The 57,671-nt window shown below is 50.6% G+C and carries 38 protein-coding genes and 2 pseudogenes (2 of these 40 cut by a window edge); 9 read left to right on the top strand and 31 right to left on the bottom strand.

Annotated elements, in window-relative coordinates; all coding sequences use genetic code 11:
• Both FJQ58_RS18965 and FJQ58_RS18960 read right to left on the bottom strand, forming a co-directional pair.
• Positions 1–2,288 carry the beginning of an S-layer homology domain-containing protein gene (locus FJQ58_RS18965; protein WP_139996244.1) on the bottom strand. 4,411 nt of this gene lie to the left of the window's left edge, so 2,288 of the gene's 6,699 nt are visible here — the first part of the coding sequence; its start codon is at positions 2,286–2,288; the stop codon falls past the left edge of the window.
• Between the two features lie 243 nt (positions 2,289–2,531).
• The gene (locus FJQ58_RS18960) at positions 2,532–4,460 is read right to left on the bottom strand and encodes an AraC family transcriptional regulator (protein ID WP_139996242.1); all 1,929 of its coding nucleotides are present in this window, start codon (positions 4,458–4,460) and stop codon (positions 2,532–2,534) included.
• Between the two features lie 19 nt (positions 4,461–4,479).
• Here FJQ58_RS18960 and FJQ58_RS33425 point away from each other — a divergent pair.
• Positions 4,480–4,872 (top strand): annotated as a pseudogene (locus FJQ58_RS33425) (YiaA/YiaB family inner membrane protein); the annotation flags it as partial.
• An 84-nt stretch (positions 4,873–4,956) separates the two neighbouring features.
• Entirely contained in the window at positions 4,957–5,157 is a 201-nt protein-coding gene (locus FJQ58_RS33215) for a YiaA/YiaB family inner membrane protein (RefSeq protein WP_274382333.1), read from the top strand.
• Positions 5,158–5,290: 133 nt separating this feature from the next.
• On the opposite strand, the gene FJQ58_RS18950 is transcribed toward FJQ58_RS33215, so the two are convergent.
• From FJQ58_RS18950 to abc-f, 7 genes are all read right to left on the bottom strand, one after another.
• On the bottom strand, positions 5,291–6,745 hold the full coding sequence (locus FJQ58_RS18950; RefSeq protein WP_139996240.1) for an ABC transporter substrate-binding protein: 1,455 nt from the start codon (positions 6,743–6,745) through the stop codon (positions 5,291–5,293).
• A 110-nt stretch (positions 6,746–6,855) separates the two neighbouring features.
• Positions 6,856–7,728, bottom strand: coding sequence for a carbohydrate ABC transporter permease (locus FJQ58_RS18945; RefSeq protein ID WP_139996238.1), 873 nt, complete (start codon positions 7,726–7,728; stop codon positions 6,856–6,858).
• Positions 7,725–8,648 (bottom strand): carbohydrate ABC transporter permease, encoded by a 924-nt coding sequence (locus FJQ58_RS18940; RefSeq protein ID WP_139996236.1) that lies wholly within the window; start codon positions 8,646–8,648, stop codon positions 7,725–7,727. Before FJQ58_RS18940 ends, FJQ58_RS18945 begins: the two co-directional genes overlap by 4 nt.
• 105 nt (positions 8,649–8,753) lie before the next feature.
• Positions 8,754–10,091, bottom strand: coding sequence for a response regulator (locus FJQ58_RS18935; protein WP_139996234.1), 1,338 nt, complete (start codon positions 10,089–10,091; stop codon positions 8,754–8,756).
• Positions 10,092–10,122: 31 nt separating this feature from the next.
• Positions 10,123–11,925, bottom strand: a complete 1,803-nt coding sequence (locus tag FJQ58_RS18930) for a sensor histidine kinase (protein ID WP_139996232.1) — start codon at positions 11,923–11,925, stop codon at positions 10,123–10,125.
• A gap of 257 nt (positions 11,926–12,182) precedes the next feature.
• Positions 12,183–13,199, bottom strand: a complete 1,017-nt coding sequence (locus FJQ58_RS18925) for an HD-GYP domain-containing protein (protein WP_139996230.1) — start codon at positions 13,197–13,199, stop codon at positions 12,183–12,185.
• Positions 13,200–13,307: 108 nt separating this feature from the next.
• A complete protein-coding gene (abc-f, locus tag FJQ58_RS18920) occupies positions 13,308–15,245 on the bottom strand; it encodes a ribosomal protection-like ABC-F family protein (protein ID WP_139996228.1) in 1,938 nt (645 codons plus the stop codon).
• A 15-nt stretch (positions 15,246–15,260) separates the two neighbouring features.
• Here abc-f and FJQ58_RS32380 point away from each other — a divergent pair, with 15 nt between their 5' ends.
• A complete protein-coding gene (locus FJQ58_RS32380; RefSeq protein ID WP_162341592.1) occupies positions 15,261–15,410 on the top strand; it encodes a hypothetical protein in 150 nt (49 codons plus the stop codon).
• A 39-nt stretch (positions 15,411–15,449) separates the two neighbouring features.
• Here the strand turns inward: FJQ58_RS32380 and FJQ58_RS32600 are convergent, their stop codons facing one another.
• From FJQ58_RS32600 to FJQ58_RS33210, 11 genes are all read right to left on the bottom strand, one after another.
• Entirely contained in the window at positions 15,450–15,593 is a 144-nt protein-coding gene (locus tag FJQ58_RS32600) for a hypothetical protein (RefSeq protein ID WP_202915293.1), read from the bottom strand.
• A gap of 101 nt (positions 15,594–15,694) precedes the next feature.
• Complete coding sequence (locus FJQ58_RS18915) at positions 15,695–17,245, bottom strand: SMI1/KNR4 family protein (protein ID WP_238404169.1); 1,551 nt, start codon at positions 17,243–17,245, stop codon at positions 15,695–15,697.
• A 237-nt stretch (positions 17,246–17,482) separates the two neighbouring features.
• Positions 17,483–18,889 (bottom strand): FAD-dependent oxidoreductase, encoded by a 1,407-nt coding sequence (locus FJQ58_RS18910; RefSeq protein WP_139996226.1) that lies wholly within the window; start codon positions 18,887–18,889, stop codon positions 17,483–17,485.
• Entirely contained in the window at positions 18,879–19,919 is a 1,041-nt protein-coding gene (locus tag FJQ58_RS18905) for a glycoside hydrolase family 88/105 protein (protein WP_139996224.1), read from the bottom strand. Before FJQ58_RS18905 ends, FJQ58_RS18910 begins: the two co-directional genes overlap by 11 nt.
• A 27-nt stretch (positions 19,920–19,946) precedes the next feature.
• Positions 19,947–20,858: an alpha/beta hydrolase gene (locus tag FJQ58_RS18900; protein ID WP_162341590.1), complete on the bottom strand. Its 912-nt coding sequence runs from the start codon at positions 20,856–20,858 to the stop codon at positions 19,947–19,949.
• A gap of 2 nt (positions 20,859–20,860) precedes the next feature.
• Positions 20,861–24,685, bottom strand: coding sequence for a fibronectin type III domain-containing protein (locus FJQ58_RS18895; protein WP_139996221.1), 3,825 nt, complete (start codon positions 24,683–24,685; stop codon positions 20,861–20,863).
• 80 nt (positions 24,686–24,765) lie between these two features.
• Positions 24,766–26,367, bottom strand: coding sequence for a type 2 periplasmic-binding domain-containing protein (locus FJQ58_RS18890; RefSeq protein ID WP_139996219.1), 1,602 nt, complete (start codon positions 26,365–26,367; stop codon positions 24,766–24,768).
• A gap of 49 nt (positions 26,368–26,416) precedes the next feature.
• Complete coding sequence (locus tag FJQ58_RS18885; RefSeq protein WP_139996217.1) at positions 26,417–27,289, bottom strand: carbohydrate ABC transporter permease; 873 nt, start codon at positions 27,287–27,289, stop codon at positions 26,417–26,419.
• Positions 27,290–27,301: 12 nt separating this feature from the next.
• On the bottom strand, positions 27,302–28,252 hold the full coding sequence (locus FJQ58_RS18880; RefSeq protein WP_139996215.1) for an ABC transporter permease: 951 nt from the start codon (positions 28,250–28,252) through the stop codon (positions 27,302–27,304).
• Positions 28,253–28,396: 144 nt separating this feature from the next.
• Positions 28,397–30,739 carry a helix-turn-helix domain-containing protein gene (locus tag FJQ58_RS18875; protein ID WP_162341588.1) on the bottom strand — a complete coding sequence of 781 codons (2,343 nt, stop codon included), beginning with the start codon at positions 30,737–30,739 and terminating at the stop codon, positions 28,397–28,399.
• Positions 30,740–30,908: 169 nt separating this feature from the next.
• A complete protein-coding gene (locus tag FJQ58_RS33210; RefSeq protein WP_139996211.1) occupies positions 30,909–34,556 on the bottom strand; it encodes a glycosyl hydrolase family 28-related protein in 3,648 nt (1,215 codons plus the stop codon).
• Positions 34,557–34,911: 355 nt separating this feature from the next.
• Between FJQ58_RS33210 and FJQ58_RS18865 the strand changes: the two genes are divergently transcribed.
• The 3 genes from FJQ58_RS18865 to FJQ58_RS18855 all read left to right on the top strand — a co-directional run bounded on the left by FJQ58_RS18865 (position 34,912) and on the right by FJQ58_RS18855 (position 36,569).
• The gene (locus tag FJQ58_RS18865) at positions 34,912–35,400 is read left to right on the top strand and encodes an LURP-one-related/scramblase family protein (RefSeq protein WP_139996209.1); all 489 of its coding nucleotides are present in this window, start codon (positions 34,912–34,914) and stop codon (positions 35,398–35,400) included.
• A 116-nt stretch (positions 35,401–35,516) separates the two neighbouring features.
• Positions 35,517–36,047: a superoxide dismutase family protein gene (locus FJQ58_RS18860; RefSeq protein WP_139996207.1), complete on the top strand. Its 531-nt coding sequence runs from the start codon at positions 35,517–35,519 to the stop codon at positions 36,045–36,047.
• Positions 36,048–36,374: 327 nt separating this feature from the next.
• A complete protein-coding gene (locus FJQ58_RS18855) occupies positions 36,375–36,569 on the top strand; it encodes a hypothetical protein (RefSeq protein WP_139996205.1) in 195 nt (64 codons plus the stop codon).
• 504 nt (positions 36,570–37,073) lie between these two features.
• Here FJQ58_RS18855 and FJQ58_RS18850 read toward each other — a convergent pair.
• The 9 genes and pseudogenes from FJQ58_RS18850 to FJQ58_RS18805 all read right to left on the bottom strand — a co-directional run bounded on the left by FJQ58_RS18850 (position 37,074) and on the right by FJQ58_RS18805 (position 49,196).
• On the bottom strand, positions 37,074–37,403 hold the full coding sequence (locus tag FJQ58_RS18850) for a Rossmann-fold NAD(P)-binding domain-containing protein (protein ID WP_139996203.1): 330 nt from the start codon (positions 37,401–37,403) through the stop codon (positions 37,074–37,076).
• 197 nt (positions 37,404–37,600) lie between these two features.
• The gene (locus tag FJQ58_RS18845) at positions 37,601–38,101 is read right to left on the bottom strand and encodes a hypothetical protein (RefSeq protein ID WP_139996201.1); all 501 of its coding nucleotides are present in this window, start codon (positions 38,099–38,101) and stop codon (positions 37,601–37,603) included.
• Positions 38,102–39,380: 1,279 nt separating this feature from the next.
• Positions 39,381–39,617 (bottom strand): annotated as a pseudogene (locus FJQ58_RS33000) (NADPH-dependent oxidoreductase); the annotation flags it as partial.
• Positions 39,618–39,660: 43 nt separating this feature from the next.
• Complete coding sequence (locus tag FJQ58_RS18830; RefSeq protein WP_139996197.1) at positions 39,661–40,764, bottom strand: Gfo/Idh/MocA family protein; 1,104 nt, start codon at positions 40,762–40,764, stop codon at positions 39,661–39,663.
• Positions 40,757–41,542 (bottom strand): sugar phosphate isomerase/epimerase family protein, encoded by a 786-nt coding sequence (locus tag FJQ58_RS18825; protein WP_139996195.1) that lies wholly within the window; start codon positions 41,540–41,542, stop codon positions 40,757–40,759. Before FJQ58_RS18825 ends, FJQ58_RS18830 begins: the two co-directional genes overlap by 8 nt.
• Positions 41,543–41,837: 295 nt before the next feature.
• Positions 41,838–45,551 carry a fibronectin type III domain-containing protein gene (locus tag FJQ58_RS18820; RefSeq protein ID WP_162341586.1) on the bottom strand — a complete coding sequence of 1,238 codons (3,714 nt, stop codon included), beginning with the start codon at positions 45,549–45,551 and terminating at the stop codon, positions 41,838–41,840.
• Between the two features lie 36 nt (positions 45,552–45,587).
• Positions 45,588–47,231, bottom strand: a complete 1,644-nt coding sequence (locus tag FJQ58_RS18815; protein ID WP_139996191.1) for a type 2 periplasmic-binding domain-containing protein — start codon at positions 47,229–47,231, stop codon at positions 45,588–45,590.
• Positions 47,232–47,318: 87 nt separating this feature from the next.
• Positions 47,319–48,209, bottom strand: coding sequence for a carbohydrate ABC transporter permease (locus FJQ58_RS18810; RefSeq protein ID WP_139996189.1), 891 nt, complete (start codon positions 48,207–48,209; stop codon positions 47,319–47,321).
• A gap of 24 nt (positions 48,210–48,233) precedes the next feature.
• A complete protein-coding gene (locus FJQ58_RS18805) occupies positions 48,234–49,196 on the bottom strand; it encodes an ABC transporter permease (RefSeq protein WP_238404167.1) in 963 nt (320 codons plus the stop codon).
• 248 nt (positions 49,197–49,444) lie between these two features.
• Here FJQ58_RS18805 and FJQ58_RS18800 point away from each other — a divergent pair, with 248 nt between their 5' ends.
• Together FJQ58_RS18800 and FJQ58_RS18795 are read left to right on the top strand one after the other, a co-directional pair.
• Positions 49,445–51,205 (top strand): cache domain-containing sensor histidine kinase, encoded by a 1,761-nt coding sequence (locus FJQ58_RS18800; protein ID WP_139996187.1) that lies wholly within the window; start codon positions 49,445–49,447, stop codon positions 51,203–51,205.
• Positions 51,180–52,754 (top strand): helix-turn-helix domain-containing protein, encoded by a 1,575-nt coding sequence (locus FJQ58_RS18795; RefSeq protein ID WP_162341584.1) that lies wholly within the window; start codon positions 51,180–51,182, stop codon positions 52,752–52,754. Before FJQ58_RS18800 ends, FJQ58_RS18795 begins: the two co-directional genes overlap by 26 nt.
• 64 nt (positions 52,755–52,818) lie before the next feature.
• Here the strand turns inward: FJQ58_RS18795 and FJQ58_RS18790 are convergent, their stop codons facing one another.
• The gene (locus tag FJQ58_RS18790) at positions 52,819–55,182 is read right to left on the bottom strand and encodes an FAD-dependent oxidoreductase (protein WP_238404165.1); all 2,364 of its coding nucleotides are present in this window, start codon (positions 55,180–55,182) and stop codon (positions 52,819–52,821) included.
• A gap of 1,064 nt (positions 55,183–56,246) precedes the next feature.
• Positions 56,247–57,071 (bottom strand): phytanoyl-CoA dioxygenase family protein, encoded by an 825-nt coding sequence (locus FJQ58_RS18785; protein ID WP_139996183.1) that lies wholly within the window; start codon positions 57,069–57,071, stop codon positions 56,247–56,249.
• 139 nt (positions 57,072–57,210) lie between these two features.
• On the opposite strand from FJQ58_RS18785, the gene FJQ58_RS18780 reads away from it, so the two are divergent.
• A protein-coding gene (locus FJQ58_RS18780; protein WP_139996181.1) for an AraC family transcriptional regulator crosses the window boundary here: on the top strand, positions 57,211–57,671 show its 5' portion. It continues 403 nt past the right edge of the window; the window shows 461 of its 864 coding nt (coding positions 1–461); it begins with the start codon at positions 57,211–57,213; its stop codon lies beyond the right edge, outside the window.

Raw genomic sequence — 57,671 nt, 5'->3', positions numbered from 1 at the left:
GGCTCCACGGCGAATTGCGCGCGATCTTCCTCTGCCACAAGCTTGCTCACTCGCGAGAATCCATCGCCGTCTGCATAAAGGTAATGGCTCGCCCAGCCGCTCTTTAGCACAATCAAGCCTTCTGCGGCACCTTGCTCCATAAGCCATTTCGCGCTGCCCCAGCAGGTGCAAATATCGCCTTGCGCTTGGATGGGCTGCGTAGGAGCATCAAGCTCAACATCGCCGCCGATATGCTCCATCGATACGTAGTGTCCCGTTTCCAGATTTTTTAAGCGGACCGAGGTTGGCCCGTCGCCTGTTTTCTCCAAGTACCAAACCGAGCTAAGGTCGGTCTCCGGCAGCTCGCCGTACTTTACCACTCCAAGCCCGTCGCCTGCCTCCGTTACCTCAAAAAGATAGCCCCCGTTTTGTTTGTTTTTCAGGCGTACGTTCGTCAGCGCCGCGTCCGCTACCGGAACGAAGCGCCAGCGCGGGCTTCCCCAGCTCGGATTAATGACGCCGTACTCCGCGTATTTCGTCAGGTTTTGAAGACTGATATATTTTTGCTGGCCGGATACGTTATTCGCATCCTGTACGCTATGAATCAGCTTCGAGCCGCCAACATCCTCGATTATCCATACCGCGCTCGTCCATGCGTCCTCGACTGCGGTCACATCGATGCGTCCTCCGGACATCTTCTCAAGATTGATATAATGGCCGGTCGCTCGGTTCTGAATTCGTTTGCGTCCGTTAAAACGCTCAATCAGCCATTGTCCCTTGTGGTCATCCTCCGAGACATTGCCATATTTCAGCTGTCCAGCAGCATCCTCGTATAGCACAAACGCCTGCCATTCATTTTGAATGCGGACATACTGCGGCGAACCGTCTCCGCTGAAGGCAGGGTCTTCGAACAGCCACTGCGCCGCATCCTCGTTCGGGTCAATCGCACCCGCCTGCGCTGCGCCAAGATTGCCCTGAATATGAAGATACTGCTCCAGACCCGCCTCGCTTCGCACGACTTTGTAATCGTCATAAAGCGTAGAGTTGCTAATCAACCATTGGTCTTCAGCCGTGCTTGCGGCAAGCGGAAGCGCCTGAAGCGGGGCAGCGGGGTCATTGGTTTCCGTTCGGGTTACGTAGTGGGCAGTTGCCAAATTCCGAAGCCGCTTCTTGCCGTTCAAGTCCTCCTGAACCCACTGGTAAAATGCTTTTTCTCCTGCAGAAGCCGTAAGCGCTCCATAACGAACCACGCCCGCCTCCTCATGCAAATAAGCGGTGCCTACGGCCTCATTCGTGAAGTTCACCATTCGGTAGGGCTGTGCATCCGGTGCCAGCTCCACTCGCCAGTGTGCATTGTCCCTATCCAGAACGGACCAATTGTTGGAGCGAACATGAATATCATCAAATTGCGTATTCAGCACAAAAGGTTGCGAAGGGTCTGCTTGATAGGCCTCCACGTTCTGGAAGGTGACAAATCCCCCTCCGGCCGCAGGCGCCATCATCCATTCGCTCTTAACTGTAGCGTCCAAAGCGACAGCCTTAATCGGTTCCCACAAAATGCCCTGCGTAATGTAGTGGCCGGTGGCGCGGTTTTTGATCCGGTACGATTCCGTGGTTGCCCCAGGCACCAGCACCCAATGGGAAGTCCGGTCTACAGCCGGTACATCGCCGTAATCAACCGAGCCATCCACGCCTTCATACAAATATTGTCCCGCTCGGAATTTATTCGCCAGACGAATCGGCGCGGCAGACTCCACAGGCTCAAGCGCCCATTGCGGGCTCTCGAAGGTGATGTTGATATCGTTGCTCGCTTCAGCGAATCCGAGCTGATCCTCTTGATGAATGACTAGATTCGCATTCGCTGGGACGGTTGCGCTCTTGATTACCACATAACCTGCACGATTCGAATCATGAATCGTCCATTGATCCGCAAGCGTACTCTCGGCAATCTCGCGGCTCGTTAACGCATCTCTCCGCTGCCCAACCTCCGCAATCGTCATGTAATGGCCAGTGGCACGATTTTGCAAGCGCTTGTTGCCATTATAATCTTCGATCAGCCACTGCGAGGACTCATCCTCATAGCTCGGAAAGCCATAACGGACGATTCCGCTCTCATCCTCATACAAATAATTGCTTTGCCACTTGTTCTGAATGCGAACATAGGTAGAGTCCGTAACCGATAGGGCAGCTGTCTCCGGTGGCGGATCGCCTGCCGTTTCCGGCGCTGCCTCGTTGGCATAGACCGGCACAGCCGTAAGCATAAGCAGCAGCGCCAGCATAAAAGCGAATATGGACCTTGCACGTTTCATAGCACAGACCTCCCAAAGGTTTGCAAGCACTAGCTTGATTCATGCGCCTGCATATGTAGATCAATCATTCCCTTTTATCATAATTTGGAATCGCTTACATAACGATGTGCATTTCTAAATAAAGTAGGTGATATATTACGAATACCTGATATTAAAAGCTTCTGCCTTTTCTCCCCCTCCTCGCTCGCATGCTTAAACCTAAAAAAAAAGCCCCCGTCCTAAGACAGAGGCTGCAAACGGCTTCTATTTCTCTCCTGTTAGCCATGCCGCCAATTCCTCTGTTTGGGAAAGGGTGGCAATGGGATCAAAATACCAAGAGCGATCATGCGTCCAAATATAAACCCGGTCATTTTTCACTGCATCAAGCAATTTCCAGATCGGGTCTGCTTTCAAATCCGCGAGCGTAAGCGTGTCGGTAGTCAAAACGATGTAATCCCCCGCAAAGTCAGACAATACTTCACCTGATACTTCCACGATCTGTTCTTTCATTAGCTGCTCGGCCACTTTAGCCGGCGGCTTCAGGCCAAGCGCCTGGTAAACGGCTTGTCCGCCTCTGCCAAAGTTATCGCCGAACACCCCCGTGTTCTTGCCCCAATCCTGCATGACGGAAACGGTAGCCTCGCTTGGGATCACACTCTCTACCTTCTGTTTAGCTGAGGCAATGCGTCTGTCATAATCAGCCAGCCAAGCCTCTGCCTCCGTTTCCTTGCCTAGCACTTTCCCGAAAAAAGCAAGCTCTTCATGCGCATTTTTCAATTCCCCATAAGGGACCAATATCGTAGGCGCGATTTTACTAAATTCTGCATACGCCTCTTCATTCCCCGTCACTATCAAATCCGGCTGCAAATCAATGACTTTTTCGAGCGATACACTTTCATATTCCCCGATATTTTCCACGCCGGCAAGCGCCTCCGTAAAATACGGATTTTTCAAATTAAGCTCTGGCGTTCCGACCGGCGTGACCTCCAAAGCAATGAAGCTGCCTAAATATAAATCAACGACGATCCGCTGCGGTTGATCCGGAATTTCGATATCCCCTTTAATTGTAGCAACCATTCTGGTCTGTGCCGGAGCCTCGGTTGCGCTAGCGGTTGCTTGTGCTGCCACTTTGCTTGTCCCCGTGCCCAGATTTCCCGTTGAGCAAGCGCTCATCATTAAGGCAAAACACAATAAAAGCGTGGCTGCCATAGATAATTTCAAACCTTTGTACATGGTCAAGTTTTTCTCCCCTCTTAATTGATAATGATTATCATAACCATCACCATTGTACTTCCGCAGTTTGCCTCGAACAATGGACGATCGGCTCCATCTATATAGACGATCGGCTTCGTTTCTCTCTCCTTGCTTGCGTCGCCGGTAATGCCCAGGAGATATGCCGGCATGTTTCTTGAAAATCCGTGTGAAATATAAACGGTCGGGATACCCCACGCTTTCGGCAATCTCCTGAATCGTTGCATCGGTTTGCCACAGCAGCTCCCTGGCATGCTTGATTCTTACTTGAATGACGTAATCGATCACACTGTAGCCCGTTTCCTGTTTAAACACCTTCGATAGATTTTTCGCGCTATAATTTAAGCTTTGCGCCAGTTGCTCCAGCGTGATCGGCTCACTGTAATGATCATGAATGTACCGCTGGGCTTGTTCGCCAAGCGCTATTTTCACGGGGGAATCGCCATAGAGCTGAAGCTGTCGCATTGCTTCATAAACAAACCGTTGGAATAATGCATTCACATGCAGCCGCTCCAAAGATTTCGATACTCGCCATTCTTCCTCCATAACCCTAAGATTTTTGAACAATACAGCCGAGTTTTGCGGCGCAAATCCGTAGGATTGAGCAAACGGCTTCTGGCTCTCAAACAAAGTTAAGATTTCTTGGCTGCAAGGCATTGGAATCGTTGCTTTGTAAAATATGAGATAATATTCGAAGTCTTCCTCCGTTATTAAAATATCCAAGCACATGCCCTTGCCGCCATGCAGCAAGCGGAACTGGTCCGTCGCATAAGGCTTCTTGTCCAGCAGCACTTGCGCCTGCCCTTTAACGGTGTACAAAAATCCGCTGGCAGGCAGCAAGTACGCGTTTACGTTGTCGCCAAACTTCAGCCTGTGATGACGAATATCCAGCACTTTACTGAAGGCGTAGTTCCAGCATTTCACATGATCGTTCCAATCCATCTTCCGCTCCAACTCCTCAATGCTTGCTTTCCGAATAGACATTATAAAATATATTAATGATAATGATTCTCAATGTCAATTCATTTCTGGTTATCTTCCTAGCACCTGGTACTATAATAAGTTGGTACTTACGGGAATAGGAATATGCTGTAAACTAAAGACATCAACAACAACACGGTTCGGGAGGGCTTCACAAATGGAAAAAATGGAAACGATGCAAGTTCGCAAACCAGCTAACTTTTACCGCCGCCGCAACACACCGACTTACACCTTCATGGCTTGGGCCGCCTTTCTGCTCGCAGCCGGATTTGAATTCATCGGCATTTATACGCTCAAGCAGCCGATGTCTGTACAAGGCTATTACGCCGTAACCGGCGTTCTCTTAATTATCACTTCGTTCCTCCTACAGAAGGTTGCGCGTGACAATGACGAGGATAAATTTCTTAAAGAATACAACCCAGGCTACAGAAGCCGGAACACTAGCGCTTTTACATTCATGGCTTGGGCCGGCTTTATCCTGGCGGTTCTAGCGCAATACATCGGGATTTATGTGCTTGAAGAGCCGCTTTATGTGAAAGGCTATTATGCCATTGCCGGCGCTTTCCTGATTGTCGCTTGCCTTGTCTTGCAAAAAACGATTCGCGATAATGAGGAAGACAGCATTCATACAAGTGCCAATGAGGAGTTTGAAGCGTAGAAAGAGATACGAGAGATTGTATACGCAAAACAAAAATAGGACAGAGCAGCTGTTAAATCCTGCTCTGTCCTATTTTTGTTGAACAGTCTTCCAAGCAAGGTGAGTCACTTGAAAGACTGCCCTTTCCCATCAACTATTCTACTTTAATGGAATCAAAAAACTTCTCTTGTACAACCTTGGCCGATTTGTCTAGCAGGCCTTGAAGGTCCGCTCCTTTTGTAGAGAATACCTCCTGCAGGACATTTGTTAATTCCCCGTAATAATCCTGTGTGTTGTATTGCGCTTCCGGTTTGCCGTCAAGCAGAGCATCGGATTCTGCATTGTATTTGTAGACGTTGTCGTACTTATCGAAGATCGCTTGCGCTTTTTGTCCGTATTCCGAACTTGGGCTGTAGTAGTTCATTTGCGGCGGGATAAAGAATTTGCCTTCCGCTTGGCGTTTTTGGATATCCGTTTCTAGCGATTCTAGGCCTTTATCCGTGAAATAATCAAATGTGATGTAACGGAATGCCATGTCTTGCTCATCCTTCGTTGCATTTGGGTTGATGACCAAATAATCTCCACCCAGAACGCCCGTGTGCTTGCCGCCTTTCTCAGCTGCTGGCATTGGGAATGTCAGAACGTCCTCAGGCTTCAGTCCGCCTTGGTTAAGCGCTTGCTCAAGTACGCCCTCTGCTCCGGCAATAACCATTGCCGTACGGCTTTGGCCGAATGCGCCAACCGCATCTCCCCAGCCAAGCGCCCAGTCTTGCGGAATCGCATTCGCTTCCCATCTAAGCTTGTTGTAGAACTCAAGTGCTTTCAAACCTGCAGGAGAGTTAAAAGTTGCCGTTACTTTGCCATCGGCAACGTTTTGGACCTCGCCGCCTGCTTCAAACAAGAAATTCGTCCAGTTCCAGCCTGCTTCTGTTCCTTTGCCCATTGGCGCGATGCCTGCGATCCCTTTTTTCGGATCGGCAACCGCTTTAGCCGTGTTGTACATATCGTCCCAAGTCCAGTCGTACGAAGGAACAGGAACGCCCTTCTCATCCAGCAGCTTCTTGTTGACGACTGTAGTCGTTACATAAGCTTTCTGGGAAACGCCGAACACTTTGCCGTCAATGATGAATTGGCTTTGCAATACCGGGTTGATTTGATCTTTGTACGGATAAGCATCCCATAGCTCGGTAATATCAGCTACCCAGCCGCGCTCTTGCAAAAACTTCGCTTCCGTTGCCCAAGTGTTGAAGAAGGTTGGCGCTTCGTTAGCTGCCATTTTGATTCCGATTTCACTTGGGTTGTAGTGCCAGTCGCTCTTCACGATTTCTACGTTCGGATACACTTCATTGAAACGTTTGATCTTATCGTCTTCCAGCTTGCGGTTTTCCACTTGGTCCGGCAAAGGATAATAGATGCTAATTGTAATTTTTTTATCTTTAATATCTTCTTTCGGAGGATCCGTTTCCTTCGAACCCGCGTTGTTCGTTGCGGCATTTGTCGGTTTATCGGTTTCCTTCGCATTGCCGCCGCTGTTGCCTCCACTGCAAGCAGCCAAGATGGAGCATAGCATAACCATACAAATCATGACCGCTACATTTTTCTTTAGCATTGATATTCCCCTTCTCATTTCGTATTTTCGCTACATCCTCATCATAAAGGAGGCGTTTTCATACCACGAGGTGTATTCTTATTCCGATCATGTGTATGTCTACGAACTGCTTATCCCTTCACTCCACCGAGCTGTAATCCGCGCATGATGAATTTTTGGAACGTTAGAAACACAACGATTGGCGGCAGCATGACCATCGTCAGAATCGCAAAGCGAATGTTAAGATTCAGCCTTTGCGCGCTGATGACGTATTTGTATACCGCTGTCGCCAGCGGATATTTACTATCGCTGTGCATGACCAGGGATGGCCAGAACCAATCATTCCAAGCCGTCGAGAACACGAATATTGCGAGGGTAGAAAAAATCGGAATCGACAGCGGCAGCACGATGAGGCTGAAGCTTTTCCAATCGGACGCTCCGTCGATGCGCGCCGCCTCGATCATTTCGTGATGGATTCCATCAAAGAAGTTTTTAAGAAGCAGCAAGTAAAATGCGCTCGCACCTGCCGGCAGCCAGAACGCGGCATACGTATTGAGCAAGCCTAAATCCTTCAGATTTAGGAAATTAGGGATGATGTACGTGCTTGGCGGGATGAACAGCGTAATCATAAAGAAAAAATAAATGCCGCGCTGGTAAGGCACATTCAGCTTTGATAGGCTGAAAGCCGCTAATCCGAGGACGACCACGGTCATCACCATGTTGCCGCCAAAGATCATCAGCGTGTTTTTCAAAAACAGCGGCAGGTTCATAAACTCCCAGCCCTTGCTGTAATTGTCAAAATGCCATTCGGTAGGGAGCAAGCGCGGCGGAAACGAATTCGCTTCCACATTCGTCTTCAAGCCATTGAACAAAGCGGTCAATACCGGGTAAATCATGCTCGCGACCATACCAATAATGACGACGATTGCAATTAAAAAGCCGATTTTATTCGTTTTTTTGCGATAATCGTAGCTGGATAATATACCTCTCTCCAAGCTTTTCATGATTTGCCAGCCTCCTTGTTGTTCAGCTTGAATTGCAAGAGCGCCAATCCGCCCAGAACAAGGAACATTAGCACGCCTAATGCAGACGCAACGCCATAATCCAGCCGCGTGAAGGCGTACTTAACAATAAGCAGCGAGTACGTAAGCGTCGCCTTGTTCGGTCCGCCATCCAGCAAAGCAAGCTGGGACTGAAAGCCTTGGGTCGTAGCGATCAGCTGCAGCAGGAACAACAGCAGCACTAGGCCGCGAATCGAAGGAAGCGTAATATGCCATATCCGGCGGAAGATGCCCGCGCCGTCAATTTCTGCCGCTTCATACCAATCCCTAGGAATACTCAGGACGGCGGCCAAATAAATCAGCATGCCCGACCCGAACTGCTGCCAGGTTTCCATGATGACAAGCGAGATCATCGACCAGCTCCGGTTGGTCAGGAACGCGATTTGGTCGGAGCCTGTCTGCGTCAGCAAGCCGTTAATCGGGCCGACCGGGTCATAGAACCATCTCCATAGCCCATACAGCACAACGGCTGGTATGACATTGGGCAAATACGCCGCTACGCGAACAAAACCTTGAAAACGGCGCAGCTCCGAGATCGCAATGGCGAACAGGATCGGTACCCAAAAGCCAATAACAAGACATAAAAACATGTAATAAAGCGTATTTTTCACGCCGATCCATACATCGGGGTCATTAAATATCGTCTTGTAATTTTCTAACCCGACAAACTCGTTTCCTTTGACAAAATCAATTGAGTAAAAGCTGTAAATAATCCCCTTCGTAATCGGCACCCACAAAAACAAAATAAAAATGATGGCTGCCGGCAGCAGAAATAAATAACCTGAGATATGCTTTTTCCACCTGCCAGCCTTCCTCTGTACCTGGGTATCGAGCGGCTCGCCTACTGCAACTGGTTGGTTCATTCGGTTTCCCTCTTTTCTTTTCTATCGCTCTATACCATTTTAGAAGCAAGGGGGCCAGCTGGTAATGTGCATATCTAAGGCAATGATAGCTATTTTTACTTCATCTTATTTCTTGTCATCCTTCTTCAGCTCACTGGGGCTCATGCCGTAATATTTCTTGAAAATTTTGCTAAAATGCTCCGGCGATTCATAACCGACCCGCTCCGATATTTCGTATCTCCGCAAATCCGTATGAAGAATAAGCTTCCGGCTCTCCTCCATCCGAAGCTTGATGACGTATTCCCACAGGTTATAGCCCGTATCCTTCTTAAACAGATAGCTTAAGTAATTGGGACTGACATGGTTTTTCTGGGCAACCTCATGCAGTGTCAGCCCCTTCTGGGCAAAATTACGGTCAATATAGGCTTTGGATTTCTCGACGATCAGGCTGTTTTGCTCGCTGAGTTCCTCCGCCGTCGGGTCCTGCGTGTAGGTGCTCCAATTAAAGTCGCCGTAATAAAACACATAATGGTCGCGATGCTCCTTATTCCATAAAATCGCTTTGCGCGCCTGCTCGCCCAGCATTTCCATAAATGTGATGCCGCGCACGATCTGGCTAATGCCGATGACGCAGTGCAGCCCTAAATATTTGTGAATATTGTAGTAAAGGCTGCGCCCGATCATATCCAGCTGATTAATTTTGTTGACGCTCGACTCTCCGAATTCACTCTCATCCCATTGTAGGATTACGCTGATTTCCTGGTTAGGGGAATAGAAGGCTGAATGGTTCCACTCTTTGTCTAGAAGCTCGTTGGCAATGTTCAGAGCGGCATATTGCAGCAGCAGCGCATCCCTCGCCGGAATTTGGCGGTCCTTGACCGCTAGATTCAGCCGCAGCTTAATAACGGCAAAGTAAGGACCTGCCAAATTCACCGCATAGCGTTCATAGAGCAGCTTCGAAAGCTCAGCCGGTGTCTCCTCCTTGCCGGAGAGCAGCTGGTTAAACAGCTCCGTACGCCTTGGAAGAGGCTCCTCCATATGAAAATGCTCCTGCAGCTTCGACAGAAACTGATCCTCCGCTGCGGCAGGCTTATCCATTTTGAGCAGCACATTTCTCACCGAGTCGAGAAACTGGTCATTGTTCAGCGGCTTGATCATATAATCCTTCGCGCCAAGTCGGATCGCCATTTGGGCATATTGAAACGTCTCGTATGCGGAAATGATAATCGTCTGGACCCATGGCTTCAGCAGCTTTGCCTGGTGCATGAGCTCAATGCCGTTCATGGAACCCATCTGGATGTCCGTTATAAGCAAATCAATTTCTTCGATTCTTAAATAATCTAGTGCTTCATACCCGCTATGGGCAGTATATACATTAGCCAAGCTGATTCCCGATGCGGACAGCAGGCTGCTTAAGCCTTCACAAATCAATGGCTCGTCATCCACGATCAATATATTGTACATATCGATTCCTCCCGTTTCTCTCTCTTTCCGTTTACACCTGCTCATCATGGGTCGTTGGCAAAATAATCGTTACTACTGTACCGCCAGCTTCCCCGCGCTTATAGGACATCCCATACATATTGCCAAAATGAAGCTGGATCCTCTGTTGGATGTTGCGAATGCCATACCCCATCGCATGGTCTGGCTTGTCGCCGTTCAGCAGCCTCTCAAGCGTGCCATAATCAACTTCCTTATGCCCGTTATCCTCCACTTTAATGGTGACCCTCTCGCCTTCTACGATGGCGGAAATATGAATTTCGCCATCCTCTCCCATAAACTTGACCCCATGGATAATGGCATTTTCAATGAGCGGCTGAAGCGATATTTTCGGAATCAAAATCAAGCGTGCCGCATCCGAAATGCTCCAGGACACCTGAAACTCGTATTTGTAGCGCTTCTGCTGCAGGCTGACATAGGCAGATGCGTGCTCAAGCTCCTCTTCAAGAGGAATAAGCTCTCTTCCTCTGCTTAAGCCAATCTTCATTAGCTTCGATAAGTCCTTGATCATTTCCGCCGATTCCGTATTGCCCTCAAGCGAGCTCTTCCAATAAATGCTCTCCAGCGTATTGTAAAGCAGATGCGGATTAATCTGCTGGTAGAGCAGCTGCAGCTGCGATTCCTTCTGCTTGATGTCCATATGGTACTTGTAATGAATAAGCGCATTCAGCCTGCGGGCCATATCATACAGAGCCGATATAAGCACGCCTACCTCGTCATTTCTGCCTTTCCCAGGCGTCTCCGGCACCAGCTTCCCCGGCTCATAGGATCGGACAAACTGCGCCAGCCTTTGCAGCGGTGTCATCAGCGAGCGCCAGAAATAAACCATCACGACGCAGCCAAACAAAATATACGCCACGGAAATAAGCTGAATGACGTTTTTGAGCTCGCTCTGCTGCTTCAGCAGCGAGCTGACGGGAATTTGATAGATCAGCTTGTGGTCCAGAAGCCGGTTGTAATTGACCACATAAATATAATCCGACGTCATGATGTCAAAGCTGCCCTCGGCCTCCATCTCCTCGGCAATCTCCATTTCGGGCGGAAGCTCCAGTACCGAACCCATCAACTTGGAGTCCGTTGCGGCCAAGACGCGGTTCGACCAATCCGTGAACATAATTCTCCCGTCAGGCAGAGAGACGGAGCGGAGCGACTCCGCAATTTTCACATCCATTTTGGTTGCAACCAGCACACCAATGATACCGTTTCCATAAGTAACGTTGTTGACGGCGCGTATATAAGCTAGCGTGCTGGTTCTCGAGAGGCCAACATTGGAATCAATAATTTCCATATACCCCTTGCTCTTTAATTTTACAGCGTTATCGAACCATTCCGGCTTCTCCGAATCCGAGAAGAAGTAAACGCCGGTCTGTGTGAGCTGACGCTTGGGAGCGAAAAAATAATAATCATTCGGATCATAGATGTACAGCGAATAATAAACCGCTTCTCCTCCGTTGAGGGGGATTGAATTGCCTGCCAGCAGCTTGTCGACCTTATCGTACTTGCGCACCCGCTCGATGACGGAATCGCTCTCATCCGGGATGAGCTGCTGCGTAATCGGATTTTGAATAATCGTTGTCGTGATTTTGCTAATCGTGTCCATATCGCGTTTGATGACGGTGTAGTTTTGCTTGCTCAGCTCGACATAGGCGTTAGTGACATGGTTTTTAAGCAGATGCTCCGCTTTCATGTTGCCATAGGAATGCAACAAAAAAATCGGGCTTACCATAACGAGAAACAATAAAATTAATTGCTGCTTTACGTTCATTTTTGTCATCGGATTGCTGAGACCCGTTCGCATGCTTGCACCTCCGGCTAATATCTGTACTATAGCAAAAAAAAGAGCCATTCTGTGTGCTTATTTCTACCCTTTTCAAGTGGCATCGAAAGGGTAATCGTAGAAATGCACATACTTTATAGAAAGCAGTGCTTCAAGGACAAGCACGTCCCTGAAAGGCTAAACTTTCCTCTTCAAAGCAATCGAATACCGTCAACCGATGCACAAAAAATGCCGCTAATCAACATAATGTTGGTCAGCGGCACTTTGTAGCATTTATGTTAAGCAATGATGGATTTGATGTGAATATCCCGCTCCAAGCTTAAATCGAGGAAATAGTCGGCCAGCTTAATGAGAGGCGTCTCGATATTATGCGGATTGATATAAACAACCTCGCCTTCCCGCCCATCCGTAAGCAGCACTTGCTTGCCTACTAGCCGCTTCATCATATTTTCGATAAATAAAGAGATGATATGCGGGTCCAGCGCCCCGAACCGTCCTTGACTCATTTGGCTAACAATTTCATGGAAGGATAGAGGCTCATGATAAGGGCGTCTCGACGACATCGCATGAAAAATATCGGCTACCGCTACAATCGAGCTGAAGACGTCTATATTTTCTTTTTTCAAGCCAAGCGGATAGCCCTTGCCATCGACACGTTCGTGATGCTGAAGCGCCACCCGGGCAATTCGCATGCTCAGCCCGGTCGTTCCTTTAAGCAGCTCGTAGCCCAAAATCGTATGTTTCTTGATTAATTGGAACTCCACCTCGCTAAGCTTGCCCGGTTTGTTGAGAACCTCAAGCGGAAGCTTGATTTTGCCCACATCGTGCAGCGTTGCTGCCAAGGACAAGATCGACAGCTCAGAGTCGTCGAGGTTCATCCATCTTCCGATGAGCGTGGAAATGACGCCAACGCCAACGTTGTGCTGGTACACGTAATCGTCCTTCGCCTTCACCGCCTCAAACAACTCGAAGATATCGGGATTTTTGGAGAGCTGCAATATGGCAGGCAGCACTTCGTTACGAATCTCCATCAACGGAACCTTTCTGGATACCAAGATCGATTCGAACAGTTCCTTTGATATCGTAACCGTCTGCTGCACCAGTTCGCCCAGTTGAATGCTATTTTCCGCGACAGGCTTCTGATCCTCCGCAAGAGAGAGAGAATACAAATCTATCCGATGGTTAATTAGTATGTTTACGGACTCACGGGTGAGGACAGAGTCAGCCGGAACAATGGTAACGCCATATGCGTTCAAAATATCATGCTTCATCCTTTTGCCAATCAACTGCTCCATCGTTCCACTCCCTCGCACTAAATGTTTCCAACATTTAGTTTACCATAACTTAATCAGGAAGTAAGCGATTATATAAGAAATTACTATATTTAATAGAGAAACCCACTATTAACTTTCAGATAATTCAAGCCATAGCTCGAGCACCCCATTGAGCTGCTGCTGCAGCTGCTCGTTCGCGCTCCATAGCTCTGTTAGCCATTCATTATCCCCCTCTGCCGCCGCCTGCTCGATCTGCTTGCCCGAAACCGCTAACTCTGCCTCCAGCAAAGCGATTTCGCTTTCTAGTTGAGCCGGTGTACGGGACTTTTCCGGTTCCCTGATCGTCGGTCCCTTCGACTTGGCATATGGCTTGGGCTTCTGCTCCCGAAGCTCGCGCGGACTGGCAATCGGCGAAGCGCTCGGCAACGTAATTTGCGCATTTATCGCTTTCGCTTTGTAATCATCGTAATTGCCTAAATAGGTATAAAGCGTTCCGTTCCTTAGCTCCCACACCCGCGCTGCAAGCCGATTAATAAAATAACGGTCATGCGAAATAGCCAGTACCGTGCCTTCGAACTGCTCCAGCGCCTCCTCCAGCGCTTCGCGCGAGCTAACATCCAGGTGGTTTGTCGGTTCATCCAGCAGCAGCAAATTCGGTTTCCTTCGAATGAGCAGCGCTAGGCGCAAACGCGACCATTCCCCTCCCGAGAGGGATTGCAGCGGCTTGAATACCGCAGCGCCATAAAACAAATAAACCGCCAAGGCCTTCCTCGCCTCGCCTTCCTCAAGAGCTCCCTCCGTTCGGAAGAAATCGAGTACCGACTGCTGCGGATCCGGTATTTGCTCCTCCTGGGCCAAATATCCGATGCTCAGGCGCGCGCCATGAACCAGTTCTCCCCCATCCGGCTGCAGCTGTCCGAGCAGCAGCTTGAACAGGGTTGTTTTCCCTGATCCATTGTCACCCAGCAGCGCGACCTTCTCTCCATAAAACACGGTGCCTTCGGCATCCTTCAAAATATCCCGGCCGCCGAAGCGCTTATTAACGCCTTGAAAGGTGATCGCAATTCGGCCTGAACGCTCCTCCTGGCTCAGCTCGAATCCGGCAGTCCTTCGGTCAAGAATGGGACGCTTTAACAGCTCCAGCTTCTCCATCGCCCTGCGGATGGAAGCGGCCCGCTTGAAAAACTTCTCGTTTCCGCCAATCCGCCCCCACTCTTCCAACTGCTTGATTGTTTCTCTCATCTTCTTGAGCTGCTTCTGCTGCTCTTGAAACTGGGCGAATTGCTGAAGAAGAAGCTCCTCCTTCTCCTTCACATATCCGCTGTAATTCGTATGGAACGTATATGCGGCTCCATCCTCTAGCTCAATGGTCTTCGAGCTGACGCGATCAAGAAAATAACGGTCATGCGATACGATGACGCAGGTGCCTTCGTATTGGAGGAGAAACTTCTCCAGCCAGTCAAGGCCCTTTAAATCCAAATGGTTAGTCGGCTCGTCAAGCAGCAGCAAGGCGGGTCGCCCGATGAGCTGCGATGCCAGCGCAATCCTTGTTTTCTCTCCGCCAGAGAGGCTGCTGAAGCTGCGCGCATAATAGGAACGATTGATTTGCAGGCCTGTTGCTACCTGATCGATCGCGGCATCCATTTCGTAGCCGCCGCTTTGCTCGAATTTATTTTGTAAAAGGGAGTAGGCGCCCAGCAAGCGCTCCAAAGCGATAGAATCGGCTGACATGTCCGGACTCGACATCCGCTGCTCCATCACTTCCATTTGCTGCTTGCAGGCCATTAGCTCCTGAAAGCCATAAGCCAGAACACTATAAACCGTCAGCTCATCGAAGGCGGCCGGAATTTGCGGAAGGTAGCCGATCTCCAGATCCTTCTGAACGGTCAGCAACCCTTCGTCTACTTTCTCTTCGCCGGCGATAAGGCGAAGCAAGCTTGATTTGCCGCTCCCGTTGCGGCCGATCAGACCGATCCTCTCCCCTGTGTGGATTTGCATGGTAAGACCGTCAAACAAGAGATGGGCTGCGTGGTATTTCTTAATATCCTGTATATTAACAATAATCATAAGAGGAGCCTCCTGATGGATGAAGACCCTAACTTTGATACGCGTACGCATACGAGCGTTGCCGCGTACAGCGGCATATCATTCGTGTGGCTTGATGATAGAAAAACAGGCGCAATCGACTCATGGCCCGTGTTTTTCTATGCAAAAAAAGAGCCGCAGCAATAAAGCCTGCGGCCCTTCGGATGATCCAGCAATCCGTAGCGGTTAAAGTAGGCGTCTTCTCGCGAATGGTTTAATCGTATGAGCTTCATTGGACAGACTGATCCCGTTCGCGGAAAATGCATGAACAATGCCAGCCATAGCAATCGGCAGCCGGCTAATACGGTTATTGACCATTTCGTGATTCACCTACTTCACCTCCCTTTACATTCATTCCTATAAAAATAACATAAAAGTGCTTGTTGCTGCAATACCTTTTGCGGAGCCAGCTTGAGGTTCGCCCATTCTCATCACCGAATAAAGCTATGCCATCTTTCGTTTTCTTCATCTGTCATATGGCCGATCATGCTTGAGAAATCGACCTGTTGCTTAAAGCGTTCCTTGAGCAAATCAAACTGTGCGAAGGAGCCCGTGAATTTCTTCAACGAAGCAGAATTAGCTACGATCGCTAAATTTCCGATATCGTCACTGCCGTTAAGCTCCAATGATTTCAATTCGGGAAGCTCCGCTAGGGCAGAGATATCCTTTGCCGCCACCTGCTCCAGCTTCAGCTTTTCCAGCTTCCGATAGCCTGACAGAAAACGCAGGTCGGCCAAAGCCATATTTTTCAGATGCAAGGACTTCAAGCCGCTAAGCTCTCCCAAAGCCGAGATGCCGGCAAGGGCTTCCTCGTCTGCGCCATCCAGCTCCAGCTCGCGCAATTGTTTTAATTGCGACAAGGAGCGAAGCTGCTCCGCATTTAGGTCGGACAGTGACAAGGAACGAAGGCTCTTCACCTGCACCAGCGGAGCGTAATCGATCACCCGCGTATTCTCCAGGCCCAGCTCCTTTAAGCTCGGCAGATCCAAGAGAGGCGAAAGCTCTGTGACGTTGGTTTTAGCCAAGAAGAGCTGCTGCAAATGCGCCAAACCGGCAAGCGGTTTAATATCCGCAACAGGGTTGCCGTTCAAATATAGTTTTTTTAGCTGCACGCAGCCGCTTAAAGGGGAAATATCCACCAATTCGTTACCGCTCAATACCAGCTCTCGCAGCTCCTTGCACTGCCCAAGCGGAGCTGCATCCGATAGGCCTTCCCTAATCAAATACAGCTGCTTCGCCTTTAAGAATGCATCCAAGGACGCGGCTTTTTGGGCAATGAGAGCTCTCCAGCCATCATCCAGCGCTTGCTCCCACTGCTCCATCTGGCCCGCTTCGGGTATTTCCCGCAGATGGGCATGATACAGCGGCAAGGCTAGGGAGCGGACCGCGTCCAGAAAGTGTCCCGCTCCCTCTTCGCCGTACATCCAATACACCCATTCCTCCTCATCGTTAACTTTGAACCCGCCTTCTTTTACCGTATCCCGAATGAAACGCAGCATGTCCGAAAGCTGATGTGCAATGACGTATTTGGTTTCTTCGTCGCGGCCAAAGTTAATGACCTGACCCGCGATCCCCTGTTCGGCTGGTGCCATATCGATTCCAAGGTGGTTACCCCCGCCATCCTCGCTAATGGGCAGCCAGCCGCGGTTGATATATCTTTCCTTGATCCAGCCAAGCGGAACGGAATAATGGTTATCTTCCTCCCCATACTCCTCCTCCAAATCCGCCCATACCTGCCACTCGGCCGCTAATTCCTCCAAGCTCAGAAAGCGCAAGCCAAAAAACAGTCCCGGGCCCATTCGATCCTCGCCGTTATGAAGCAAATATAGCTCACGCAGCTCCTGCGGAAGCTGGATGCCAAGCATAGACTCTACACGAGCAATATCCGCTTCACTGGCAGGTCCCTGTAAGGATGCCTCCAATTGCGGAAGCTTATCTTTCAGCAGAGTCAGAATCTCGTTCAAATAGATAGAAATCGTCATCGTAGACACCTTTCCTTTCTTTGGACAAATCCTTAATTACACTGAATGTACCTAAAAAAGGTGACGGAAGCAAGCTCCCAAACAACCAAAAAAAGGCGTGTAAGACATAAGTCCTACCGCCTTCTTTTATAAGTTTTTTGATACGATAGGATGTGCGGTCCTTAGCGTCCTCTTTTTCGAAACAGCGATATAGGACTTGATTCTTATTCCATTTACAGGCCTTCGCTGCTCGCTATTTTAATTTTCGGTATCAAAAACAATCGCGCTTACGGCCTCGGCTTCCGCAGCTTCCGCGATGCCAGGATGCTCGCCAAGCCACGCTCCCTGATCGATCAGCTTCCGCTGCAGCTCACGGATCGGGACCGCACGAAATCCGCTGCCTGCTAAGGAAGCTATGGCTGCTGCTACCCCCGCCGCTTGCCCCATGGCAAAGCAGTTCGGCATGACGCGAAGCGAGCCTTGAACCGCGCGATCAGACGATACCGACCGGCCCGCGACGATAAGGTTTGATTTTCCTTGCGGCAGCATGCACCGATACGGAACGCCATGCGATTTGCCGCGCGGCAAATGCTTTACCTGCATCGTCGTGCTGGCGTTGGCCAAATGAATGTCGATAAAATAGGCATTGCGCGCAATATCGTCCTCGAATGAACGCATGGTCATAAAATCATCGACAACCAGCCGATAGTCGCCTTGAATTCTTCTTGTTTCGCGAATGCCGATCTGATCGCCTGAGTGAACAAGATGAATATGCTCAAAGCCCGGTACATACTTGCGTAAAAATTGGATTTGCTCCTTAATCAATCTGCGCCCTTCCATCGCAGCGCGGGTTAAATCCTCTGCTTTCGTACCGTCTATCCCAAAGACATGGCCAAAATTGAAGCCAACCGTCGTTTCCGTAATCCAGGCGAGTCCGGAAATTTTTTTCCGTCCGTCAGGCAAATCGCCGTTTCGTTGCGCCTCCATAACGCTGTTCTCGAGTGAGGGAGCCTGACCCGAAACCTGCAAAAATTGGTGAAATCGCGCCTGATCCGCTCCCGTCACCACATAACACATCGTTCCGGGCTGGAGCTCGCCCTGCTCGCCTCCCGACTGAAAGGGAACGCCTGCCAGCGCAGCAAGATCCGCGTCTCCCGAAGCATCAATGTACAGCTTGGCTTGCACAACCGATCGACCCGATTTATTGCTAATGACAAGGCCGCTTATGCGGTCCCCATCCAGCAGCACTTGATCGGCCACCGTATGGAACAACAGCTTCGCTCCGCTAGCTTGCACTTCCTCGTCGTAGACCAGCTTCAGCGTTTCCACATCGATTGGCACCCAATCCAGCTGATCCTTATAGCGAGCCAGGAAGCCCTCACCTGCTGCCTGCTTCATTTTCTCAAGCAGCTCAAGCCCAATGCCCCGTATAACTGGCTTCTCCCCATCGGTATAGGGGCAAAAAGCAGGCACCAGCGCCGCCGTCCCCATTCCGCCCAAATAGCCCCTTTGCTCGATAAGCAGCGTATCTGCTCCGTTTCGGGCTGCCGCGATGGCGGCGGCAATCCCGGATGCTCCTCCTCCCACAACGACGACATCTGGCGTATAACTGACAAAGAGCTGCTGCGGTGGCAATGTCACGACATGTTGTTGGTTATTCGTCATTGCTATCCCCTCCTTCTTGATGGGCATGATTCAACTCCGAGAGCATCATGAGGAGCAAGCCCTGGCCGTAACCTTCCATCCTGTCTTGGGCAATGACATGGTATTCACCCGGATGCTTCTGTACGGCAGTGCCTGCGGATACGCCTTTTAACGCACCGTTCCAATCGACAAATGCCAAGACGCTGCGCATCGCAGCATTCCCCATCTCCGAGAACTCGGCTGGGATAAGCCCTAGCCGGATGCCTTTGGCCGTGGCAAAGCCGATGCCGGCAGCCGCGGACGTCTCCAAGTAAGTCGCTGGCTCTGTCATCACCGTCGTCCATAAGCCAGACATATCCTGCGTTTGCTTTAATCCGATTAATTGCTTGTGCAGCGCTTTAGAAATAGGATCGCGCGCTTCATGCTGCACCGGGAGCATCTCCAGCAATTCAACGGCCACAATTGCGGCCCATGCGTTACCGCGCGCCCACTGGCAGCCAATCGTCCTCTTCAAGCCCTCATCCCAGCCGTGAAAATAAAGCCCGTTCTCCTGCTGCAAATGCTCAGCGTGAATCCTAAACTGCCGGATTCCCTCTTCGACCGCTTCCGGTCTGCCCAGCGCAAGACCGGCCTTCGCCAGAAACAAACCGGCCATAAACAACGTGTCGATCCACATTTGCCCTCCAAACGTTGTTTCGATTAAGGTATGCTCGTATGCTCCGTTCCTCAGCCGGATCGCTCTATTCAATAAAAAATCAATCCGAGCTTCAATCATTTGCTTGTATTCCGGTTTGCTTCTGCCCTCGTTTAGCTCCAGCAGGGCAAAACATGGGGCCGTAGCATTAATCGTGTCAAAGACGTTTCCCTTCGCGAGCTGCTGATCCATCCATTTTTCAATCCACTGTATGAGCCTCTCATCCTGTTTATTCCGCTTCCAGATCCCCGTCAATCCATACAGCGCCACGCCCTCGCTCCAATTCCATTCCAGCAGCGGCATGCCAAGCGTCGCGTCTATTACGCGATTCGTTATCCATTCCCGGCTTCTCGACACAGCTTTGTCTCCTTTCCTATTCCTCTTTTATAGCTGACGCGGCTCTAAAAATTGCTTAGATGTTAAAAAATCATCCATGATGGCAAGCGCCGTCTTCACTTGCTCGTCGGTAGCCGAATACCCATAAATAATGAACGCATGGCGAAGCTTCGGAAGCAGGACAAGCTCCGCCTCATTCCCGGCTTTAGCATAAGCATCATAAAAATGTGCAGCTTCCACTGGTTCCACCGTTGTGTCCTCAAGCCCATGCATAACAAGCATCGGAGGCTGGCCGACTGCTGCTTGGTATAACGGTGACAGCCGCTTCGCATACTCGTGCCGCTTGTTCCAATCATGAATCGTATGCTCTGCCTGTTCTTGTTCCTCTACAGCATCACCAGCAGCACCATTAAAAGGTACATAGCTTTTCCATTTACGCGTCAAGTCAACGATTCCGCTGCACATAACGATCAAGTCAGCCTTTGAAGAAATGCTCGTATCCTCATCCTCGCGGTCAAATTCATCCAGCATGCCAAGACCTGCCGCAAGATACCCGCCCGCCGAGTCGCCTGCCACAGCAATTCTGGCGGTATGAATGCCAAATGCCTTCGCATGGCTGCGAATATACCGCAGGGCTGTTTTACAATCTGTCAGGCAATCCACTATCGTTCGATTCGGTATCTCCGAATCATCTGAAGCCTCTGCTTTGGGCAAAGCTGTCAAAAGCCTATATTGTACACTAAAGGAAACGGCTCCCCGCTTGGCAAAATAACGGCACTGCGGAAGAAGCATCGCCGGCTCCCCGCGTTCCCAGCCCCCGCCATGTATCCACACCACAGCCGAGCGCAGGTCGGTGCTTTGCCAGCCTACAGGCTTAACCACAAGCAGTTCAAGCGAAACGCAATCATCCTGAAAGTAGCTGACCGTTTCCAGCGTATTTTCTTCATAACTGGTGCTCACCTCTATCCCTCCTTGCGTTCCGATTCATATGGCGGCAGCACGGCAAGCGTATCCTGTTCGAGCGGGTTATAACCCGAGAAGCCATACTCATGGTTACGAGGGTCACGGCGGAACCCTTCCTCCGGTCGCGGATCCCAATCCGTCAGCCCGCCCCATTCCGTACTGCGAGCAGGCGATGCCTTGCTCTCGCCGTTGCCGTTAATTGCTGCCACGCTGTATTCATAGATCGCCCCTTGTGTGACCTCGTAATCGGTATACGAGTCTAATTGGCCTTCGTAAACGAGACGCTGCCCCTCGTCTCCTTGCTCCTTCCGGTAGAGCCTGTAAGCAGAAGCACCCCCTACTTGCCCCCATTGCAGCAAAATGCCCTGATCCATACGGCGGATCCGCAGGCCATCCGGAATATCCGGCGGCCCATCGCTGCCATAGAGCGGATACTCCTCGCTCCAGCTCCCCGCATGATCGCTATTGCAGGCACGTACCTTAACGATATATTTACATCCGGCTTTCAAGCCGTTTACCTTGAGATGACTATCTGTGGTAGCTAGATGCTGCCCGCTAGCTTCATCCTCGGATGTGACGCATACTTCGTAGCCTTCAGCCGAAGGAACCGGCTGCCATTGCAAATATGCGCCCCCGCTGACAGCCGAAGCATTCAACTGCTTGACCTGTTCAGGTTCAGGCAAGAATGACGTCCATTCCCAGCGATGGCGGCCAGGGCTTAACTGAAAAGTGACGGTACCCTTCGATGCCGTATAGGAGTCTGTTCGAACTCCGTCTATATAAAGAGCATAATCCGCCAGCCTCGCAAGCGGCTCTCCCGAGCTCAGTTCAGCCTCTGCCATTTCGAATGCCTGCCATTCGCCAACGATTCGCTTCCCATCGATGATGGTCATCGCAAACCCTGTTAAAGGCCAGCCTGGCTGGTCCAAATCCCGCTTCAATACGATGGAATAGTCCCCGTAGCGAATCGATTGGCCGGCGAAGATTGCAAGCTCCGTCCTTCCCGTTTCTCCACAGCTGCGAATCAGGCCTGATTTTCCCTCAAAAGCAAGAGAGTCGGACTGAAATCGGATCGCTGCAGCTTGGCGAAATACATAATCCTTGCGGTTACCCCTATCAATTGCTGCACCGTAACAGGTTCGCTTTGCTTGCAGAGCTCCTTCTGCGAGGTGACTTACAACCGTTAGAAAATCCCCGCAGCCATCGTAATAACGGCCCTTCACTTTTGCTGCGGGATGGCTGTAATTAGGAGAGCTATCTGTTGGGGCCCTAAGCGCCACTTCCCTGCCAGCCGCACCCGGCAAGAGCTGAAGGATCTGAGGAAAGGCATCCTGCTCCTGCACGAACCATGAGAACCTGCCCTTCGTCTGCTGGTCCGCCACCTCGTCGTAAAGGACGATATAATCGCTGCCTGACACCGTCACGCTGCGCGACAGGTAATTCGGCCTCGCCTTGGTATCAGAGACAATTCTGGAATACTGCCCGAACGCAAAATCATAAACAGGCTCTGTCAGCTCATGGAGGCCTATGCCGCGAAAATCACGATGTTCGATTACGGCAAAGCTTGTGCATGCCTCTCCGTCACCGCGATTCAAATCGCCAACATCCTCCGGCCCATTGCTGCTATACCGCTTTCCGCCCGCATAATAATAGAGTACGCCGTTGCCTCCGTCGGAAGCTCTGCCCCAGCGATAATTCGGGCCAGCGTCCAATTGCTGCAGATGAACCGACATTTCGTCTGGAGTGCCCACAAAAGCGCGATGGACGATGCCATACCCCGTATAACTAGCCGTAGCAAGCGCAGGCTTAATGCCGTGATTTCCGCTCCAGCGCCCCTGAAGCATTTGCCGCCATGCCGCATCCTCCGGCTTCGCCTCAAATGCGGCGGCTTCGTCCTGCGTTATATGCAGCAGCTGTTCTCCAAGCAGCGGGTCATACCTCATAAGCATTTGTGCGAGGAACCTCAGCAAATAAGGAATGCCCTCCAGCCTTGAATGCGCCCCTTGCGGCGGGTAGGTCCGCTTCCCTTCTACTGGCGCGCTAACGGCATGCAGCATCCACTGCGCCAGCTCCTTAATGCGTGGATACAAAATCGGATTATCGCCACTATCGCCCAGCAAAATGGCCGTTTGCAGCATCGGCTTAAGCGCTGCCCACGTATAACAGCCTAAGTTTTCGGTCCAGCGCCCGCCCTGTGTCTGAAGGCGATCGACAGCCGGTCGAACATGGTATTTCAACTGGAGGGCCATAGCCTGCTCAAAGCGATTCCTCCACCTCTTCGCGTGGGGGTGCCGAGGATAAAGCGCAGCCATCATGCCGTGAACGGCCGCAACGTCAGCGAGAAAATTAGGGTGGCCGGCGAGCATATGACGGATCGGCATTACATTCTCGTCCTCATGTACATAAGCCATAAAGGCACTGGCTGCTTTGATCCGCTTGAACTGCTCCGCGGTCATCCCGCTTGCGGACAAATCGCATAACGGAACCCAGCGAAAAAAAGCTCTGGCGCTAACTGGATTCACATTTTCAATATCAACCATATTAGGGCATTCCTCATACGCGAGCCGCTCCATCCGCTCTACGGATGCCGGAAATGAAGGGGTCTGGGTAAAAAAGCGCGGATACTCGTTCTGCTGCTCCTCCCAGTTTAAAACCCAGTCCTTCACTTTATTTAAGTGCAGCAAGGAATACCATATGCGTCTGCGTTCGAAGTCCTTCATTCCGTAATTACGGCTTCCGTCACCTGCCACAAGCATAATCGCAGTTTGGCGCCGCCTGCCCGCAATCGGATAAGTGCATAGGCACTCTTCGCTGCCATCGATCTCTTCCGTATGGAAACGAACGGCCTGTTTCGTTGCTGCTCCCCAAAGCGCATATTGCCCATCGTCCCACCCTCCTGCGTCCAGCACGAACAGCCCGACCCTTGATGATGCCGAGCCAAAAGCAACCGTTTTCTCATGCCACCAGGAATTCCAATTGCGGTAAGGCAGCAGCACGGCCGGCCAGCTCCCGTCCGGTTTGAGATAGGCATCCGCCGCCTCTTCTCCCCGATTAGGCGAATAACGGCGTTCAAGCTCCCCAATGGACCAGCTCAGCTGAAGCTGAGGATTTCCAGCTACGTTATCATCGAACCCGGTCATTTCCTCATGCAGCTCCGCCATCGGGAGCTGTCCGTGCAAGAGCAGCCGCAGCAGGTAGGTGCGGCCATCCTGCCAGCTGCACGCGATTTCGAACTCAACAAACACCGGGCCTTCGGACAGGCAGCGCATCTGTACGTCTACCGAATCGCTGCTAGAGAAAAGAAGCACGCCTTCGCAGCGTGCCTCAGCCGCTCCCCCCTCATCTGCTTCAGCTATTACTGAGGCACTTTTTTGCAGCTCAAACAATCGGATTCTACATTCCGATCCTCCTCCGCCATCGCGAAAGGATGTAACTGGCTGATCATGCGAATTAATAAAAACAGCATTCCACTGAGCATTTGCAATCTCAAAGCCTGTTTCTGTCCGAACGGCCGCTGGTTCAGCTGGCTGCCATCCTTGAAGCGGCTCGGCCGCATATTCGATTTCAAATTCGCGCTTGCTTCCGTAAGGCAAATCCGCATAAAAGCAAACGGTCGCCGACTCCACGAATCCGTCTTGAATAACCGCGTCTACGAGTTGAAAGGTCACTTGCTCGACGCCGTCGCCTCGTTTCTCCCTTAACCTCAAGCTTGAGCGATGCGCTTGCCCCCGGGGAAATTGCACGGCATACCGCAGCAGTGTCAGCGGCCAGCCGTACTTAGGATGATTTAACTGATCCTCTAGCGCAATCGTCATGCTTCCCATGCCCAGCCTCCTTTGCCCCTGTTCATCACAAGCAGACCCGATGGATGCGGCACCGGGTCTCTTGATTTTTTTCGCCTCAGCTACTTCTTAATTTGCGCATACAGCTCATTAGCTTCTTTCTCCAACTGCTCACCGCCCAAATCATTCCACTGCTTCACAAAGTCATCGAAATAAGACACCGGCTTGTTGCCAAAAATAATCGCGGTATACGCCTCTACCTTCAGCTTGCTAAGATCGCCCCAGTAGGTTCCTGAGGAAGGCAGTACGCCTGATTTACCGAAGAGATCGGTTTTCGGAATCGAATTCAGCTTCAATAGCTCGAGATCCTGTTTGCTGGCGAATTTCTCATACAAGGCCGGATTGCCCTGATTGGCAAAGGCCGTCGTCATCCCTGCATCGCGCAGCCCTTCTGCTTGAAGCTTAGCGCCATCATCGAAGGGAGACAGCCTCTTCAAGCCGCTTTCCAGACCAGCTGCCGCATCATTGTAGGACCAGTGTTTGCCTTCCTCGCCCCATGCGAGCGCCTTGAAGGTTTCTTCATCGTTTTGAATCGTATTCATGATTTCCAATATTTTCGCCATCTTCTCCGGCTGGCCTTGCAATTGCTTGCCAAACGCCCAAATGTGGCCGCCAGTTCCCCATGCCCAGCCGTATTGGCCGCCCGGGCCCTTCGGAAGTTCGCCAAACGCAACGCTGCCCTCAGGATTTAATTGTTTGATTTTGCTGATCATGCTGTTTGGATTGGTTTCATCGAGCGCATTGGTAGCCCCCGAATCAAAGAATGCCACTTTGCCGTTCGCAAATTTCACGTCCAGCTCCTTGCCTGTTACGAATTCAGGATCGATATAGCCTTTCTTAAACCAATCCGCGAGCAGCGCAAGAGCTTCCTTCGCCTCCGGCTGAACCGCGCCGTTCACAATGCGTCCGTCTTTCTCCATCCACTGGATCGGCATAATGCCAAAGGCGCCAAAAATGGAATGAAACTGGTTGTAATCGGAGTTTCCGTAAGACGTGATGCCATAGACGCCGATGGCCTTTAATTTTGCAAAAGCATTCTCGTACTCTTCCAACGTAACGGGAATAGATTCTACGCCGGCTTTCTTTAGCAGATCGTCGCGCCAGATTTGCTTCGAATTGTATTGGCCCGTATAGTAGACGGTCGGAAGGCCATAGTTCGAGCCGTTGTAATTAGAATAATACCAGGCCTGCGGCGCAAAATCGTTTAATACCTTAAAGGAATCGGCCGCATGCTGCTCGATTAGCTCCTTCGGTACCTCCGCAATAAGGCCTTGCGCTGCATAACGATTAATGTCCTGCGGGTCCGGTACGTAGAAGACATCCGGAATATCGCCCGAGCCGAGCAAAATCCGCTGTTTATCCATATAGCCGTCCTGAGGATTCAAATAGGGCTTGATTTTAATATTGAATTTCTTCTCTATATATTGCTGGGCATAGGAATTCTCGACGAGATTGCCCGGAAGCGGCATCCAGCTGATCTCCATCGTTTCCGCTGGCGGCGTCTTCTCCCCGTTATTCTGGCCCGGTTCTGCTGTCGCGCTTTCCTTCGGTGAGCTCTGCGGCTTATCGTTAGATCCCGAACAGGCGCTCAAAATCGCTATGAGCATCATCACTGTAATTCCAATCAACCCCAATTTCTTTGTAGACATCCCCTTATTCTTCATCCTGCAAACCCTCCTAGTTTTCATATCGCTATGGAATCGTAAAGCATCTCTATCCTTTAACCGAGCCAAGCATGATACCCTTCACAAAAAAGCGTTGAATGAAGGGGTAAACGAACAAAATAGGAAGCGAAACGATCATAATGGTTGCCGCCTTCAGCGTCTCCGGCGTGTAGTGCGACGGGTCAAGCAGCGTTTCGCCGGGCGTCAGGCTTGCGTTCTCCAGCACGGTTCTGCGCAAAAACAGCTGCAGCACCTGCTTGGCCGGATCGTTAATGTAAATTAATGCGTCAAACCATGCATTCCAATGGCCAACAGCCGTCCAAAGGGACAGGACTGCCAGCACAGGCACGGACAGAGGGAGCATGATCCGCATAAAGATCGTCAGCTCGCGGGCCCCATCCATCCGCGCCGACTCGATAATTTCCATCGGTATAGCTTCAAAGAAATTACGCAGGATAATGACATTGAAAGCGCTAACAGCACCGGGCAGTACAAGCGCCCATACGGTATCGATCAGGTAAAGCTGCTTGATGAGCAGGTAGCTTGGAATGAGCCCCCCGCTAAACAGCATGCTGAATACGAATAGAAACGTAATGAACTTGCGATGCGGAAAGGTCCGTCTGGATAACGGATAAGCGACCATCGATAGAACGATAATGACAAGGACAACTCCAAGCGCCGTACGAATGATGGTGTTGCCGTAAGCTTGCCACAGCATCGGGTGCTCAACTATTTTGGCATAGGCTTCAAAGGTCGGGGCCCGCGGGAAAAAGTGCAGCGATACCCGGGCCGCTTCCGCTGGCGTGCTAAGCGAAATCGTCAGCACATACATAAACGGATACAACGTGCATAAACCGAGCAGCAGCAATACGATTATGTTTAAAAAATCAAAGGCCTTCTCGCCTTTTGTTGCCTTAATCACCTGTACTCCTCCTCACCATAACCCTTGGTCCTTGTCATACCATTTCACTAAAGCGTTTCCAATTAATACAAGAGCAAGCCCCACGAACGATTTGAAAATGCCTGCCGCCGTGCCAAGCGAATAATCGAGGCTAAGCAGCCGCCTGAGCACGTACGTGTCCAGAATTTCCGCGACATTCGACGTCGTTGGCGTCATTAAATTGTAGATTTGATCAAAGCCTACGGAAAGAAACCCGCCAATGCCAAGCAGGAACATAATGATGACCGTTGGCATGATCGAAGGCACCGTAATGTACCATATTCGCTGCCAGCGGCTTGCCCCATCCACGATGCCCGCATCGTAAAGCGTAGGGTCAATAGCCGACAACGCTGCAAAGTAAACGATCGATCCCCAGCCAATGCTCTGCCATACGTCGGAGACGACAACAATCCCGTAAAAATATTTCGGATACAGCAGCCAGCTGACCGGCGAGAATCCAAAATATTTTAATAGCTGGTTTAGGCCCCCGTCCATGCTTAGGAATGCAAACAAGATGCCGCTCAGAATCACCCATGAGAAGAAATGAGGCAAATAAGATACCGTTTGAATAAGCTTTCGGAAAAAAAGGACGCGCACTTCATTTAAGAGCAAAGCCAAAACAATTGGCGCGGGAAACACGATGACCAGCTTTAATAAAGAGATAATGACGGTGTTGCGCAGTGCATCCATGAAGCCTGGCCCCGTAAACAAGCGTTCAAAATGCTCCCAGCCCACCCAAGGGCTTGCCCATACGCCTTCCAGCAGCTGATAGTTTTTGAATGCAATCAGCAGCCCGTACAAGGGTACGTAATGAAACAGGACAAACAATAGGAAACCTGGCAAAAACATAAAGATTAAGCTTTTGTGCAGCTTATACGACCGCCATAATCGGCTTGCTGTGGAAGCTTCACGGTGGTCGTGCAAGGCGGCTGCCGGCTGCGGCATTTTACCACTCCTTCTTCTGTGCTCGGTTAGTTGCGATTCGGCAAGCCCGTTATTGTAATGGCTCGGCGTCGATTCGGTAAACCCATCGTAGAATGAAGCGGATTCCAGTTCAATAATCAGGTTTTGAATGTTGATTCGCGCCCATTATGGCGCGGCTGAGCGGTATTCGCCCGGCGTGCAGCTCTCCAGCTTCTTGAACACTCGGATCAAATGCTGGGCATTGGCGTATCCAACTTCTTTGGCGATTTGTGCAATCGTCAGCTCCGTCGTATTCAGCAGACCTTTCGCTTTGTCCACCCTGAACCTCGTGACATAATTAATAAAGGTGTCTCCGGTCTCTTCCTTAAAGATCAGGCTGACGTAAGAGGGGTTCATGTTCAATTCTTCCGCAAGCAGCTGCAGCGATAAATCCTGCGCGTATCGCTCCTCGACAAGCCTGAACGTTTTGCCAACGATTTCTTCCTTCCGCTGTCTTCGCGAAGAATGAATCAAACGGATGATCGGAGGCACGATCTTTTGCTCGAACCAAAATGCCATTCGGCTTTGTTCATCCAGCTTAAAGAAATCATCATAGGGATTCGTTCCCTGAAACACGAGGCTTAGATCCTCTTCATATTCTTGCGCCAAACGAATCATCGCAACAAGCAGCTGCAAATAATACGTCTTGGTCATGTGGAACGGTAGCGAGTGCCGCGTAATTTCGGACATAAACCGCTGCAAGGCGCTTGGTATGGCCGATGTATCCCCTCGGCGTATTTGGTCAAGCAGCTCTTCTTCAGCAAAAGAAGGATAGCTCACCAGCTTGTTCGTGAGCCCTTCGCTTGTGCCGCCAGCAAGCACCTTGTCGCCAAGCTTTAACCAGTTCAGGCGCAGCGCGCGAAGCGCTTCATGATAAGACACCGATAGCTCCCGGAACTCCGCAACGCAGCGGCCGGTTCCTATCGTGACCGTGTGGCGGGTAAACCGTTTGATCTCTTCCCTGATTTGCTCAGCCGCTTCCTCCACGAATGTTCCGCTCGCTCTTGCTGGCAAATTAAATATAACGATGACATGGTCATGGGTAATGACCGTTTCCACGCGGTATTTTTGCGCGAATAATTCATTAATAATATTGGACGCCGCAAATAGGAATAACGGAAGATCCTGCTCCGAGAACCGGGCATCGCTAACCCCCGTATCCATTTCCACAATATGCACCGCAAATAACGGGTCCTGAAACAGCTCAAACTCCTTGTTATACCGCTCTACGAGCTTGTCGAGCGAGCTCATGTTGCCAACGATTGCCGACAGCAAATAATGCGCTCTCAGCAGCGGCAGCTGCTCCTTCCAAGAAGCGCGCACCTCCACGACCTCGTTCATTAAATGGGCGATATTGTCTGCTATGTACTGCACTTGTCCGGTATAGTCATGCTGCTGGAGCCTTGTGCCGCGTTTACTTCCGGATGCTCCCGAATCAAATAGCCCGAGCAGTCGCTGAATGCCCCTTTGCAGCTTGGAGAAGCTGAAATAGGCCGTTATTAATGCAAGCAAGGACAAGATAGCGGTGCTTATGATAATGACCCGCTTGAGAAGAAGCGTATTTTGGCTGACGGAATCCACGGGGATGAGCATCGCATACACCCAGTCATGGTCTTCCGATTTTTTGAACGTCACGAACAGCTCCGGCTCGAATAGTTTATAGGTTTTCTTGTCCCATTCGCCGTCACCGGCTTGCAGCTTCTCCTGAATAACCGCTGCGAGCTTCTCTCTGTAGGAATCATTCAAAGGCATGCTGCCTTCCTGGGCAATGATCTCCTGCTGCCCGTTGAATACGAGAATGGAGCCCTCGGCCCCTTCCGGCATATGGCCGATCAAGCTGCGCAAATAATCTTGTTTCATATTGACCAGCAGCACAGCCTTGGCTTCTGAATAAAGAATAGGAAGCAGCCGGGCATGGGTAATGACCTTGTATTCCTGTTTCTCCAAACTGACAGCAGTCCTTGGCGCAATCCAGAAGCTTTGCAGCTTATTCTCCTGAGCTTCCTTAATATAGGGCAACCATGATAAGTCGCTGTAATACCCATTTTCCAGAGAAAACATGCCGCGAGACGAGATAATCATATTTTGGTCAACATGGAAAAAATCAACCGAGTCCACCCCATTGACGGAACCAACAAACGCGTTAAGGTCGCTCTTCAAGTCATTGCTGGTAACGAGTGTACCGAGACCGGGAGACTGCTTGATTTTGGTTAAATTAATGAGATTCGTCTGCATGGCCAGCTGCGTCGTAAACTGCTCAATCTGGGCAAGGGCCGCATCCATTTGCAAGCTCATTTGGTTCATGACGGTAAAAGAGGAACGGTGTGTCTCGGATTTAACGATATCCGTACCCATGACATAAACAAAGGTACCGAATCCGATAACGGGGAGAATGGAAAGTAACAGAAGAACGGTAATCATGCGCAGACGCCATATTTTCTCGGTCCATAATTGATGAATGGTTTGCAATGGCCTTCCCCCTCCAATCATCGGAAAGTATACAGGATAACCGATTATAAATCGATGATTATTTCTTGAAAATGCCGCATAGCTTTGGGATTCTAATGCTTACAGGGAAAAGAGCCCCTGAGAGTTCCCTCTCAAGAGCCCTTTCCGGTCTGCCGCATAGATTGCTTATTTATTCCTCCGCGTAAATCTTGATTCCGTTATTGCTGTTAGCGATATAGATAAGGCCATTGACAACTACCGTATCGAATACGCTGTTATTCGGCGTAGTAACCTCACCTACCTGTGCTGGCGCTGCCGGATTCTCTATGCTCGCCATGACCAGTTGATTGCGATAGCCGCCAAGCAGTGCGTAAGAGCCGATTAACGCAACATCCTGGGTGGCCGAGTCCGAATCGAGACGGCTAACTAAGCTTGGGGCGCTAGGCACGCTCACATCCAGCACCAACAGCCCGCCTGTTCCCGTGTTGAGCGCATCTGCCACATAAGCGTAATTTCCTTCCACTACAATATTCCGTGCCAAGATCACTGAGCTGTACGTGCCCACAACCGCAGCAGCCGATGGCGTAGCAATATTGATTATTTTCACCCCGGCATTTGCCGCGGCCACATAAGCATAATCGCCAACGACATACACGCCGGCAACGCTACCCAGTCCGCTAACTACCTTCAATTGTGTTATTGTACCTGGGGTGGAAACATCGTATATGCCAAGTCCGTTCGAGCCTCTTGCCACATAAGCGATGCCATCCACTACGGTGATATCCCCTGCAGTGGACATCGCCTTGGTAGCAACAACCGTTGGCAGCTCAGGGTCGGAGACGTCGATGGCATAGAATACGCCGTTGTCGGTTGCATATAACGTATCGCCATCCAGAAATAGATCAAGCGTTGCTGTGCCCAGGACTAGACTTGAGAGCTGCTGTATATTGGCTGGGTCTGAGACATCGAGCACTTGAATGCTGTCCCTATCTGCCACATAAGCGATGCCATCCGCTACAGCAAGCTGGAACGAGCGGCCCGACGTATCGAATGCCCCCTTTTCAACGAGTCTCAGCTTGGATTGTATGACATTAGCCGCTCCTTCCGCATTCGTGGCATCCTTTGGTACCAGCTTATAGTAATACGGAGTCGAAGCAGCAGTGCTATCGACATATTCAAGGCTTGAGACCGTTGCCAGCTCCGTAAATGGTCCTTCCTTGTAGACGGAACGCGATACGGTATACGAATCAGCGAGCGTAACGGCCGGCCAGGAAATTTTCGTTGTTCCGTCTATCTTCTGATTTGCTTTGCCAAGCACGAGATATGGAATCTTCTGCGTCCCGTTCCACAGCATCGTGCCTACGCTGCCGCTGTCATTAAAGACATTTCCGTTTCCATCAAAATCATTATTGGCCAGCAGCGTGTTGTACGAGCTGTTTGCCAAATGTACGCCCGCATAAGCATCGCGAACGCGATTGCCCTGAACGATCATTCCTTGGGACATCGGATAACTGATCAACCCTGGCGTAGAGACGACGATCCCGCTTCGGGCAACATAATTTTCTTGAAAGGTACCGGTGTAGGGTACGTTTGAACCGATCGAGGTTAAATCATTGCCACGGATTTCGTTGCCGAATACGCCAACGGACGGCAGCACCGGATCAGGCTTGGCTACGATTCCGCCATCTACGCCCGGTCCAATAGCCAGCGTATTTCCTTGCCCATGGCCAGGCTTGGAGCTTCCGCTCATGATGTTGTTCTTGACGAGCGTAAAATAGGAATAATCCGCCCGAAGTCCGTTATTATCCTGGTTGGCAGCGAGCCAGATTCCGCCGGAATGCGTCAGCGTATTTCCTTCGATAATGTTGTCATAGTCCTTCGTATAGAACATGATGCCGCCTTTATTTGTTTGCCCTTCCAATAGGTTGCCGATAACGATATTGTGGAAGGCGGCCTGAACATCGACGGTGTAAGCGCTCGTCGCATCCGGAATAATGTCCCATGGCTGATCGAGCACAAGCTGCGTAGCTGTAAAGGAAACAACCGTCCTTTGCTGCCCGAGCCCTTTGCCGCCTGTGATTGTTACTTGCTTGCCAACGAATGTCGTAGTGAAGGCGGCAGTTGTATCCGTAAGAGATTGAACGGCTCCGGCGGTAGCCTTGCCATATTTCAGCCTGCCTTGCCCTTGCCAAAGCATTCCTTCTCCCTCATTGCCGGTTGCTGTGCCGAACACCCCTTTCGTATGATTGCCAGCCACGTAGCTTTCCGCTTGCGGAAAATCGCCGTAACGGTGCTCGATCGCCCCGCCTGCTTCATTAAAGCGAAAGCCTACCGTTGGCACATAGGTTTCATAGTCGATGCCTGTTAACGTATTGTTCTCATACCAAGCCCGTCCTTCGCCGATATGCGTACCCGGGCGCATCATATTGCTCACTTCATTGTTCCGGTAGCGAACCATCTTATTGCTTGACTCGAGCCCGCCATGCGTAACCTCGAACTCGGAATCCTCAATAACGGTTATCCCCGTGCTGTACACTGCTATGCCGGACCCATCCGCAATCTCCGCATGCACGTTTTTCACCAAATATCCGCCCGAATTAGCGGGAATCGGAGAGCTGCCATAGGCATCGTGACCGCCCCTTGCGATACCGAGAAAAGCAATCGGCACAACATAACCATGAATCCGTCTCCGTATATCGGTCGCTGGGCGAATCACGTCGCTTTTGATACCTAGATTCGCTACACCCGAATAATTGCCGTCACTAAAAATCAGTTTCTCCGCTTCGCCATAGGTACGAACCGTAAACGATTCTCTAGGCAATATCGAACGCGGGTAATTCGGAACGGCTTCTCCGTTAAAAACAAGCTTCGTTAACTCTTTTCCTGCTCCGGTTAATATCGTCCGGCTTGGGATAGATAAAGAGGAAAAGGAATACGTCCCTTCCGGCAAATAAACGATGCCTCCGCCGTCACCCTCTGCCTCATCAAGCGCAGCCTGTATGGCTTCCGTATCATCGGTAAGGCCGTCGCCTGTGGCCCCGAACGTTTGCGCGTCATACTGCTGGTCATGAGGAATTTCCGTCAACCAGTGGACGGAGAGACCCAGACTCGCTTCCAGTGACAAGGCATTGGTATTTTGAGCGATGACAGTAAGGGTCTGGTCATTTTCCAGCAGCACTTTGCCCGCCGTTCCGCCAGATCCGTTCGTCACTTCAATGCGATACTCCCCGCCAACCGCCGCAGCTGGCACAACAAAATCAGCTGTGTAAGCATCCGCTGCTTGAACAACAGCGGTATGCCTCGTCGCATCCAGCGTGCTAACTAGCTCAACAGAAACAGCAGTGCTGCTACCGTCTGCCGGATTGTTTAAATTTCGGCCAAACAAGCGTACAGCTTGTCCTGCATATGCGGTCGTATCCGATATCCAGAATGGCTCCGCCCGATTAAACCAGAAGGGATCGCTGGCTCCTTCAGCTGTGATTACCCATACGGCATAGGCATCCGCTGGCGCTGTATTTGGCATTATCGCTTGAACCAGCTGATCCTCCGCTTTAATCACTGCAAGGTCCACAGTTGCGTTCGACGGATCCAGCGGCTGCGTGGAGCTTAGCGGCTGCGCCTTGACTTCCACGTCCGGTCCACCTAAATTCCCGCCGTAAATTCCTACTGCATCTCCTGCCTCCACCTTCCATGTTGCATGTAGAACGACAGGCTTTTCACCCCCAGCAGCTTCCGTTATTTGCGTGCCAAGCGGCAGCATAAGTGTAAGCAGCATGACCATAATCATTAACCCTGCAATTGCTTTGCGATTCATTCCCTTGACGATCATTTGGTTCATTCTCCGGTCTCCTTCTAATCATATTGGCATGCTTGACCTCTCTCCGAGCGAGAAACGATTCATCCCCTTTCGTACATCAATGAGAAACAACGACTTGAAATCGCTTACAAAACAAATGTGAATTCATCAGCCCGTTGCTCATCCTCACTTTAGTCATAGCTCGATTCCAATTCAATGATCATTATTCAAATAGGATATGTATAGCACATTGTTAGGAATGTAAGGCGCTTGACCCGTGCGTGTGTCTGGCTTTTTGTTTTCCCTGCTGACGGTGCTGATGCAGCAGGTGTCCGCAACATTAATTCGCCTGTAGCGTATGTAATAGTATGGAAATAAATTGGAAGGCGGTGCGCGAATGGAGCTTTATTTCAAAGATAATTTCTTCAGTGCCGGGGAAACGCCTATTCTGGATGCTGAAGGTCAATCGATTGGGGCCATCGATTTGCAAAGCATGTTAACGGCAACGCTAACGATATACGGTCCCGATTCTGCCCCTCGATATACTGGAAAATTCCCGTTTTTCTCAAGAAAATGGGAGATCACTGATGCTGGCGGGCATATCGTTGGGGTGCTGCGGAGCAAGCTGACTTTTTTCAGCAAACGTTATGAGTATGATGCGGGCAGTCGCGGCATTTTCTATATTGAATCGCCCGCCTTCTCCTATTCCTATACGATTCTTAACGCATACGAGAAGGAAATCGCTTCCTTCGAGAAAACAAGCCACTGGCTGCAAGCAGGCGCCTTCTGCTTAAGCAACCACTCCGAAGAGCTGGAGAGCTACGAGCTAATTGCTGTCGTCATGGGCGTCCAGAGCATTCAGAAAACAGCGAATAACGGAGCTTGAAGCCAACTCTCTTTGTAATATTGGAATTTATTGCATAAAAAATGGAATTTAGCTAATCATAGGGGTAATGTCGCTTTCCAAGCGGCGAAATTTGAATACCCACGTGGGAGGCTGTAATGAGAAAAATATTGATGTTCGTCTGCGTGATGTTCCTCGCACCGTTGTATGGGGTTATAAATGCGCAAGCAAGCTCTGAAGCTGGCCAATTGCTGGTTCCGATCATCAACAGTGAAGGCAAGACGATTGGGGCGGCCCAGCTCATCCAGAAAGCAGACAAGGTCCATATTCACCTTGAAGTGGAGAAACTTACGCCTGGCAAACATGGCGTCCATTTTCATAATGTAGGAAAATGCGATACGCCTGATTTCAAAACGGCCGGCGATCATTTCAATCCGCTGTCTAAGCAGCATGGGTTCAACAACCCGAAAGGTTACCATAGCGGGGATTTGCCTAACATCGAGGTCGGTGCTGACGGAAAAGCGGTCGCCGATATCGCCAGCGCGGATGTCACTCTTCTGCAAGGCAAGGCTAACTCGCTTCTGAAGGAAGGCGGTACAGCCATCGTGATTCATGAGAAAGAAGATGACTACGCTACGGACCCCTCAGGAAACTCTGGCAATCGGATCGCTTGCGGGGTTATTAAATAATTTAAGAGCTAGCAGTGTGCTTTGATCGTGGCATTTATCGAGGCAAAAGCAGTAGATTAAGATCAAACCGCTCATTTGAGCGGTTTTTTTTATGAGATGATTCCTTGTCCGATCCACGTGTGAGCAGAAAATAAAGGATTCGGCTAGGTCACCGTACCTTCAGACTCCATAAAATAAGTCTTAGACTGAACCTGGAGATTAAAACAAACTGCACGCATTCTCCACGCCGCCCCTTGAGGTTATCACTCCCATGTCTCAACGGGATCTTGTTGTGGATAAATTATCATGCATGATATAATTATAAAAAATGGAAAGAAGGGATATACGATGAACGCAAAAATAAACCTTCGCCACCAACGTACCAACACATTCCATAATAAACATAATCAACGAGTTGCAGAGTTTCATAAACGTCACGCTACTCAAATCGCGAATGGAGATAATGGAAATAGCTTATTAGCGAGATGGGAAAGATTTGTTTATAACAAAGCATTGGATATTTTAAAGATATTTAAAAAATAATTCATTTGAGGCTGTTCCTACGCGTGAACTGCACCTCGTCAATTAGACAATACAAATAATAAAAACCGTTAAGCGGCCTTAGTCCTGAATTCCATTGGACTGAGGCCGCTTCGTTTTGTAAATCGCAAAGAAGTATATGGAAAGCCTCGGTCACTATGCAGCATGGGTCTACTCCTTGGCGCTGCCTTCACAGCCTTTTTGATGCGAGGCTGTTGTTATTCTAATGCCCGAACACATTCTTTTGCTTTCTGCTGCGGATCACGGACTGAATGCCTGCTAACTGCATGAGACGTTGGGGATTTGCTTGTGGTTAATCTGCTGCTCCGTTTCTTTGCTTTTCTTACTGAGCTTTAGTTTTATATCTCCTACAAGAATAATATCGACAGAAAAGTCGGAATCACCACGATATCCTAACCGTTTGCTCAACGCGGCTACCGTTTTATTTTGGCAGCCGCGTCCTGTTGATTGTTACGCTATCGTTCCAAGTTAGCTTAATCTATCGTCTCAGTAAACAAGTGGGTTGTTCGCTGAATAAGAAGCTAAATTCAGAAACTCAACTGCTTCAAACTTAAAATAAATTAGACTTGAATCCAAATCTTCCCAACCTCTGGTTTCAGAGTGAGATACAACTGATACAAAATATTTTAAGTTCTTCCTTCTAAGTTGTTTTTCGAAATAATCATTGAGTCCATCTACTGATGTTATATCAATGATGATTTTCTTACCTAAATGAGTCTGGAAGAGTCTAGCCCTCCACATTGAAGATACACTTACTTCGTAAACAATATCCGCTAAATGCTTTAAATGCTGTTTTTTACGCTGCCTTCGTTTCATATTAAATCAATCACCGTTGGTTGCTAACCAACCTAATTAGCTTAAAATTATTATGTCCTTCTTCACTTATTGTACCATTTGTCCTCACTAAAGATAACTGCCCGTCAACGTAAGGAAGCAGCCGATCATTGTGGTCGGCTGCTTCCTTGTTTTTATTGAACTCTCGTTTCCCATTTAGCTTAATGAAATAAGATTATTTAGAAGCTTATTGGCGCGTAATAAGCTAGTAATCGTGTTGTCTTTTCTTTATCAGTAAACTTTACTACGAGTTCTGTATCCATTCCTTCACCAAGTATTTCAATAATTTCACCTGTACCATACTTAGGATGTAGGATTTCTTTATTGATTCCAAGAGATTCAACAAATTGTTTCTTCTCATCAAGAATGTCAACTTCAGGTTCATTTAAATCTTGCTTTAGGTATTCAGGAGGTTGCGGATATTTATTTTCGTCATTGTTGTAATATTCTCCATCATCTCCTTGAACCCGAGCATCTATTCTATTTGCAATTTCAATCATAAGACCAATTACCCTTTCGTCAGCACTACTTATCATAAGCCTGCCATCTTTATATCGAAAAGGTACTCCCTTGAATGTGTCTAAGAGATCAGAAACCTTCTCTATGTCTTCAACTGCTATAGGATTTTTTTTACTATATATCCAGTGCTCTGCCTTAGTAATATGGACATCATAACTCATATAACCACTTCCTCAGAATTTAGTTTTTTGTAACATTCTAGTTGTAACTCAATACTTCCTTCAAGGTACACGATTTTTACAAGCCTTATTAAATTAAACTAAACTGTCCGTTTGTTGAACGAATAGGCAGCCAATGTCTAGCTGGCTGCCGTAATGTCTTGTTGAGCTATAGTCTCCCGTTACTTAATCTTTTACCCTCATCTGATACGCATACTTCTCTGGATTTTCTACATACCAACTAAGAGGAATGCAGTCCTTCACATCAATCGAAAGTATAAACTCATTCTCAGCGTAAATCCGCAGATTGCCGCTTCCAAAAGGCCAGTCTGATATAAAATCGATGTAATACTCCTTCTTACTAGATGAAATGGTATTTCCCCATCTCCGCGTAACTCGTACAATACCCTCTGGTCCGTATAAAAAACCTTCGCCACTTTCTTTAAAGAGTGCAACTTCAATGGCTCCTGCCTCTATATTAGGAATTATTACCGAAACCATTCCAGAAACATAAACATCCCCTTCAACTTCCAGATGCTTCTTTAGTTCTTTATATAGAGATGAGTAACTGTTATAGTTCCCCACTTCTTGACCTAAATGTTTTTTTAGTTCCTTATTTAGAGGAGTTTCACATAACACTGCAATCCCCCAAGCTTGANCTGCAATCCCCCAAGCTTGAAACGTACACATTCGCTCAATTGGTGAAGAGAAAAATACTTGCGCTTCCGTAAAATCAATATGTTTATCAAAATCGTCATGATTTACTCGAAAATCTATCCGCATAAGGAGACCTCGTCTCATTTTTTATTCAATTGTGGCTATCTAAATAATATCACAACTATAAACGTTTTCATGTTTACTTTTAGCGAAAAAGAGCTACCGACCATTCCATTAACTTGCCCGATAGTTTAAAGCCAGCGCTCCGTTGCACCCCCTGCCTCCTCATTTGCGGCGTGGCCTTACAGTGATCTAACGAAGTTTAAGTAGCGGATCTCAGCTACAGCGTCCCACTCGTTTTCCTTACAATCGATATGACCGTAGGAATGGGATAAGGTTTTTGTCATCCGACAGTAATTCCGTACCCATCGGCGGAACCTCCTTTCCGCACGGCGATAAATCGGGGGGAAGTTACTGGACGCTGTAAGTGTCGCAACCGAAATATTCCCAGGACTTGCAGGAAAAATGGGTAAACAAATATTCAGAATAAATAGAGATTCACGCACAAAAAAGACCATTCGAGCTTCAGCAGCTCTAATGGTCTTTTCGCTAACTCACGATTATTACGCAAACTCTTCAAGGCTCCGCTCCACGCGACAACCTGGTTCAACATGGCATTCACATTTTTTAACTGCGCGTCGGTCGGTTTAAACGTTTTGTACTACTCGAAATCCATAAAGAGCGAAAAGGTTGGATTTGCGCTGACGTCAGCTTCCCCCGCAAATGCTCGGCGGCGCGAGCGCCGCCCGCAGAACCGTAAGCTTACGATTCCGGCCGCCTTATTGTTCCACTCTTTGTAAGCAAGTTAAAAAGTCATTTCAGAAATTTGAATACCTGCATTGCATTTATACTTCTAGTTCGGCGTCTGTAAGTCCCGTCGGGAACGGGATTGGTTTCTGGCAAGTGCTTTGCATCGTATAATGAACGCTTTGGGAAGAAGCGTCGAGAATGCCGAACATCGCTTCCAGTACGTGATAGGCCAAGTCGCCGCTCGCGCGGTGGCCGCGACCGGACATAATCGCCTGCGCCATATCCGCGGCGCCGACGCCTCGGGCGTTCTCGGTCTTGCCATGCGTCAGTGGAATATCCGACCATTCTTCTTCGCCCATCCGTCTCAGCTTCACGGGACCGGTAAACGTATTGGGGTCCGGCACCAGCAGCGTCCCCTCGCTCCCGTACAGCTCGATCCGCGGCAGAATAGAACCGCCGTTGATATCGAAGCTTGTCAGCAGCATCGCCATCGGTCCGGATGCAAAATCGAGCACGCCACCGATGTGGGTCGGCGTCTCGACTTTGATCCTCTTCCCGTTAAGCTTCTCGCTTTTGGCGACCCGTTCCGGGAACGAGATCTTCGCTGAACCCGTCACGCGGGAGATGGGACCGAGCAGCGCAACCAGCGCGGTCAAATAATAGGGCCCCATATCGAACAGCGGCCCGCCGCCAGGCTGATAAAAAAAGTCCGGGTTGGGATGCCAGTTTTCCGGTCCACTACCCATCAAGAAAGCGGTTGCTCCGATAGGCGTACCGATCGCGTTCTCTTCGATCAGCTTGATACACGTCTGGATGCCGCCGCCCAGGAAGGTATCCGGCGCGCCGCCGACACGCAGACCTTTGCTTCTCGCCGTCTCAAGTACGCGGATGCCTTCCTCGCGCGTAGCGGCCAGCGGCTTCTCCGTGTAGACGTGCTTTCCCGCTTCCAGCACTTGCATAGCAACTGGCCCATGGGCCTGGGGAATGGTCAGGTTGATGACCATCTGAATGTCCGGATCGGCGAGCAACTCGTCTACCGAACAGCCGCGAACGCCGTATTCTTCTCCCTTGGCTTTGGCGCGTTCCTCGTCCAAATCCGCGCACGCCACGATCTCCATCGATTCGAAGCGCTTCCCGTTATCCATGTAAATCCCGCTTATATTGCCGGTACCGATGATACCGACCTTCAATTTAGCCATGCCGCACCTCCTCCTCCTCCTTGATCTTCTTCATTAGCCAAACCAAATTGGAGTAACTCGTCTTGACGCATTCTAACGGATCCGTCCTGCAGCTATCCTGCTCCACGACGTACCATTCGACGCCCGACTCCTCGCCCCAGCGAATGATCGCATCGAAATCGATCGTCCCCGTGCCGATCTCTGCATAGGCTTGTTCCTCGTCGTCCGTCATATCCTTCATGTGCAGAATCGGGACTCGTCCGGCATAAGGCGCGAGGAATTCGACTGGGTCGTGTCCGCCCTTTTTCAGCCAGTAGACATCAGGTTCTGCAAGAATGACATTGTCCTCCTCAGGCGCGATCAGGTACGACAGCCCGTCCTTCCCGTCCACCGCCGTTTCGAATTCGAAGGCGTGGTTATGGTAGCTGATTCGTAAATCCTCGCTTTGCAGACGATCTGCCAACTCGTTGAACCGAAGTTTGAGCAACCGATATCCCGCTTCGTCCCGGTACTCTTCGCCGATTCCGGCACACACGATGTCAGGCGTTCCGAAAAATTTCGCTTCGGCAATCGCACGCTCCGGCTCGTTAAGCAATTCATCCCCGCCGTAATGCAAGCCGGATACCTGAAGCCCCGTTTCCTTCAGCACGGATCTCAGCATGGCTCGATCGTACCCGTAGAATCCGGCAAACTGGACGGCACCGTAACCTATTCGAGCCAGTTCGCGAAGCACTCCGGGAAAGTCAGCGGCACACTGCTCGCGGAGCGTGTATAACTGAACGGATATTTTGTTGTTCACACCTATTTCCTCCCCATACTCTCTATTCGTCATCCGCTTACACCCTTTAGGAGGTCTGTAGATTAGCCGTTCTGATAACTATTGATTTATTTGGCAAAATATGATTTGGATGAGTATTTTAAAAGCCGTTGTATTTGAGCCAACTGCCGCAAGCGACCGTCCAACTGCGAACATGGACGTCGTCTTCCTCGAGACCAATGCCGTGCTGGCCATGCACGTAGTCATAGAGCGAACAGGACGCTATGCCTCCCCCCTGAATGCCAAGGCAACGGCAATTGACCTCGAATAGGACCGATTACAACATCGCCTGGATTTTTACGTCATCGAAATATGCTTTCTCCAGATGAGAGAATACGCCCGCTTTGCCGGTACCGAAGGCGGAATCCGTCGCGCTGGCAAGTAATTGCCCGTCCAAGTACGCTTTAAGCGAGTTCCCTCTCACTTCCAACCGATAGGTATGGTAGACACCGGTCGTCGGATCCGAGAGAATGGGCGATGTCGCCAACGTCGTCTCCACGCCGTTCTGCAGCTTAACGAGGAACATTCTCTTGTAATAGCTTGCGTAATACATGTAGTAAAAATTGTTGTAGTCCACGAATCTCGCAACCAAACCTACGCGGCCTTGCCAGGTGTCCACTTTCGTCTTGGCCTCGATGCTATAATCCGTCCATGTGCTAAGTCCCGTCACTGACTTGGTTCCGCCTTTATCCACGTTGTCGGACAAATAGACTTTCGAATTACCGTCAGTTACGACCGAGAAGTTCCCCCAATTGGAGACGACCGTCCAATCGCTCACAACTCCATCCTCAAAGTTGTCCTCGAATAGCAAGTTCGATGTCGTCGCAATTGCTTCGATGCTGGGATCCGATAGCCGGCCTCCCGGATCATACGCTTTAACCGCGTAATGATACGTCGTCACGGCATTCAGTCCCATATCCTTGTAGTTATAGACTGAGCCGTTAACGGTGGCGATATCCGTTCCGTTCCGGTAGACCTTATAGCCCGCGACGTCCGTTTCGTCTGTGGATTCCTGCCAGGTTAAGTTAATCTCTGAAGAAGAGAGTACTGTAGTGGTTAAGTTTGCGGGAGGCGTAGGCGCCGAACGATCGTAATGTTGGACCAGAACGTTGTCGAATGCAACGGGTTTCTTCGAGCTTGACACAAGTCCCGCTTTTCCTTCGGCGATTGAAGAGTCGACGGCGGTAATAATTGTCTGGCCGTTCACCGATCCAATTAGCGACGTTCCTTCCGTTTCGAACCGCAGCTTATAGGGTGTGCCGGCTGCGATTGTCGTCAGCCCGGACACCGATTGAATAACGGAGGTCATCCCGCTCTCTCGTTTCTTGATTACAGCCTTACCCTTTTGCGCATTGTACTTAAAAACATAATAATGGTCATTGTCTGCGTATCTTGCCAGTAAGCCAACTTCTCCCTTAGCGGTCGTCGACTTGATGTCGGCTTCCACCGAGTAGTCGCTGCCGTATGTCGCATCGATCACTGTCTTGCCCTTTGCGGCGGAGCGATAAACGGTAGTCTCCCCGTCTTGGACCACGCTCCATTGTCCTTTTACCGTAGTCCAACCGCTCGCGTTCCCGTTCTCGAACGTATCCGCGAACAACGGGTCATAGATAAGCTCGAAGGCGAAACCTTTGTCCGTATCAAGCTGAACGACAAGATCGCTTCCCGAGACTGTCACGGGAATCTCTTCCAGCCTCACGCCGTTAAGCGACAGCTTATAGGCCTTGTATCCGCCCGCAGGACGGTCAACCGATAACCGAAATTGCGCGGTTTGCTCCTTGGCTAGCGTAGGCAGCTTGCCTTTAAAGTATTTGACTTCGCCCGTGGACAACTGTACCGTCTCTTCGTCTGTAGCTGCGACGTCCGTCGTATAAATAAGCAGCAGCCTGTCGCTGTCTTCCAACGATTTTTCGTCCAGGGAGGAAGCGAAGAACGTGCCCTTGTAAACATCGCCGGTCACGGTTGCCGGACCGAGTTCAAGATCGTGATTGTCCATCGTGCCGGCCGCCGCGACGACCGTTGGCGTCCGAACCATATAGGTGTTCAGATTCAGGTCGAACAGAAGCTCTCTCGTATCGGACAGCAGCTTGTTCTCATCCAGAGCGTCAAGCATCGCCGTCTTCGTTGGGGAAGCGTCGAGCGAGTCGATCATCGCTTCGGCCACTTGCCGATCCGTCATGCCGCTCGTGATCGCGATTCGGTTCACAGCGGGGAATTGACCCGCCTCAATCTGCTGTGTGGTCAGCTCCGGTGTGATCCGGTAAACCGCGAAGGGTACGCTCGGGTTATCCGCATACACGGTTGCTGTGTTGAACAGATGCGGGATATACATCATGTTGGCGATATACGCCTCGACCTCGGACGCAGCGCCTTTGTCGCGAGCCCACGTCTTATCCCATACGAGGGCGAACTTCGGCTCACTGGTCTGCACGGCGCCGGTCCGAAACAGCAGCGCCCCTTCCGCCTCGGGCAGAATCGCTAGCGGATCGTTCGCAATCGAGAACGACTCCGGTGTTCCGAGTCTTCCGTTACTGTATGCGTCGCCGACGTTCATGCCGATTGAATATCGATTTAGCATATCCCAGCCTTGGAACGAGCCTGTCGCGCCGACGAAGATGCCGGCTTCCTCGCGCCCCTTGGCCGGGAACGTGTCTTGGAATTCCGTCAGCAAGAAAGGAGTTTCGTACCCTTGCCTTAAAGACAAAGCCGGATAATAGTTCCCGAACAACCGATCGCTCGCCCAATCTTTCGGGTAGTTCGCGTTCGTCGCGCTATCGAACGACATGCTGAGACGCGGGAATTTGAGAGGTCTGAATTGAAAGCCGTATTTACCGTTCTCGTCAATCCGTTTATCGACAAACTGGTGATACAAGTGCGTCTCGAAGACGTCCGACGCTTGGTTCCGCCAGTAATTCACGTTTGGACTAATAATGTGGTTCAATCCTCCGACCGGTACTTCGACCCCGAGCTCCTGCTTCAAATAATTGCGCATCTCGTTCGATGCCGTGATGGTCTTCTTCGAGTAGTAGGCGCTTAGGCGATCCTTGATCGTGCCGCTCTCATTCCAGTATTGATCGGAGATCGACGAGATGGGAGCTTCGCCGAACGTATCCGCCAGGAAGTCGTTGAAATCCTCCATTAGAAAAGTGCGAAACTTCGCTTTCATCGAGCTAAGTCTCATATTGAGGAGAAGCGACTCGTTCCAGGGACTGACGCCCGCGAGCACAGGATCGTCCTTCAGGGCAATCCCCGTATAAGGATTGACATGGGTGAGCCACACGCTCGCGATCTCCTTCCACATTTCCATCGCTTCAGGCAGCGTAGGCAGAAGATAGGCCGAATTATATCCCTCTGCATATTCGCCTAGAACCGGTACGTTCTTGAAGTCATACAACTGGAACAGATCGATCACGACATAGATACCGTGAGCCTTAAGCCTGGAAATGAGATATTCGACCTGATCCAGCCTATCGGAATTCAACTGCGGGGTCGGAGAGTTAGGCTGGAAGATGCCGGGCGCCCAATCTGCCATGGAATCCAAAGAATGAAGCCGTACGACGTTATAGCCTAGTCGTGCCAATCGCTCCGCGGTACGATCGGCATCCTCATGAGAGCCATAGTACATATTCCAGGATAAATTGCCCCCATAAAGCTTTACTTTCCGCTGCGGCTGCTGCTCGAAGACATAATCCCCGTCGGAATCGATCTGGATAAAACCGTGCTTCCCCGCTGGCGCATCATTCATTGCCGACAAATCCAAAGCGCTGCCCTCGGCAATCATCGGCTCCGTGTCTATCGGCTGCCAGCCGGCGGGCACGGCCGCATTCGCCTCGGTTGCGCCGACGTTAAACAGCGGAATCGTGAGTATCAACACTAACCATCCGATCAGACACTTGCGGCTTATCCGTTTGGGCTTTGCAATCAACGTAATCGTTCCCCTTTGTTCCGATTCAGTCGTTTCTCTCGCTCCAATTGGATACGCGGACGCCAAGAATTGCATCCGCGTATTTTGTCTCTGCTCCAGGGCTTATTTCTTCTGATTCGCCGGCCAAGCGAAGGTCATGCCAAGCGCCTTCTTCGCTTCTTGGAACTGTTTATTCTGGTAGTCGTACAGCTTCTGATAACCAAGCTTCTCTTCTCTCTGGATCTCTTCATTAAAAAACTTCTCGATATCAGCTTCCGACTTGGCGAGGATCATCTTGGCCCGCTGCTTCTTGCGTTGCTCCTCGATCTTCGCGTTGATGCCGCCTTCCTCTGTGCCGCCAAGCGGAGTTATCGATTCGAACGGAAGCATATCATATGTGAAATCGGCGAAGTAAATGGTCGACTCTTCCTTGATCCTCGCATCCTCCGTGCTCGTTGCTGGCGTGGTTCTCTGGATCGGCAACCAATTGATCAACCATTGCAGCGTCCCGTTGCCGTATTTAAGCTTGGCTTTGTTCGCATCTTCGGCATTCAGCGTATTGAACTCATCTGTCAACTTCACTTTGCCGCTCTCGTCGTAATTCCATGCCGCGCCTTTCGGACCGTAATTTACGTTTAAGCTCATTTCCTCCGTGGACAAGTAATCGAACAGCTTGATGATGCGATCCGGGTATTTTGTCTTGCTGTTGATCATCGAAAGCGTCCAGCCCGACGAACTGACGGGATCGACATACGGTTTGCTGCCCGAGTCGCCTGTCACCGGTCCCACGTGAACGAATACGGCCTTCGGGTCCGCCTGATAGAGCGCGCTCCAGTCGATCGTCCTATTCGTAAAGGCGAAGACAGCGCCGTTCGTGACCTTCTCTTGGATCTGGTTCTTGTCGAGTGTCTGGCTGTCTTCCGGCATCAAGCCTTCTCGGTATAGTCGATTCAGGAACTTGTAAGCTTCAAGCATCTCCGGCGTGCGTTCGCGATCGATCAGATTGCCTTGCGAATCCTCTCGAGGAGCGCCGAAGAAGTTGCCGATAATCCAGCTCTCGAAATACGCGGGCGTTACTGTAAAGCCATTGTATTTCGTCCCTGACTCCTTGACCTTATGCAGTGCGGACACCAGGCCCTCCTTCGTATTGAAGTCCTCCGCCTTAATGCCGAGTTGATCCATGATATCCTGCCTCGCGTATAATCCCTGGTTGCTGCGAATGCGGTCGCCCGGCTGGAACGATTCCTTCGCCCAGAAGAAGCTTGCAAAGCCATAGAAGTGTCCATTCGGATTGCGAAACCAGTCCTGCATCGACTTCGGAACCTGGAAGTCCGGATCGTGCTGCTTAATCAGCTCGTCTAGCGGCGAGACGAGACCCGACTTCTCGAGCACACCGCGCTGCGGTGATCCTTTATCGAGCGTAATAACGTCGGGGATATCGCCGGAAGCGATGATGGCACTAAGCTTGTCGGAGTTGCCAGAGGTGAAGTCGATTGAGATGCCGGTGTCGTCGGTAATCATTTTGTCAAGCAGGTTGTTTTCCGGATCCCAATTCTTCTTGTAGTAATCCTGGTCCACGAACCAAGTGATCTTGATCGGAGACTTGTTCTCCTGCTTCTCACCCGGTGACGCTGTTCCAGACGGAACGGCCGATTCCGAGGACTTCGCGTTGCTCGCGTTTTCGTTGCCGGATGAACAACCCGCGAGAAGTCCACCCATCAGAACGGCTGCCAGCGTGGCGCCGATCCATTTTTTGCTGAATTGCATGTCGTTTTGCCTCCCCTTTGTCTTGTAAGTGCTATATGTTGTTCATTCGCGTCAAGCAGACCCGTACGTGCCTGCTTGACGCGAAAATCAACCTTTGACGGAACCGATGAGAACGCCTTTGACGAAATACTTCTGCAGGAACGGGTAGATGACCAGGATCGGCGCCGTCGTCGCCATCATCATGGCAAGCTTGAGCGTCTCGGGGCTGATCTGCTTCGCTTCTTCCGGCATGACGCTTGCAGCCTGCTCCCCGAACTTCGACGCTTCCGACGAATCCGTGACGATGCGCATGAGGAACAGTTGAACCGGCTCTAGCGCTTCCTTGGTCGTGAACAGCATCGCGTCGGTATACGCGTTCCAGTGATACACCCCGTTGAACAAAGCTATAGCCGCCAAGACGGGCTTGGTGAGCGGCAGGATGAGCTGCAGAAAAATGCGGTATTCGCCGGCTCCGTCGATCTTTGCGGACTCAATGATCTGCTCGGGTATCGAACGGAAGAACGACATGACGATAATCATATCCCAGACGCTGAACATCGTAGGAATGATGTAGACCAGAAAGTTGTTAAGCAAGCCGAGATCCTTGTACAGCAAATAAGTCGGGACAAGGCCGCCGTAGAAAAACATCGTGAACATCATAACGATCATATAAACGTTACGGCCGGCCAGCGCTCTACGCGACATGCCGTAAGCCACGAGCGCGGTGAACGCCACGTGCAGCGCCGTGCCGACGATCGTTCGAGATATCGTAACGAAGTAGGCATGAAAAATCGTTTGATCGGAAAAAACCGAAAAATAATTGGATAGCGTAAACGTGCGAGGCCAGAAATAGACCCCTCCCCGCATATAGTCAAGTCCCTGGTTAAACGAGCCGACCAGCGCGAACCAAAACGGGGCGATCGTAAGCACCACGATGGCCGTCATGATGATGACATTAAATGCGTCGAACCACTTATCTCCTTTGGAGCGGATATTCATTCTTAATTCCTCCTTCATCTTACCTTAGAACAGACTGTTATCGGTAAGCTTGCGTGATGCGTAATTCGCCCCGAACAGCAGGACGAGCGCGACAAGCGATTTGGCCAAACCGACAGCTGTCGAGTAGGAATAGCGCATCTGCTGAAGTCCGACCTTGTACACGTAAGTATCGATCGTCTCGCTAACGTCGAGATTCAGCGGATTCTGCATCACCATAATCTGCTCGAAGCCGGTATTGAGAATCGAGCTGACAGCGAAAATGAGCATGATGACAATCGTCCCCATGATGCTGGGCACCGTAACATAGCGCATGCGCTGGAGCCTGCTGGCTCCGTCGATTGTAGCCGCCTCGTGAAGCTCTGGATCCACGCCTGAAATCGCCGCGATATAGATGATTGCCCCCCAGCCGATACCCTTCAGCATCTCCGCCCCGACCATGATGATCCAGAACAGGTCCGGATTACCCATGAAGTTGATCGGCTCATCCGATATATGCAGCTTGACGATTAGCAGATTGAGAATCCCATTCGAAGGCGACAGCACGGTTAGGATCAACCCGCCGAAGATCACCCAGGAGACGAAGTGCGGCAAATACGAAACCGTTTGCACGAATCGCTTGAAGCGTACTCCCGTCAACTCGTTTAAGAGCAGAGCAAACAGGATCGGCGCGGGAAACCCAAGAAAGAGCGCGAGCAAATTCATCGCCAGTGTATTGCGCAGTACGTTCATAAAGTTAGGGTCCGTGAGGAACTCCCTAAAGTGGCTAAATCCTGCCCATGGAGAGTCCATGACGCCTAAGAACAAATCAAAATTTTTAAAGGCAATCAGAATACCATACATAGGCACATACGAAAATACGATAAGGAACAGCAGCCCAGGCCATACCATGCTCTGTAGCGCGAATTGGCTCTTCCATCTTGAGCGTCGGCCGGTCCCCTCCGTTCCCGAAGCAGGAGCGCGGTGTCCCGCCTCTAAGGTTCTTTCCACTTCTCGTCCACCCCCGTTCGTTACCGGACCGCCTCTCGAATGGCGATAGCGAGTAACGTTCTCTTTGTTTGAATTTGCTTCAGCGCCGGAAGCCTAATCCAACTATAAGTCTTGAAAGCGCTTATAAAAATAGCTCGGTTTTTGTTTTGATACCTTCATTTTGGATTATCCAGGCGACGGGAAGGGTTAACTAGTAAATTGTCGAATACGTGAAGTAGGTCCCATAACCATCGAGAGAAGGTACGACGATGCGCCGCCAATTAAACGCCATAAGCATCAAAAGCAAGGTAATGCTCGCGTTCGTGCTGTTGATTCTGCTTCCTTTTAGCGTACTCGGGCTCTATACCTACGATCAATCCCAGCAGTTCGTCCGCGCTCAATTGGTCTCGAATTCCGCTACGGCGCTGAAGCAGATGAAACACACAATTGAGAACAAGATTGATCTGATCGAGAGCGTCAGCGATTCCATCACTTTCAATTATCGTTTGCAGGAATTTCTGGAGGGCACCTTCTCAGAGGATAACAATTCGCTGGATACCTACTTTAGTTATGCGGCGCCGCTCATCAACTATGCGATGCTGTTCCAGAAGGTCAATACCGAGAAGATATCCGTCTTCATGAACAACGAGACGATCCCCGAGGGCTTCGGCGCCTTCTACCATTCGTCCAAAGCCAAACGGGAGCCTTGGTACGATTCGTTCGTCCATTCCGGCTCGAAATCGGCTTGGATCGTCCGCGATAACACGGTGAGCGGCCAAACCTTCGGCTTCGTGCAGAAGATGATCTCCTTGGAAGGCAATGATCTCGGCTTCACGCTCGTCGAAGTTCGACCAAGCGATTTGCTGGCGACCGCCCAAGGACCGTCGGAGAGCGGTCAAGACATCGTCATCGCGGACGAACAAGGCCATATTCTATACCCGGAAGAAAGCGAGAACCCTCTCTCTTCCCTACTCCTGCAAACGCTGTCTTCTGGCGACTATTCCATACGCGACGGTAAGTTGTATATCGGAGAGAAGCTGAAGGGCGTCGGCTTGTCCATGCTGATGACCGTCTCACAGCCGCGCACAGCGAATTCCTTGCAAGCAGCAAGCAACCTCGTCTTCATCGCGACAATGGTCGTTCTGCTGTTCTCATTCTATTCCGTGCTTAAGATGGTGCTACGCAAAATGAGAACAAGCATCCGCCAGATGGATCAGGCGATCGAAGCCGGCTTCAAGCCTATTCCGATCGACCGGCGGGACGAATTCGGGGTTATTACCGAGAAGTTCAATCTTCTATTGAACAAGGTAACGATGCTGATGAAGGACATGATTCGCAAAGAGACGATGCAGAAGGACGCTCAGCTCGCCGCACTGCAAGCTCAGATCAATCCCCATTTCATTTACAATACTCTCGATATGTTCAGCGCGAGGATGGAGCTGGCCGGTCAGTTCGAAGAGTCCGATGCGATGGCCGATTTCGGCAAAATGATGCGTTACAATATGGACGGACAATCGAAGTTCGCGACGCTGGAGTCCGAGATTCGCTATCTGGAGCAATACATGAACCTGCAGAAAATCAAATATGGCAGCGAAATTGAACTAAGCGTTCAGGTGCCGGAGCGGCTCCTTCCGTTACGCGTGATTCGCTTCCTTCTGCAGCCGGTCGTAGAGAACAGCATCCGGCACGGATTCCCGGCGAAGGGATTACTGCGCATCAGCCTCGTCGCTTCATTTCAGTCCGACGACACCGTCCTGCTTTCGATCCGGGACAACGGCCCGGGAGTCGAACCGGCACGCCTTGCTTACCTTAACCAGCGGTTCAGGAAAACCGAATATACGCCAGCTAACGATCAAACAAGGGAAAGCATCGGGCTCAGCAACATCAACGAACGACTAAAGCTGTTCTATGGCGAGGAATACTCGATTCGGCTTATCAGCGTAGAAGGCCAATATGCGGAGACGATCATCACCATCCCCTACGATGCAGGAGAGGAAGACAGCCATGTACAACGTGCTCATTATCGATGACGAGCAACTGATCGGCGACGGCGTCAAAGCGAAGCTCGAGCGCGCGGGGCTTGCCGAGATCTCGCAGATTCATGTCGCCTGCGGCGGAGAGGAGGGGCTGCAAGCTGCCGCCGATTTGAAGCCGCATATCGTCATTACGGACATGCGCATGCCCGATATCGACGGCATTCAAGTGATCCGTCGGCTCTCGGCTGATTTGCCGTCGTCCAAATTCATCCTGCTCAGCGGCTACGACGATTACGCTTACGTCCGCGAGGCCTTTAAATACGGCGCTCTCGACTATCTGTTGAAGCCAGCGGGGTCTGCCGAATTAGCTAAGCAGATCCGGACTGCGATCGCAGCTATCGCGGAGGACGACAAGAAGGCCGCACAAGCGGAACGAAGCCGCAAGGCCGAACGGATGATGCTCGCCTCGCGATTGAACGCGTTTCTAAACGGGGCTATTCATCCTCGAGGCAACGGTGATGCGGTCAGCTCTCCCGATTTTGAGCTAACGGACTCTTATTTGATCCACAGTTCGGCTGCCGTTGCCTTGTTCCATATTAGCGGCGATCCTTATCACTCCGGAGATCTGGAGTTAGCACAATCGCTCTTGGAGCGGAATGCCCGCGAAGTCGGGCTTCCGGAGGAATTGCGGCTGTTGGCGTTCCACGACGGGGACGGGAGCGTCTGTGCGGTTATCAACTTCACGGATGACGTCTCGTTTGACGCTGTATCTTCCATGATTAGGGAGACGGTAAAGGGATTAAAGGAGGCCGGCGCAGAGCATGCAGTCGCATCGTTAAGCGAGCCGTGTCGGCCCGCCGACCTGCCGAAGCAGTATAAGCAAGCTAAGCTTGCCATGGCGTACCGTATTCTGCGAGAGCCTTGCGAAGTGCTGTCGTCGAATTCGGACAATCGGCCCGGCGGAACGGATGGGCAGTTGCCTGCCCGCAAGGATATCGAGGAGCTTCGCCACGCCGTCGAAACGTTGCAATTGGAGAGGATCTCACAATGGATTGACCGTTGGCTGCCCGACAGCCTGATCGGAAGCGAGTCCCTCGACCGGCTCAAGGCGGTTTACCAGCTGCTGCTAACGGAAATCCGGAGACGCCTCGACGGACGTCTGCCGTTTGAAGAGCGCGAGCAAATCCGCGCGCTTGCCTCCTTTCATACGCTAGGCGACCTTCGCCGGTATTTAGTGGCGTACACGGACACTGCGAAGCGTTCCGCAAGCGAGAATGCCGAGCCGGCGGAGACCGTCATTTCGTTCGCGGAAGCATTCGTCAGGGAGAACTTTAACCGCGAAGTGCAGCTCGCGGAGGTGGCGAACCGGGTGTCCATGAACTACTCTTACTTCAGCAAGCTGTTCAAGGAGCGGACCGGGCTGACCTTTACCGCCTATTTAATCAAGGTACGGATGGAAGTAGCCAGCAAGCTGCTGCAGGATCCTACCTTGCGCATTAACGAAGTGTCCGAGAAGGTCGGCTACGGCAACCTGTATCACTTCTCTCGCGCGTTCAAAAATTACTTCGGCATCTCCCCGAAGGAGTATCGCCGATCCAGATAAACGTCAAACAAGCCCCGATCAGCACTAGCCGAATCGGAGCTTGCAACGTTATACTCGTCAATCGTCATTCGTCTTGATAGCAGCGAATCTCGTAAATGGCGGCGGAAGGGTCGCCGTTGGTTGCCTCGACCACGACGCGCAACTTGGCTGTCTCGATCGGCCGCTCCAGCTTATGCCGGCAATGCCGTTGGTAGTTGCCCCGAACGGCTGCAACTTCCGTCCAGCCCCCGTCCGCCCATGCTTCGATCCGATAGTCCTTCGGACATTGCGGGTCTCGGTAGAACGGCGCGTACCCGCGGTACTCCCACAGCAGATGACCGGGGAACGACAGCTCCACGCAGCCGATCGACTGCGTCTTCTCCCACGTTAACTCAAGCCATTGCGACAGCGACTGTGCCGGATCCGAACGCCACAGATTCGTGTAGTGATGAGGGCGCGCCACGCCGCTTACCGCTTGCTCTGGACCGAAGCAATGCTGCGGCGGCTCAATGCGGAAGCTCCTCGTCGGTCCGTTCCAATCCCTGCGCATCTTCCCTCCGCCCATTTCGTACGCGCAAGTATGCGCAGGCACGACGCCCGACGCAACATGCCAATTAACGTTCGGATTCGAGAGCAGATCGAGTCGAACGTAGCTGCCCGGCTTGAGGCCCGATGCCGAAGTCAGACGAACGTCCCAATCGATCCATTCGAAGGCGGCGCCGGGCTTGACCTTGAGCTTGACTGCGGCGAGCGGTTGAAGCTCCGTCCGATAATCCCAGATGTGATCGACGGGTACGATACAAGCATCCACCGTTTGCTCTTCGTCCGACAGATTGGACAAGCAGACCGATATGCGATCCAGCGCCTCTTCGGCGATCGCAAGCCATTGGCCCTTGCGTTGGCGCAAACACTCGCTCGCCGGATCCCGCCGTGCGGTATCCGTCTCCGGGTTTATTCCAACGACAGCCGCCTCGCTGCTCGCGGAGAGCCGAGCCGTACGGGCCAGGTCACGCTCATCCTCGTTCACCGAGTTCGGCAGGAAGCAGCCGTCGCGGAGCAATATCTGCTGCACGTCCCGAACCGTTTCGGTCGGAAGGTCCTGGACCGCGATGCCGCGCTTAAGTGCGATGGCGGCCGAGGTACCGACGGCCTGTCCGATGAGCGCGGTCGTCCCCATGACCCGCACCGTTCCGAGTGCGGCATGCGTAACGCTGATGTTGCGACCGGCCATCATCAAATTGTCGACGTCCCTGGCAATGGTCGAACGGAGCGGGATACCGTAAGGACCGCAATAGCTCTTGACCATGTACGCGCTCGTCTCGTCATAGCCTTCCGAGCTCGCATGCTCGCTAGTCGGCGCCAGCAGCCCCCCCGGAGTGTGCAAGTCCAGGAACCAACCGCCGTAGGCGATCTCGTCTTCGAATACGGTTTTGTTCTGCGGATCGTGCTCCGTCATTAGATAAAGGCCTTGAATTCTCCGACTCTCCCGCTTGCCTGGCACCTGCCCGATCCAATCGATAGCGTGGTTCGCAGCAAGCTCCTTCGTCTGCGGATCCTTGTTCTTGATCCAATCCCAGACGCCCAGCACGTACCGCGTCAATTGATGCCGAATGTCCTCGTTCTCGTGTATCGTATGCCAAGGCACACCGATCTCGATCCACCAGTATCCGCCCCTCATATCGTTAGGCCTGCGGCCTTGCTTGTAGAAGAAGTCCGGGTTATCCAGCTTCGCCGCCCATTCCGGCGCCTCGAACGGAGCCGGAGCGCCCGTATCCATCGTCTTGAACAACAGCGACGAGCCCATCACGTCGCCGCTCGCCTGAAGCGGCGCATGCGGTTCGTCATACTCCTCGCGTCCTTCCGAACCCATATGCCATTCGCAGCCGGCAAGATCCGCAACGAGCCCGTCGCCCGTGCAATCGATAAAGATATCGCCGGAGAGTTCCAACCTCGTCTCCGCGTTCGCCACAAGCCCGATGACCGCTTCGATGCGGCGCTCCGCACTTTTGCGAATGTCAACGATGGACGTATTCAAATGAAAAGTCAGATTTGGCGTGCGCATGGCCAGATCGTACATCGTCATGTCCCATACGCTGTTCGTCCATCCGTTCTCGAAGATGACCTCGTGATTATGGGCACGTTCTTCGATCAGAAGCTCCGAGATAATGCCTGTCTCCCGCGCGTACACGTGGAACGCGGCCGCCCCGTGCGGCGTCACTCTGACCTCGGATGAGCTGTTGCCACCGAAGACGGGTCGATCTTGAACAAGACACGTTCTTGCCCCATGTCTTGCCGAGGCCACCGCCGCGCAAAACCCGGCCAAGCCGCCGCCGCAAACGACGACGTCGTATCTCTCCTGGCGAATAGTGCCGGGAGGCCGACCTTCATGTGCCTTCCTTATGACGCGTTCCATCTGCTTCCGTCTTTCCGCATTCGCTCCCTCTACCAATTCCTCTGCCCCCTTGCGCCGTCATTATCCTGATAACAAACCCTTTTGACAGCGTTTTCTTCTGATGCCACCTCACTATAACGCGGAACTGCCATCGACAAAATAGCTCTATTTTTGATTTGATACCTTGATTTTGGATGGCCAAATCAAATAGGACTGCTCCCAGCACCGGCGGCAATAATGCAGGTCGAAGCGAGTGAAAAAATCTAACGCCGGCGGCAGTTGCCACCTCCTGCAGATTGCTTCCGGATTAAGGCCAGATATATTGATGCTCGGCTTATAACTCATCTCTTAAAAGCTCAAGCTTTGGAACCCAAAAACAACCAAGTCTATGTATTGGAAAAGACAAAAAGCCCCTGAATGGGGCTTTTTGAGATCCGCATCGCTGCTTCAATCATTGAACTATTGTTACCCGTTAGCGGAATGAACTACCCCATACGTCTTCTTCTCCATACAATTATCATTGTTTAAAGGACCAAGAAACAAATAAATGATAGTGTAACTATCCATGTTTGTTTATTGGACTGGTCTGTTGTAACTTGAATCGATCCAAATTTAGATGCCTTGAAGAACTTATCGTTTACCTTAACTGCTATTACATTTTGAGTGGCTGCCCCTTTAATTTCAAACAACACACTTCCTACTGGTATACTATCATTTGACTCGCCGTTCTTCTTTGGCATCGGAGTTCTTTGGCGTTCAATCTTTCCAATCTCATTGCCAATATCTTTGTAATCGACTTCCTCGGTGAAAGACCATATAGGAGATTGTTCCAAGCAACGGAACTTGGGTAGGTACTGGCTAACGCACCTTCTATATTTGATGAGAACACGGAAACAATGACAAAGAACAAAAGGAAGAATTTCAGATGCTTCATATACAACACCTCCTATTTTGTTGAACAAATCTTGCCGTTAGCTCAACGAGGCTGCCGTTACATACCGGCAGCCTCGACTTGTTGATTGTTAAGCTATAGTGTCCCGTTACCTAAACGAGTTATTTGTTAGTAAAGTTTGTATACTTTGAAAATCATTCAGAAACTTTACACACTCACTGTCTATTGCTTATTTGGAATACAGTAACGGGAAAAACTCATTATCGAACTTCTGTCCAAATTGCGGACGCGGCCCGAGCAATCGAACATTATCATGCCGTACTCTGCCCTCTTTGTAAAAGGTATCTCCAGGCATAAGATGAGCAACAACCGATAACCGAGGCTGATCTGTAAAATTTGTTGACGATCCATGGAAGGTTAGCGCATGGTGGAAGCTCGCTTGTCCAGCTTTTAGTATACAAGGCTCCTCAATCCAATCACGCGTTGCAAAACGTTGCTTCAGCTTTACCATATCCTGATCGAAGAATGTATCACTTCCCTCCACTGCGCCCCACTTATGTGAACCCAAGATCGTCATCATGCCGCCATTATTCAGATTTGTATCCTGCAATGCAATCCAAACAGTCACCATATTCGTTGTGCTGCTTGATCGCCAATAGGCGTAATCTTGATGCCATCCAACATTTCCAGCTGTTGTTTCTTCCCCTGAAGTACCTGGCTTGTAGATCACTTGATCATGCCATAGACGAATCTCGTCCTCGTTCAGCAGCTTCGCAGCCATTTCTCCTAAATTCGGATCAGTAACAACACTCCGAACTTCATCGTTAATCCACCAGCCATTATCGAATTTCCGAAGAGCATGCGGATTCTCCGAAAGTTTGAAAACATGCAATGGTATCCCTGCCCCATCATAATCTTTCTTCCATATGCGCTCATGCGCTCCGCGAAGTTGATCAATTGTCTCGTCATCCAGTAATTTTGGGCTGATCCAATAACCGTCTTGATCAAATTTCTCTTTATCAGCTGCCGTAATGGTATAAGGAATAACTCCCATGATGGAACACCTCATCTTTTCTTAGTCAAAGTGGCTTACTTCTTTTATTGTAGACCACATGATGAGCATTGACTTCCCTAAGCCTATCAAATAGGATTAGAAACATAAGAGATCATTAGAAACAAAAAGGATCGTGACTATGGTAAAAATGCATACGGAAACATCACGATGGGTGTATGAGTTTTCAGAGTCAAATCAGCTTGCCCATTTGCCTGAATTAATAATGCTGGGATATGACCGCTTTCAAGAAGCCTCTCCCCTCGTTATTCACAAGCATGAACAATCGTACGAGTATGTATTCGTGGATAGCGGAAAAGTCACATGGGAGGTAGACGGTCAATTAATTACTTCCCACACTGGACAGATCTTTCACACCCGACCTGGAGAATGGCATCGTGCACGTCTTAATTTCATCGAACCCTGCAGAATTTGGTGGTTGATACTATTAGATCCCTCAGAGCATGTCGGTTGGCTAAACTTACCCGATGAAGAGCGTATGGAGATTCATAACCAACTACAAAAGTTACCGAGAATCATACCTGTGGATATCCGTGTTCGTGAAATTTTCACCAAGCTAAGAGACATCATTGAACATTACGA

Origin of the sequence: Paenibacillus paridis, assembly GCF_006345825.1 — a bacterium.
Taxonomy (GTDB): Bacteria; Bacillota; Bacilli; order Paenibacillales; family Paenibacillaceae; genus Pristimantibacillus; species Pristimantibacillus paridis.
This window is presented reverse-complemented; position numbering and strand designations above follow the sequence as displayed.

Bases quoted from the DNA above. Each gene is read 5' to 3' on its own strand.
- FJQ58_RS18960 (WP_139996242.1), bottom strand. From the start codon at position 4,460: ATGGATTGGAACGATCATGTGAAATGCTGGAACTACGCCTTCAGTAAA.
- FJQ58_RS33215 (WP_274382333.1), top strand. From the start codon at position 4,957: ATGGCTTGGGCCGGCTTTATCCTGGCGGTTCTAGCGCAATACATCGGG.
- FJQ58_RS18950 (WP_139996240.1), bottom strand. From the start codon at position 6,745: ATGCTAAAGAAAAATGTAGCGGTCATGATTTGTATGGTTATGCTATGC.
- FJQ58_RS18945 (WP_139996238.1), bottom strand. From the start codon at position 7,728: ATGAAAAGCTTGGAGAGAGGTATATTATCCAGCTACGATTATCGCAAA.
- FJQ58_RS18940 (WP_139996236.1), bottom strand. From the start codon at position 8,648: ATGAACCAACCAGTTGCAGTAGGCGAGCCGCTCGATACCCAGGTACAG.
- FJQ58_RS18935 (WP_139996234.1), bottom strand. From the start codon at position 10,091: ATGTACAATATATTGATCGTGGATGACGAGCCATTGATTTGTGAAGGC.
- FJQ58_RS18930 (WP_139996232.1), bottom strand. From the start codon at position 11,925: ATGCGAACGGGTCTCAGCAATCCGATGACAAAAATGAACGTAAAGCAG.
- FJQ58_RS18925 (WP_139996230.1), bottom strand. From the start codon at position 13,199: ATGGAGCAGTTGATTGGCAAAAGGATGAAGCATGATATTTTGAACGCA.
- abc-f (WP_139996228.1), bottom strand. From the start codon at position 15,245: ATGATTATTGTTAATATACAGGATATTAAGAAATACCACGCAGCCCAT.
- FJQ58_RS32380 (WP_162341592.1), top strand. From the start codon at position 15,261: ATGGATGAAGACCCTAACTTTGATACGCGTACGCATACGAGCGTTGCC.
- FJQ58_RS18915 (WP_238404169.1), bottom strand. From the start codon at position 17,245: ATGACGATTTCTATCTATTTGAACGAGATTCTGACTCTGCTGAAAGAT.
- FJQ58_RS18910 (WP_139996226.1), bottom strand. From the start codon at position 18,889: ATGACGAATAACCAACAACATGTCGTGACATTGCCACCGCAGCAGCTC.
- FJQ58_RS18895 (WP_139996221.1), bottom strand. From the start codon at position 24,685: ATGGGAAGCATGACGATTGCGCTAGAGGATCAGTTAAATCATCCTAAG.
- FJQ58_RS18890 (WP_139996219.1), bottom strand. From the start codon at position 26,367: ATGAAGAATAAGGGGATGTCTACAAAGAAATTGGGGTTGATTGGAATT.
- FJQ58_RS18880 (WP_139996215.1), bottom strand. From the start codon at position 28,252: ATGCCGCAGCCGGCAGCCGCCTTGCACGACCACCGTGAAGCTTCCACA.
- FJQ58_RS33210 (WP_139996211.1), bottom strand. From the start codon at position 34,556: ATGAACCAAATGATCGTCAAGGGAATGAATCGCAAAGCAATTGCAGGG.
- FJQ58_RS18865 (WP_139996209.1), top strand. From the start codon at position 34,912: ATGGAGCTTTATTTCAAAGATAATTTCTTCAGTGCCGGGGAAACGCCT.
- FJQ58_RS18860 (WP_139996207.1), top strand. From the start codon at position 35,517: ATGAGAAAAATATTGATGTTCGTCTGCGTGATGTTCCTCGCACCGTTG.
- FJQ58_RS18855 (WP_139996205.1), top strand. From the start codon at position 36,375: ATGAACGCAAAAATAAACCTTCGCCACCAACGTACCAACACATTCCAT.
- FJQ58_RS18850 (WP_139996203.1), bottom strand. From the start codon at position 37,403: ATGAAACGAAGGCAGCGTAAAAAACAGCATTTAAAGCATTTAGCGGAT.
- FJQ58_RS18845 (WP_139996201.1), bottom strand. From the start codon at position 38,101: ATGAGTTATGATGTCCATATTACTAAGGCAGAGCACTGGATATATAGT.
- FJQ58_RS18830 (WP_139996197.1), bottom strand. From the start codon at position 40,764: ATGGCTAAATTGAAGGTCGGTATCATCGGTACCGGCAATATAAGCGGG.
- FJQ58_RS18815 (WP_139996191.1), bottom strand. From the start codon at position 47,231: ATGCAATTCAGCAAAAAATGGATCGGCGCCACGCTGGCAGCCGTTCTG.
- FJQ58_RS18810 (WP_139996189.1), bottom strand. From the start codon at position 48,209: ATGAATATCCGCTCCAAAGGAGATAAGTGGTTCGACGCATTTAATGTC.
- FJQ58_RS18800 (WP_139996187.1), top strand. From the start codon at position 49,445: ATGCGCCGCCAATTAAACGCCATAAGCATCAAAAGCAAGGTAATGCTC.
- FJQ58_RS18795 (WP_162341584.1), top strand. From the start codon at position 51,180: ATGTACAACGTGCTCATTATCGATGACGAGCAACTGATCGGCGACGGC.
- FJQ58_RS18785 (WP_139996183.1), bottom strand. From the start codon at position 57,071: ATGGGAGTTATTCCTTATACCATTACGGCAGCTGATAAAGAGAAATTT.